Genomic DNA, 57,251 nt, shown 5'->3' with positions numbered 1-57,251 from the left:
CGGGGAGTCACCGGGATCTCGGCCGCACGCGCGCAGGTGCTGGCGACCCTCGGCAGGTCCGCCGAAGCGGCGGCCGAAATCCGCCGCTGCGGCGAGATATTCGAACGCCTGCCTGATTCGGTCACAAACACCCACCAGGGTCGAACCATCGAAAGCTGGGGAGTCGAGAGGCTGAATTACACCCAAGCATGGGTGTATTCGTATCTCGGTAATCGGGGGCGGCTCGACGAAGCCGTGAGCCACACGCACGAGGCGCTGGACCCATCTGACCCCAACCCTCGTTTCCGTGCTCAACTAGCTCTTCTTCAGGCTGCGGGATACGTGCGTTCCGGTGATGTGACCGAAGGAATTCGACACGCTCAGGCTGTCTATCAGGCCTATCCGGCCGAGCAACGAACCATCATGGTGACGCGATTGGCCCACGGGGTTCTTGAAGCGGTGCCCACGACTGAATGGCGTACACACGCGGTAGTCGACTATCGAGAGCTGGTCGGCGCCTCAGGCCGTAAAGCGATCACGTAAAGGTCGAACGTGTCCGAGGTTTCACCCTCAACGCCCGGGACCCGCCCTACCAGGCTCCATCCCCAGCGTTCGTACATGCGCTGCGTTTCCCGGTTGTCCGGAACGGTGGCCAACGTCGCCCGTTCCTCGGGACGCGACCTGAGAAGCTCGTCCATGAGACGCCTGCCAAGCCCCCGGCCACGATGGGACGGCAACACCGCCAAATCGATCACCGCGAACGTCCGCCGTCCGGTCTCGACGGCGAAGCCGTCAGGCTGGAGCGGCCGGAGCCCGTTCCACCACGTCGAACGCGCGGAGAGCGGCAGGCCGTAGGCGAAGCCGACCAACACCCCGTTCTCCCGCACCGTCACCGCCTCGAACCCCGCCGACTCGATCTGCCGAAGAGTCCGCCGCCGATGGTCGCCCAGGTCGTAATTCGGGAACGCTACAGCGTAGACCTGCTGAATCTCATCGAACTGCTCCCGAGCTTCCCCGGGACTGAGACGGCTCATCTCTGCCTGGCCCATGAACACATCCTCACCACATCCCACCGCCCGAGGAAAGCAGAGAGCCCGGACACCTGAAGCTGCCCAGGGCGGCAAAGACCCCTCCAACCCAGCCCTGACCTTCATCGCCTCCGAGTGGAACGCCTTCATAAGCGACGCAAAACTCGGAACATTCGACTTCTCACCCACGAGCCCGCCATCATGGACAGAGCCCCACGTCCCGAGGCCGTACCCTAAGGATGATCAACGCTCTGACCTGCATATCTGCACTACCGCCGGACTGCTGCAGAAACAGTCCTTCCTGCCCCTCCACGACCCCACCCGACCTGGGACTTTACCCTCGGGTTCCTCATCACCCTGAAGGGTTCGCAACCCGGTCAGGAGCCTGGCGACGAGCGTCATGGCTGCCACGTTCCTCATCACCCTGAAGGGTTCGCAACCCCCGGCCCACCCGGACGCAATCTCGGCTTCGTCGTCCTGGTTCCTCATCACCCTGAAGGGTTCGCAACGCCAAACCAGGCGCACGATCAGGCCCACGATCAGCGCGTTCCTCATCACCCTGAAGGGTTCGCAACGTGAACTGCTCGTCCGGCACTGCCACACCGGAGGTTCCTCATCACCCTGAAGGGGTCGAATCACCCTGAAAGGGTCGAAGCCATCGCCAAAGTCGCCGAGGTGCCCGTGCCGCGTCGCCGTACCCCCTGACGACCGAGTGACGACCGAGGCCGTGGGAGTTCCTGGCCGTTGGGGATCGCCAGTGGGTGGAGGAGCCGCTGTTCAGTCTTCTTGAAAGCCGGGGGCCCAGCGGCGGCGGTAGTCGCCGGGGGTGGTGCCGTACCACTGGCGGAAGGCCAGGTGGAAGCCGACCGTCGAGTGGTAGCCGACGCGTTCGCTGATCCGGCTGTGGGCGAGTGTGGTCTCGCTCAGCAGGCGGGCGGCCTCCTGCATGCGGCGGGCGGTCAGGTGCCGGATCGGCGCCTCGCCGACCAGTTCGCGAAAGGTCGCCGCGAACGCCGAGCGCGACATCCCGGCCTGGGCCGCCAGTGACTCCACCGTCCAGGGTTCGGCGAACCTCGTCTGTACGGCGTGCAGCGCCGTCCCGATCGCCGGGTGACGCAGCGCCCGCAGGACCGGCGAGCCCTCGGCCAGCTCCCCCACCGCGGCCCGCAGCGCCAGCACGAAGACCAGCTCGAAGGCGCGCAGGGCGACCAGCGCCGCGCCGGGTTCGGCCAGGTCCCACTCGCCCGCCAACCGCCCGAGGGTGCCGCCGAGCAGCCCGTGGCCGTCCAGTGTGGCCTTGTCGAGCACCAGGACGGACGGCAGCGCCCGGTAGATCGGCGAGATGGCGGCCCTGTCGTAGTGGAGCCCGCCGCAGATCAGGACCGTCCGCTCGCCGGGCCCGCCGAGTTCGACGGTGGTGACGCCGCCCGGCGGCCGTTCGGGGAGCAGTGTGGAGAGCGGTACGGCGGGGCGCCCCGGCCGGTCGCCCAGCCGGTGGGCGTTGCCGTGCGGGAGGACGGCCAGGTCTCCGGCGTGCAGCAGGACGGGCTCGGCGCCGGGCAGTTCGACGGCACAGGTTCCCTCCTGCACGTAGTGCAGCAGCGCGCAGTCCTCGGCCTCGCCCGCGATGCCCCAGGGCGACCCCGCCTGCCAGCGGCTGTGGAAGACCCCCTCCAGCCGTAGCGGGGCCAGCAGGGCGCTCAGCAGGTCATCATCCACCGGACGATCCTTAAATAACCTGATATTTCACTTAATCGAGCGTATCGCGGATTCGGTCGAGACTTTCCGGCATGACCTTTCTTGTGATCGGCGCATCAGGCGCCCAGGGCGGCGCGGTCGCGCGGCGGCTCGTCGCCGAGGGACACACGGTGCGCGGCCTGACCAGGAGCGGCCGGGTGCCGCACGGCGTGGAACCGGTCGTCGGCGACCTCGGCGACGCCGAGGCGGTGAAGGCGGCCTTCGCCGGGGTGACGCACGCCTCGGTGACGCTGCCCATGGTCTTCGAGCCGGACACGGTCGCCGCCTACGTCCACCATGTGCGCGACGCCGCGCTGGCGGCCGGGGTGCGGCGGCTGGTGTTCAACACCGCCAACCGGCTGCCCGAGGCCGCCACGCGGGTGGCCGCCTTCGAGACGCGCCGGTGGGCGGTGCGGACGCTGCGGTCGGCCGGTCTGCCGGTCGTGGTGCTGTGCCCTCCCCTCTACCTGGACAACCTGGCCGCGCCGTGGGTGACGGGCCCGCTGGCGGCCGAGGGCGTGCTGCGCTACCCGCTGCCCGCCGACCTGCCGGTGGCCTGGCTCTCGCACGACGACCTGGGCGCCGCCACGCATGCCGCGCTCGTCCGTGACGGTCTGGAGGGCGCCGTGCTGAGGCTCGGCGGGGCCGACGTGGTGACCGGCGACGAGCTGGCGGCGGCCTTCGGCGCCCGTTACGACGCGCAGGACCCGGCCGAGTTCGAGTCGGGCCTGGCGACGGCGGTGGGCGCGCCGACGGCCGCCGCGGTGGCGGACACCTACCGCCACGCCGCCGTCGACCGCGACCTGTTCGCGGCCGATCCCGCCGTGGCCGGCCTGCTGGGCCTGCGGCTGACGCCGCTACGCGCCTGGATCGCCGCCCAGCCGTGGGCGGCCCGGTGAACGGCGTCGAGGCGGAGATCGTCCGCCACCACGAGGTCATCGAACGCTGGCTGACCGGCGCCCTCGCGCGGGAGGAGTTCGCCACCTTCGCCGACGCCCACGGCCCCGGCTTCACGCTCAGCACCCCCGACGGCCCGACGCTCTCCCGCGACCAGGTCCTCGCCGAGGTCGAGGCGCTCCACGGCAGCGCGCCGGGGGTGACCATCGAGATCCGCAACGTACGGATCGTCGCCTCCGAAGGCGCCTTCGTCGTGGCCACCTACCAGGAGGTCCAGCCGGATCGGACCCGACAGTCCACGGTGGTCTTCCAGGGCACCACCTGGTTGCACCTCCACGAGACCTGGCTGCCGTAACGACGGCCCGGGGTCGGGTGCCGCACGTCGATGGGACTCGATTCGGTGATGGGATGTGATCAAGCGCCTGGCGATCGACCTGTCAAGGAGTCCCATGAACGTGACCGTGCGTCCCGGCACCCCGACCGACGTCGAGGCGCTCGTCGCCTTCGACCTGGTGGCCCGCGACGACCGTGCGCGGGTCGAGAGCATAACGCGGTGGTGCCGTGACGGCTCGGCCCTCGTGGCGGAGCTCGGGGGCACGCCGGTGGGCTACTGCGTCCTGGAGCACACCTTCTTCGAGCAGGGCTTCGTCGGCATGCTGTACGTCGCGGAGCCGGCCCGCCGCACGGGGATCGGCACGGCACTGCTCACCGCCGCCCGCGCGGCCTGCGCCACGCGGAAGCTGTTCACCTCCACCAATCTCTCCAACCACCCCATGCACTCGATGCTCGGACGGGCCGGATGGCTGCCCATCGGCATGCTTCACGGTCTCGACGAGGGTGACCCCGAGGTGTTCTACCTCCACGAACAACCGTGAACGGCGTCGACGTACGGCACCCGGTCACCGGACGTGACCTCGCCTTGTGCGAAGACCCGGCGCCCGCCTGGGCCGGGACCTGCGGGTGAACACCCCACATGTCCGAAGACAGCAACCCCGTGGCCTCTGACAGGTGCGCGGTGAGGTCGTGGGCGGTCAGGCTCCCGCGAGGAGTCGTGGGAGTTCGCGCATGTCGTCGAAGACCGAGGTGTTCGGTCCTTCGAGCCATCGCGCGGGTGTGAGTCCGCCGGCGTACCCGAGGGCGCGCATGCCGGCCGCGCGGGCCGCCTGGACTCCGTACTTGCTGTCCTCGACGACGACGCAGGCCGACGGGTGGACGCCCATCCTCCTGGCGGCGTGCAGGAACAGGTCGGGGGCCGGTTTGCCGCGCGCGACCTCACCGGCGCTGAAGACGCGGCCTTCGAAGTACCGGTAAATCCCGGTGCGGCCGAACTTCTCGATCACCTCGGCCTCGGTCAGCGGCCAGCCCAGTTCGGCGCCCACGGTGACGTGGAGGCGTACGGCCAGGCGTTCGCTGTCGATGAGCACACCGTCGCAGTCGAATATGACGAGCTCGATCGGGTTGATCATCCGGACAGCGTACGCCCGGGGGCACCGCCCCAAACGTCACCTGCCTGGGGAAAGGCGGCTTTCCAGGGTCCGCGGCAGTGGATACACCCGCTCCGCGGGGAACAGCCGCTGGGCTTTGGCGGCGTGCCCGGTCTGTGTCAACGCCGCGGCCTTGCGGACCTGGGGGGTGAGGTCGGTGAGGCCGACGATCCAGTCGTCGGTGAACGTGCGGATCAGATCGCGGCCGACGCCGACCTGGATGCTGTAGTGGTTCAGCGCCGCTCCGCGTGACGAGCGTTCCGGGTCCCACTGGACGTGTACGGCCGCCTGCGCCACGGCTGCCGGATCCGCGGTCGTGAGCACGGCCTGGGACAGGGCCTCCTCCCAGCCCCGCCGGGTCATCCGCACCGCGAGGACACGCTCCTGACCGGGTTTGCGGGCCCAGTTGCTGCGGTGCATGAGCCACAGGAACGAGGGCTTGATCCAGGTCATCCTGTGGAACGAGAACGGCGCGACGAAGCGGCCCGCCCGCAGCGCCGCGTCGGCTATGGCGGGCGCGTACGCCTGGTAGACCACGATCGTGTCAGCGTCGTAGTCCGCGCGAACCTGGTACTGGGGTGCCATGCGTCGCACCCTGCCATCCGGTGCCCTCGCATCGCGAAGCCTTTTTCCCGCTCTCGGCCACGAGGCCGGGAGCGGCATGTTCCGACGAAACAGGTACGCCGCCGACAAACGGCTACGCGAGGTCGTGAACAGAACGAACGCCGCACGCGACGCCGGTTCGACGGCGGGTTCACACAATTACCCACTTGACCGGTAGGGATGTTTCGGATTGCATGTGGTCATGACATCGACCGCCTGGAGTGGACACGGCTTCCACGCCACTGTGCGGCGTCACATCGACTTGGCGCGTGTGAGCAGCGCCATGTGTCGCCCGGTTCTCTCCCACTGATTCTCCGGCCTCCTTTTCGGGTGCGAATTTCCGTGCCCGCAACCGCTGTCACCCCTGGATGAACTCCACCCTGTTCGAGGCTGGAATGCCTCGGCACGCATTCATCGACGCCAAACGATGGAACAGGTATTCCGAGAAAGGGTGCGGTATGAACGTCCTCAATCCACATCGTCGCCGATCGAAACTCCTGGGGGTCCTGCTCGTCGCGTCCGCGGTCATCGCCTACGCGGGTGTGAAGCTCGGCAGTCCTCCGGCGTCGGCGACGACGACCCGGCCCAACATCGTCTTCATCCTCACCGACGACCTCAACGAGGACGTCTTCGGCAAGGACGCCGGGCTCCAGACGCTCCTGACCAGCCAGGGAACGACGTTCAACAAGCAGTTCGTGGAACTGTCGCTGTGCTGCCCGTCGCGGGTGTCCACGCTGCGCGGGCAGTTCGCGCACAACACCGGCATCTACACCAACGACGCCGCCTCCGGTGGCGGATTCCAGTCCTTCCACAACAAAGGACTGGAGAACTCGACCGTCGCCACCTGGCTGCAGAGCGCCGGATACCGTACCGGATTCTTCGGTAAATACCTCAACGGGTACCCCAACGGAGCGCCCAGCAGCACCTACATTCCGCCCGGATGGACGCGCTGGTTCAGCCCCAACGGCGGAAGCCCGTATTCGGAGTACGACTACGACGTCAACGACAACGGCACGACCGTCCATTTCGGCGGCGCGTCCTCGGACTACGGCGTCGACGTGATCTCCCGCAAACTGACCACGTTCATCAGGAACACCACGACCAACTACCCGGACAAGCCTTTCTTCACCTACGTCGCCCCCTACATCCCGCACGGACCGGCGACGCCGCCGCCGCGCTACGACGGCATCTACCCCAACGCGAAGGCGCCGCGCACCCCGTCCTTCAACGAGGACGACGTCAGCGACAAGCCGGCCTGGATCCGCAACAAGCCCAAGCTCACCGCCGCCCAGATCAGCAACATCGACGCCTTCTACGAAAAGCGCAGAGAATCCCTGCGCGCGGTCACCGACCTCGTCCAGGACACGATCGACACCCTGCGGGCGCAGGGCGTGCTCGACAACACCTACATCGTCTTCACCTCGGACAACGGCTTCCACCAGGGTCAGCACCGCCTGAACTCCGGCAAGAACACCGCCTTCGAGGAGGATCTCAACGTTCCGCTGGTCATCCGCGGACCCGGCGTCCCCGCCGGGGCGGTCGTCAACGCCTTCACCCTCAACGTCGACCTCGCGCCGACCTTCGCCGAACTGGCCGGAGCGACCGCTCCCTCCTTCGTCGACGGCCGCTCCCTCGTGCCGTTCCTGCGCGGCACCACGCCGTCGCCGTGGCGCCTGGCGTTCCTCAACGAGCACGCCGGACCCAGCACCCTGAACACCAACACCCTGAACGACCTGCTGGAACCCCAGGATCCCGGTGACGCGCAGGCGCTCGCCTCCGGAGGCGCCCCCGTCTACGTCGGCCTGCGGGCCAAGCCCAACACGCTCGGCGTGAACGCGGCGTTGAACTACGTCGCCTACGACACCGGCGAACACGAGCTGTACGACCTGTCGGCCGATCCCCACCAGCTCGACAACTCCTACGGCGGCGCCGACCCCACGCTCAAACGGAGGCTCGACGCCTGGGTCAGCAGACTCAAGGGCGCCTCCGGGCAGGCACTGCGGGACGCGGAGGAGAACCCGCCGCAGTAGAACCCGTCGCGGTGCGGGCGGGATCTCCCCGCCCGCACCAGAGGATGAGAAGCCCGAGTGACGTGTTGCGGCACCACCGCGTTCTCGCCCTCCTTCGCCGTGCGGTTCGCCCCGCTCCGGCCGGAGGTGCCGTCCTCGCCCCCCTCATCGTGAGTTACGCTGTCCCCCACCTGCTCCGGCTCCGGCCGGAGAGGGCCGCCCGGGCTTCCGAACGTATGACCGACGACCCGGTGTGCCACTCATCACCCTCAAGGGCTCGCGACTTCCATCCACCCTTGATCTCGATCACGACGACCTGGCTCGCTCATCACCCTGAAGGGCTCGCGACTTCCAGCTGTCCTTCACGTCGATCCCGACGACCTGGCTCGCTCATCACCCTGAAGGGTTCGCGACTTCCAGCTGTCCTTGATCTCGATCGTCACGACGCGAATCACTCATCACCTTGAAGGGTTCGAAGCCTCATTTCCTCGTCCCGGCGCTGAGTTCTGTGAGAACTGCCTACTCTTTTCTCAGCTCTCCCAGGACTTGGGTATGCGGTAGAAGGCGCGGGTCGACGACCGCCATTCCCGATCGGCGAAACATTCCACCTACGGTTCACCAATCTACGACCTTGACCCGGAGAAGACTGTCTCCGACCTCGGCGATGGCGTTGACCGATTCGGGACCGCATAATGATTTCAGGGCTTCTCCGTGCACCCGATCATGGGGTCGCAAAATCGGACAACCTCGCCGAGGTTCCCACTCCCAATGGCTCAGGGCCTGTTCGTCCGGCCCGTGAGTCGCTGGTACAGCCGCGATCGGAAAGTCGTCCAGTCCTCGGACAGTGCCTCTCTCGCGTAGGTCAGCGCGCTGAGGTGCCAGGCCTCCGCGTCGCTGATCGATCGAAGGCCATGGCGGACGGCGTTCGCCGCGACCCAACGCCGCCACTGCTGATCGTCCTGTTCACGCATCGCGAACGGAAGTCCCGCCCACTGGCGTCCGAGACTTTCGTGTACTGCTCGCACAGCGGCGTGCTGATCCCCGCCCAGAGTGCGACCTTGGCGTACGGCGTGCAGAGCGTCGTCGAGTTCGGGCGCTGAAAGGCCAAACGTGTCGATGAGCGTCTCGACCATGTGAAGGAGCACCGTGCGTCGCATTTGCTGAGATGACACGCTCAGCCTGGCGTACAGGTCAGGCTCGTGGTGCCAGAGCCCGAGCGGCAGCGGATTCGGCGAAATCGGCTGGTCGAGAAGCACGACCGGGCGCGGCCGGTCGAACCACTGGCGTTCAAGGTGGGCGCCGGTACGAGCCTCCACAATGGCCATGGCGGTGGCCTGCTTTCCTGGCCAGGCGGTGTCTTCCGCGGCACGCAGCGATCGGAGTTCCGTCGCGAGGATCTCCGGTCCCTCATCGAGTCTGGGAACCTCGGCCAGGATGTGACCGTCCACCAGGTAGGTCATGCTCCGGCGGCCGGTCAGATTCCAGGACAGGTGCCAAACCTGGGCCTCGTGGCTTAACCATTTGAGGACATGGGGCAGCCCTACACCGGTGAATCCCCCAGGCTCCAAAAGCATGCCCGTCCGCCCCCAGCCGCCGAGATAGACCGCTTCGGCCTCGATGTCCCCGTTGGCCTCGGTGGTAGTCGGCCATCCGCCGCCGGTCATCCGGGCCGCGAGGTCCCCCGGCGAGAGTTCCGTACCGAAAGGGCGGACGACGGTCCAGGACAGACCCTCGGCGAGCCAACCGCTGTCGTCGGTGAGCACTTTCTCGTAGTGGGCGACCGTTTGCGCGAAATCCATGTGTCACCTGTTCGGGGAGAGTGCCGCCGTGGAAGCCATGGCCTCCACGGCGGCGGATATGGCTAGCTGGGCGGCTGGTTGTAGTAGGTCGATTTGGTGTTGATCGGCTTCCAACATACGTCCGCTATAGACGGCACAGGATCGGGTGTCTTAGCGAACCTATTGAAGAAATGATCCTCGCGAAGGATCCGGTCCCGGTCGTAGAGGCGCTTCAGCTTCTTACCCGCCACCTGGTTGGGCTCCCATGGCCCGGCGCCCATCGCGCAAACCGAGAAATTCCTGGCGGCGTCTTCGCCGGTGGTGCGGTTACCTGCGGAGGCGAAGGGGTACTCGTCGCACTCTCGCGGATCGGGATCCGCTTCGAGCCTCGGCCACAAGCTTCTACACCTGGTCACCGCCCGTGCATTGTTGTTCTTCTGCCGAGGATCTCCGACGCGCCACAAGAACTGCGACTTGTCGGGTCTGCCACTGTTGCTGACGGCGCACCCGAGTACGGTCTTGTTCACCTGCTTAGGCCAGGTGTCCGCTTTGTCATAACATGCCTTCCAGTAGTGGAAATACGCGAGGTCGTATCCGGCGTTAAGTTCCCACTCGATGGACGGAATGATGGCCAGTGTGCACCCTCCGGTCCGCGCGAGGATGTAGCTGGCGCTATCACACTTTACCTTGATGTCGCGTTCGGCCGTACCGTAGTTGTAGACGACGGTCTGATCGATGTCATGCGGGCGGACGATCTTGACATACGGCTCGATGTTACAGTTCGAGATCAGCTCGACATTGGCCACCATTCCCGACCGATCCCTCCGCTGAGTGGGAGCATCGTTGGGGGCAGCGCGAAATCGGAAGGTAGCGATCTCCGACCACTGCTGGCCGGGCTCCCACGCCACCTGGTTCCATTCTGTGACCAGTTTGGCAACATGGTTTTGCTGTGCGGAACCATTGAAGTTGGTTATGTGCTTACAAGCCGTCTGATCCCGCGCGGGACTCATACCGATGGTGAGTGTACTCCCCAGCATTGAGATGTCGCCGTCGTCCCTGACATTGCCAAGGTAGACGTCGAACATGATATCGCGGGTCGTGGCGCCGCTATCGAGCCCCTCATCGCCAGAAAATGTCCTGGCGATGAACATCACGTCCGCCTTCCAATTGTAGGCGTCACGGTCGTCGTCAGCCGCACTGGCAGAACCCGCAAATCCAAGAGAGTCCCAAATACTCGCCGAGTCGACCACCTCCACTTCGTGTTTAATGCAGCCGCTGAAGCGGTTCTTCATAAGACCGTGTGTACGCTTGCCCGTTCCGTAGTCCTTGTAACAGCTCGCTGGAGTTATACGGTCGGTGACTGAGGCAGCTGCAGACTTGAGCGTGGTCGGCGTTGCACCGCTGCTGTCGTACAGGGCGAAGACTTCCTCGGGGATCAAATCCCGGCCGTACACCCAGATCTCGTCCAGCGTGCCCGCGATCGCGGTCCCAAGGCTCATCGGCCCCGAAGCATTCCACGCCGGAAATCCGAGCGGAGCACTTCCGATCTCTGTCCCGTTGAGATACAGGGCGGCGGTGCTTGGGGCGGCCGTGTAAACGCCGGCAATATGGAACCACTCATTCGCCGGGGGCTTCACTCCCGAATAAACTCCTGCGACGGTCGGGTTGGCTTGGTCAGCGGTGGTGAAAGTGAACACCAAACCCTGCGCTGGGTCATTGCCAAGATGAAAAGGCACCGTGTTGGCGCCCTTCTGGTCGAGAATCGTATAGGCACCGTCGACATTGCTCCATTTGACCCAGGCCGCGATGGTGAAGCTCTGGTCAGTGAGAGTAACCGGCCCTGTCGTCTGGGCCAGTGGCCCGCCGAGAGGTCCGGGCAGGCTCACGGTCGCATAGCGCCACGAAGCCCAGGCGGAGGTTCCCGCGCGAGCTCGCCAGCGAATCTTCCAGCCGTCGGTAAGGACCCCGGCGGAAACGGTTACGCTCGCCTGAGAACCGGAGGCCACCGCGTCCACAATCCCGGCCCATATTTGGCCCGTGCCTTGCACGGTTGCGGCAGGATCATGCTCCATCTCGAACTCGGCGCGGAGCGGACCATCTGCGGGATCGTTGACGGTGGCCTTGAGCGTGGGGGTGAGACTCTCGGCAACGGTAATACCGTCCACCACTCGGGATGGGACGATCTCCAGCGCAGACACCTCGGCCTTGGGCAGGTCGACGGTGAGGGGTTGCCAGGGTGACCAGGCGGATGCGGCGGTGGGTGAGACCGCGCGGGCGCGCCAGCGCACCTGCCACCCGTCGCTCAACGTGTTCGCCGGGACGGCGATGCTCGCTTGGGTGCCGGCCGGGACGTTGTCGGCGTTACCGGTCCAGATCTGGCCGGTGCCCTGCCCGGCGGGAGCCGCTGGGTCGTGTTCGATCTCGGCTTCGGCGCGTAGTGTGCCGCCTGCCGGGTCGCTCACCTGGGCCAGTAGGGCGGGGGTGAGGGTGGAGGTGACGGTGGTGCCGTTCACCTGCTCGGACGGGGTGACCTGCAGCGCGCCGACGGTCGGTTCGGAGACCGGGTCGGGCACGTCCACGGTCAGGGTCTGCCAGGTCGACCAGGGTGAGGCGATGGTGGTGGCGGTGTTGAGGGCGCGGGCGCGCCAGCGCACCTTCCACCCGTCAATCAGCTTGGCCACCGGGACGGTGAGGGTGGCCTGGGTGCCGGAGGCGACGTTGTCGGCGCCACCGGCCCAGATCTGGCCGCTACCCTGCCCGGCCGGTGCGGCCGGGTCGTGTTCGACCTCGACCTCGGTACGGAGCGGCTGGGCGGCCGGGTCGGTGACGGTGGCGTGCAGGTCAGGGGTCAGGCTGGTGGCCACGGTGGTGCCGTTGACCTGCTGGGACGGCGTCACCTGGAGACCGTCCACGGTGGGGTTGGGCACGTCCACGGTCGCGCTCTGCCAGGCCGACCACGCCGAGGTGGTGGCCGCGGTGGTGTTGGCCGCGCGGGCGCGCCAGCGCACCTTCCACCCGTCGGTCAGCTTGGCGGCCGGGACGGTGACGGTGGCCTGGCTGCCGGAGGTGACCGGGGTGGAGGTGGCGGTCCAGATCTGGCCACTACCCTGCCCGGCCGGGGCGGTGGGGTCGTGCTCGATCTCGAACCCGCCGGTCAGGGAGCCGGTCGCGGCGTCTGTGACGGTGGCGGCCAGTTGCGGAGTGAGCGAGGTGATGGTGGTGGTGCCACCGTTCACTTGGGCCGGGGTGACGGCCAGGTTGGTGGCGGTGGGGGCCGAAGCCGGGCCGGAGGTGGTGACGGTCAGTGTGGGCGGGGCGGAGTAGTCGGTGTCCTCGGAGGAGGTGAACACCCGGTAGTTGTCGGCGGTGTTGGCCTCGTTGGGGTGCTGCAGGACCAGGCCGTGGTTGGCCGCACCTGCCGCCCAGTCCTGGGCGATGCCGGTGACGGTCCACTGCATGCGGGCCGCGCCGCAGTCCTGGGTGAAGGCCTGGCGGTTGGTCTGGGCGTCCTCGGTGGTGGAGGCGGGCTTGTTGGCCCACTGCAGCGTGTTCTCATCCCACGCGCCCGTGACCCGCCGCGCCTGGATGCCGGCGCCGACCTGGGTGCCGCAGGAGGGGGCGTCGATGTTGTTCAGCGACAGTTTGGCGTCGGTCACGGTGGAGCCGGTCAGGCTCGTGGTGTCGAAGCGCAGGTAGACCCGTGACAGGAACATGTCGTACATTCGGCCGGCCATCAGGTACTGGCTGGTCGGGTCGGCGGGGAAGTCGGCGTCGTTGGTGTCGGCCAGTTCCACGTCGTGGTTGAACGGCAGCGTGGTGGCCGGATCGATCCGCACCGGGTAAACGGTGGCCGGATCGGTGAGGAATTTGTGGTCGGGTTTGAGCACCAGTTCGGTACGGCCGTCCTTGACGACCACATCGGTGGCGATCTTCGCGTGACGGGCGGTGGAGCGCTTGCCCTTGGTCAGACGGCCACGGGCGTCGGCGTCCCACATCACCGGCTGCGGCGCCGAAGCCACCAGCCCGCCAGCCTTGCCCTTGCCCTTGTTCTTGTTCTTGCCGGTCGTGGTTTCGGTGAGCAGCAGACGCCCGCCTTTGCCCTTGGCCAGGGTCAGGCCGCCGGTATCCACGCCGATGCGCAACTCCACCGGCTCATCAGGCCGTTCCCGTAGCACCACATCGTGCCGGAACCCGGTCGGCAGTACGGTGACCACCAGATCGGCGCCCTTACCGGCCGCATCGGTGTAGGTGGCCACATTGCCCTTGACCGTCGGCCTGGGCAGTACGGCAGGCCAGGTCAGCGCGTACCGCCGACCATCCGCCGTCATCCGCACGAACTCACCCGAACCGCCGGTGGAGACCTCCACCTCGACCTCGATGTCGATCGCCTTGGGCCGAAGCTTCCCGTTCTGCTCGACCAAGGTGGTATCGATCGGTATCCACACCCCGTCTCGTTGCGTCCGGACCGACCCAGCAGTCACTTCTGTGGTGAACGACTTCTCGCCCGGATTGGCGTACGTGATGCTGGTCTCGGTGGTCTCCTCGCGGACCTCAACCTTGACTCCTCGTGCGACAGCCTCGTTCATGGCCGCCACTCGTGCCGGAAGCACTGAGGATGGTTTCGGCGCACTGTTTGGAGCGACACCGACATTCGTGAGCGCGGAATTGCTGACTCCGGTGGTCCAGGTAGCCCCGTCATCCACCGTGGCGTCATGCTCGTTGCCTGATCCGTCAGCGGTCGTGGTGCCGCTCCCTTCGCTGAACGACCATCGGGCCTTGACATCGCCAACGGGGGCTGGGAGCGGCTCATCGAGGTCACTGCTCGGGGTGAAACTGTCCTGGTCGCTCGACTCCCGGTATTCCTGGTCCTGAGCGTTGGTTATCGGATCCGGCTGAGGAAGTTCAGTGGAGACTCGGCCGGTGGAAGCCCACTGCTGGAGTTCCGCTCCCGTGCTGGGGGCCGCCTCCCCAGGATCCTTGAGCGTGGCGAACACAGCACGGTGGCGAGGCAGTTCGACGTCCACGGTGAGGATGGGCGGGTGGAGTTGCCCTTTACAGGCCTCCAGAGGTGGCGTGGTGCAGCCGCCGGCGTCCTCGGAGCGGTAGCGCCGCCAGTTGCGCAGCTCGGATTCGTTGCCCGCGGTGAGCTGGATGCCGTAGTTGGTGGCGCCGTCGATCCACGCCTGGGCGATCCCGTTGATCGAGTGGGTCAGGTCCCAGGCGTAGTTCATGGAGCCGGAGCAGTCGGTGCTGTAGGCGCCGTACTCGGTGTCCGCGCCCGCACCGGTGACGGACGGCTGGCTGTTCCATCGCAGCGTCGTCTCGTCCCAGGCGGAGGTGATCTGCCGCGCCGTGATGCCCGAGCCGATCGATATCCCGCAGTCGTTGGACTGGTAGTTCCACAGGATCAGGTCGGCGTTCTGCACCGTGCTGCCCGCGAACTCAGCGGGGATGTCGGGGAATTTGAGGTAGCCGCGCCAGCGCTTGGCGACGCTGCTGGCGTAGGACTTGCCGACCACGATCTGGTCCTGAGTGAAGGTGTCCCAGCTGTCCTGGTAGTCGACGTCGTTGATCCAGGTGTCCATGCCGCCGAGCGACCACTGGCCGGTGTGGCCCTCCCACCAGTCGGATGCTGCGGCGGTCATCGTCACTGGGTACGTCGTCACCGGGTCGGCCAGGAACGCAGCGTCCGGGGTGAACACCAGGGTTGTGCCGTCCTCGGCGAGCGTGACGGCAGCCTTGCCTACCTTGCCCGTCTCCAACGGGGCGGCCGTGTCGACGGCCTTGGCGTCCCGCAGCAGGGTCGGCCGCACCTCGGTGACCGTCTTGCCATCCTTGCCTACGACGGTGGGCCGGCCTGCGGCGTTCGTGGTGAAGGACATGCCCTGGGGCAGGTCGACCGGCACTCGGAAGGAAACGGGCCCTGTGGGCCGTTCGGCGATGGTGATCTGCTGCCGGAACCCGGTGGGGTTCGCGGTCACCACCAGGTCACGCCCCTTGCCGTAGGCGTCCGGGTAGGTCGCGGTGTCGCCCTTCAGCCTGGGCTTGGGCAGCACCGACGGAGCGGTGATCTTCGCCGTGGCGTCGGCCGTCCTGCTCTTGAGCAGCGTCTTGTCCCGGCCTGCGGACAGGACGAGATCCGCCTTGGCCGTCTTGGGCCTGATGGCGCCGTCCACCTCCACCAGGGTGGTGTCGACCGGCGTGAAGCCCTTACCGTCGGCGTTCCTGACGCGGATCGGCTGCGTATGCAGTTCCATCCGGAGCGTCCTGCCGTCGGGGTTGGCGTAGTAGGTGGCGCTCTCCGAGCGCAACGACTCGATCTCGACGCGCCGCTTGTCCTTCTTGGCCTGCGCCAACGCCTTGCCCGTAGGCGTGGCGGGGGTACTGGACGGCGACGCCGTGGGAATGGAGGGTGGTGTGGGGGTGGAAGGGGACGTGGGCTCCTGAGCGATCGCGGGTGCACTCATGAGCGACAAAGGCAGCGCCAGAGCCGCGAGCATGGCAGCTCGACGGCGCATCCGAACGGTTAATCCGGACGCTGTGTGTGATGCGTTCACTCCAATCTTTCGAACGTAAGTTCTAAAACGGAGTGATCGTCACATATTTAGCCATCTAAGTAAAGATCCCTTTATGAACCAAAGGGTGATTTGACCACATAACGAACCTTCTTGCCGATCCCGGTTCGGTTTCAACACCTCAGGACCGACACCGACCCGCCGCGTTCTCCTCGCTGGAAAGGGGCGTCGGTTCACACAGAGCAACCAGCAAGAGTGTCCCGAGCGCGCAAGTCTCGCTCAGGGCGACACCCCGGGACATGGCTGACCATGAGAGCCCCTTCACCCTGAAGAGTTCGCGGCGTGCCCGAGGCCGTATCGGTGGCGCACAGGTCACCTGCCTCGCGTGAAGACCTGGCGCCCGTCCGACCTGAAGCCCGCGTGCGCGCCGTACCCGGGTGGAGAGGGTAACGGGACGGTCTCTCAGAGCGACAGACTGGGGGTAGGCTTCGCGGACCGTGTTCGGCGCCCTGTTCACCGGTTCCGGTGGGCCTTCCCTCGACTCTCGGTCGTTGACTGGTGATAATTCCGTATAACGCTATAGCATTCCATTATTCGGAATAGGCGAGGAGAATCATGGGTGAGGTCCAGTCACCGGTGGGAAGCGTCGACCGCGCCCTGCTGATCCTGCAGGAGATCGGCAGGCACAGCAGAGGAGCGACCCTCGACGAGTTGTCCACCCGGCTCGGGTTGCCGAAGAGTTCGTTGCACCGCCTGCTCAGCGCGCTGAAGCATCGCGGGTTCGCCGCGCAGCCCGAGCCGAGCGGCCCCTACTACCTGGGCACCGAGATGCTGGCCACGGCCTTCAGGTTCTACGAGACCATGGACCTGCGCACTCTCGTGCGTCCGCTGCTGATGCGGCTGAGCGAGGAGTTCACCGAGACCGTGCACATGGCCATGCTCGACGGGGCCGAGGTGGTCTACCTCGACAAGGTCGAGGCCGTGCGTTCGATCACGATGACCTCGGTGATCGGCGGGCGCAACCTCGCGCACTGCACGGGGGTGGGCAAGGCCCTGCTGGCCTGGACGTACCCCGCCGACGAGGCGATCAAGGCGTGGGCCGAGCGGTACGGCCCGCTCGCCTCGCGGACCCGCAACACGATCACCAGCCCGGCGCGGCTGGCCACCAACCTGGCCCAGATCAGGGAGCGCGGTTACGCGCTCGACCTTGAGGAGAACGAGCCCGGGGTGCGGTGCGTGTCGGCTCCGGTCTTCATGGGCAAGTCGGCCCCCGTCGCCGCGGTGAGCGTGACGGCCCTCAAGGACCGCATGTCACAGGCCCGGATGGAAGAGTGCGGCGACTTCCTGCGGCGGGCCGTGGCCGAGCATCTCTGACTCTTGACAGGTCGTTCGCCGTGGTGGTCTGCTGAGGTCTATTTGGAATATCGTTCTGCTATATGGAATAGGAACGCCTCATGAGCCTCCCCCTGGTCTCCGAGCCGAGGGCCGTCCCCGTGCCCCGCACATCACTGGGCGAGGGTCCGCACTGGGACGGGCACACCCAGACCCTGCTGTGGGTGGACATTCCCGCAGGGCAGGTGCACCGCCTCGATCCGGTGGACGGCTCACACGGTGTGGTCGACGTGGGCATGCCGGTCGGGGCCGCGGTTCCCAGGGTGGAGGGCGGGCTGGCCCTGGCCGTCAGGGACGGCTTCGCCGTCCTCGCGGAAGAGGGGCTGGAGGTGGTCGCGCCGGTCACGGCGGGCGAGCGACCGGGGAACCGGATGAACGACGGCGCCTGCGACCGGGCGGGGCGGTTCTTCGCGGGCACCATGTCCGAGGACGACACCCCGGGCGCCGGGGCGCTCTACCGGCTCGGACCGGGACGGCGTTGCGAGCGCGTGGTCGCCGACGTCTCGATCTCCAACGGCGTGGCCTGGAGCCCGGACGAACGGCTGATGTACTACGTGGACACGCTCACCGGCCGGGTCGACGTCTTCGACTACGACCCGGCCGACGGAGGCATGGCGAACCGCAGGGTGTTCGCGGTGATCCCCAGGGGGATGCCCGACGGTCTCACCGTCGACGCGACCGGGCACGTGTGGGTCGCGCTGTGGGGCGGCGGGGCCGTACTGCGGCTGCGTCCTGACGGGAGCCTCGACCTGACCGTGGAGATCCCCGCGACCAACGTGACGAGTTGCGCGTTCGGCGGCCCGGACCTGGACGTGCTGTATGTGACCAGCGCCTGGGACGGGAGGACGGGTGGCGAGCTGTTCCGGTGCACGACCTTCTTCACCGGCCTGCCCGCCAACCCCTACCGGGAGAATTCCACCCCTGACGGGCGCGCACCGGAACGGTGGTGAGCACGGCGGCGGTGGCCGCCGCGTACGGAGAGTGTGGCGACCGTCCATTATGTGGACCAGAATTCTGCTGCGCAGAACAATCCACAGGACCGGGGCACTCGATGATGATCTGTCACGTTCCACGGCCATGACCGGCTTTTCCGGAGGTCTCTCCGGGGTTGACACCTCTCCCCCTCCCTCGCTTTCCTTGAATGCGGAAATGGATTCTGTTATACGGAAAGAAAGTAAGGGTATTGAATAAGATCTCCCCTCCGCGGCGGAGCCCGCTCCGCATGAGCGTCCTGCTGGGCGTCGCCGCGACCACGATCGTCTCCTCGGCCTTCGCCGCAGGGGTCGCCACGGCGAGCGTCTCGGCCGCGAAACCCGGCCCGGGGACCACCAAGACGGCCAAGGGAACCACGGGGGGTTCCACCGGGAAGAGCGGCTCCCAACACGGAAGCCGCAAGCCCAAACCCTCCCCGACCCCCACCGCAAAACCGAAGCCGAAGCCGAAGCCCAGCCCCACCGCTGAGCCCACCTCCAGGCCCAAGCCGAAGCCCAAGCCGAAGCCCAGCCCCACGGCCAAGTCGAAACCCAAGCCGAAGCCGACCCCCAGCCCCTCGAAGAGCTCCACGGCCGCCCCGAAGAGCGACATCTGGCACCCGGCGCCTCGCAGCCGCTGGCAGTACCAGTTGGAGGGCAACGACGCCTACGCCTCGACCGGCGGCGTCAACGTCGACATCTGCGCGGTCCCGCAGACCGGCGGTGCCTGCGTACGACCCGACGTGTTCGACATCGACCTCTACGCCAACGGCGGCACGGCCCTGAACACCGAGGCCGTCAAGGCCATCCACGCCCGGGGCGCCAAGGCGGTCTGCTACGTCGACGCCGGGTCCATCGAGGAGTTCCGGCCCGACTACCGGCAGTTCGTCGACTGGAACGACAGCCACGGCAAGTCCCTGCTCGGCAAGCCGTTCAGCGTGAGGTTCCCCAACGAACGCTGGGCGAACATCAACAACGACCGGGGGCAACGTGACTTCCTGCTGCGGATGATGGAGGCACGGGTCGCCAAGTGCGCGAACGCCGGGTTCGACGGGGTGGAGTTCGACGTCGTGCACGCGCACGAGGAGGGCCCCTCCGTCACCGGCTGGGACATCAGCCCCGCGACCCAGCTCGTCTACAACCGGGCACTGGCCGACATCGCCCACCGGTACGGCCTGGCCGTCGGCCTCAAGAACGACCTGAGCCAGGTCCCCGACCTGGTGGCGGACTTCGACTTCGCGGTCAACGAGGAGTGCTTCGAGAACGAGGAGTGCGACGACCTCAAGCCCTTCGTCAGGGCGGGCAAGCCGGTCTTCCAGGTGGAGTACCTCACGGCGCCGAAGACCTTCTGCCCGAAGGCGAACGCCACCACGCTCGACTTCAACTCGATCAAGAAGGCCGATGACGCCTCCCTGAACGACAAGCCGTACACGCCCTGCCGGTGACCCGGATCCCGCCGGGGCACGGGAGCCCGGCGGGAACAAGGGCCAGTGCGGGGCACAGGAACCCAACCGAGACAGGAGCCCGTACGGGACACAAGGACCCGGCCGGGACGTGAACCGGCCGGGACGCGGGAAACCACGGGACCGGCCGCCCCCCGTCTCGGGGGACGGCCGGTTCTGGCTCAGCTCTGGGTCACGGTGATCACCCCCGTGTAGGTGTTCGGCGAGTCACCCGTGCCGTTGAACACCAGCGAGTGCGTGGTGCCCGCCCCCTCAAGGGCGGAGGTCGGGATCGACCACCGGTAGAGACCGCCGGAGCTGGAGATCAGCGGGTTGACCCCGGTGACCTTCGTCCAGTTCCAGTCGGGGCCGACGTACTTGTAGAGGCCGCCGTCCTCGATCATGTACTCCGCGCCGACTCCGGCGACCGTGTAGTGGTTCGCGACGTTGTTGTCGACGTCGATGAACACGTGGTGGAAGTTGAACGGCACGTTGAACTGGGCGGTGTAGGTGGCGGTCGTCGCGCTCAGCGTCGCCTTCGGGTCGGTGATGGCCGGCGGGTTCGGCGTGCTGACGCTCACCGCGCCCGAGGCCGCGGAGGGGCGGTCGGTGGTGTCCCTGGCCTTCACGGTGAAGGCGTAGGTCTGGCCGCCCTTCAGCCCGCCGAGGTTGACCGTCGTGACGTCCCCCGGCACCGAGAGCACGCGGACGCCGTCCCTGAACACGTCGTAGGACGCGACGTGGTCGTCCGCGTCGGTGTCGTCCGAGGCGGTCCAGGCCAGCTTGACGCTGGTCGGGGCGACGTCGGAGGCGACCGGTGTGCCCGGCGTCGTCGGCGCGGTCGCGCTGGCGGCCGCGGTCGTCACCGAGACCGCCGTGCTCGCCGCCGAGGTGTTGCCCGCCCGGTCCCTGGCGCGGACCGAGAAGGTGTAGGCGGTCGAGGGCGACAGGCCCGCCACGTCGAAGGTCGTCGCCGAGGGCGTGTGGTTGGCCTGGGTGCCGATCTTCACCGACCCCTGGTAGACGTCGTAGCCGACCACGCCGGGGTGGGCGGCCGAGGTCCAGCTCAGTTGCAGGCTCGTGGCCTCGACCTGGCTCGTCGTCGGCGCTGCGGGTGCCGACGGGGTGCTGCCGCCGCTGCCCGCGGTCGCGGCCAGCTCTGCGGACATGTAGGAGGAGGGCGGCAGGGTGTCCCACGGGTTGCCGAACTCGTCGAGCTTGTCGGGGGTGACGTAGACGTACCCGGCGTTGTTCGCCTTGGACTTGGCCATGACGGTCGCCAGTTCCGATTCGTCCTTCACGTCGTAGACCAGGTTCCACACCCGTTTGGGGTCGTAACCGGCCTGCCAGGCGGGCGGCGCCTGGTCGGCCGGCGGATTCATGTAGGTGGCGTAGGTCCCCTCGAAGGTGACGAGGATGTCCGCGGAGTCCTCGTAGCACTCGTCGGGCGCCGTTCCCGGGTTGTGGATGGTGATCGAGCCGGGGTGGTACTTCTTCACGTAGGCGCTGGCCTCGCGGTACAGGTCGACCCAGGCGTCTCCGCCGCCGGTCGGGCCGCAGTCCTTCTGCGCCTGGTCGAAGAAGATGCCGTCGACGTTGGAGCCGTAGAGGTTGTACCAGTTGTCGACGTCGGTCTGGATCTGCGTGCGCCAGTCGTTGATCGAGGCCGAGCCCATACGGGTGGTCTGGCCTGTCGTGCCGTAGTAGCCGGTGTCGACATAGCCGATGACCTTGATGCCCGCACTGTGCGCGGAGGCCAGCGCGGCCTGGTAGTCGGTGTTGACGGTGCCGGTCGGGCCGTTGAGGACGTTCACCACGGCGATGGACGGGCGCGAGCCCGAGGCGGTGAGCTGGGTCCAGTACTGGGCGGAGCTGCCGCCGGGGTAGAAGTAGGCGGGAACCGCCACCTCCTGGCCGAGGATGGCGTCGGCCTGGGCGGGAGCGGGGGTGAACGCGATCAGCGAGGCGACGGCGGCCGTGACGGCCGCCATTCCTCGCCTGGTCATGCGAGACATGCTTCTCCTACGGGAATTCCTACGGAACTGACTTCTTCCTGCGGGCCGTGGAACACGGGACGTCCGCCGGATGGATCTCTCCCTGGAACAGGAACCGCTGGAACGGGGAAGCTCGGGGGAGCACGGGCCACCGTCGGCTCCGCGCTACTGGAAGAGGGCGTTGACCTCGGCGTTCGCCGCGGTCAGCGCCGTCCTCGCGTCCGATCTCCCGAGGTAGACGGAGGAGACCGCGTTGTCCATGATCTCGCCGATCTTGTCGGCGTTGTCGGTGATGGGCAGCAGGAACGTGCCCTGCGGGTCCTTGGCCTCCTCCACGAACGGCCCGACGTCACGTCCGGCCGCGGCGTGGGCCGCCAGGGCCTTGTCCGAGGAGGTGCCGATGGCGGGCAGGACCTCGGCGGTCTCGGCGACCAGGTCCTGGCACTCGGCCGAGCCGACGAACTTGACCCACTTCCACGCCTCGTCCGGGTGCTTGGTCCCGGCGTAGATCGCGTCGGAGACGCCGTTGATCGGCGACCTGCGGCCCTGCGGCCCGACGGGCAGCGGCGCGACGGCCAGCTTGAGCGTCTTGCCGTCCAGGTAGGTCTTGGCCATCCAGGACCCACCGATGATCATGGCGGCCCTGCCCGACTGCAGCACCGCGTCACCGCCCAGCGCCGACTGCTTGTCGTACGGCGGCGCGTATCCCTTCCTGATCAGCCCGGCGAACCAGTCGACGGTCTCGGCCAGCCTGGGGTCGTCGTAGTGGTACCTGGTGCCGAAGGGGTTCTTGTCCAGGTAGGTGAAGCCGTTGCTCACCGCGAGCCCGGCCCACGCGGTCTGGCCGAGCGCGTAGGTGTTGTAGTCGGGGGCGATGCCGTACACCTTGACGTGGTTCTTGTCGAAGTCCTTGTCGGTGCCCCTGCGGCCCTTTTCGTCCACGGTCAGGGCGGCGATGGCCTTCTCGAAGGTGCCGCCGTCGCGGGGGTTCCAGGTCCAGTCGGCGAAGCCGGCCGGATCGACCTTGGCGTCGGCGACCAGGTCCTTGTTGTAGAAGACGCCGACGGTGTCCCAGTCGAGCGGCAGGCCGTACCGCTTGCCGTCGCGCACCCAGATGTCGGCCAGGCCCTTCTGGTACTGCCCGAGGTCGACGCCGTCCCTGGCCACCAGGGGGGCGATGTCGAGCAGCTGGTTGTTCCTGGCGAACTGCGGATAGTAGGCGACCGAGTCGCGGAAGACGTCAGGGGCGGTGCCGGAGACGACCTGGGTGGTGAGGTTCTGCCAGTACTGGGCCCAGGCGACCGCGCTCATTTTGATCGTGATGCCGGGGTTCTTCCTGGTGAAGGCGTCGGCGCACTTCTGGTAGGCGGGAACCTGGTTGTCGGCCCACATGACGTAGTCGAGGGTGACGGGGCCGCCGTCGCCGCCGCCTCCCGCGCCGCCGCACGCCGAGGCGAGCAGACCGGTGGCGACCACGACGGGAAGGAGACGGCGGAGAGACCTGGACATGACGGGGGGTCCTTCCTCGTGACGAGGGTTCTACTTGATGCCCGTGAACTGCAGGGAGTTCGCGAGCCGCTTGCCGAAGACCAGCAGGAGCAGCAGCACCGGGATGACGGACAGCGCGGAACCGGCCATCAGCCCCGTCCAGTCGGGACGGGCGTTGGGAGACTGCTGCAGGAAGACGCCGAGGGCGACGGTGAGCACGCGGGTGCCCTCCTCCTGGCCGACGAGCAGCGGCCAGAGGTAGTCCTTCCAGGCCCACACGGCGTTGGTGACGCCGATGGTGATGATCGGCCCGCGTGACATGGGCAGGACGACGCGCCAGAAGACGGTCCACAGCCCGGCCCCGTCGATGAAGGCCGCCTCCTCGACCTCCCTGGGCAGTGACAGGAAGAACTGCCGCAGGAAGAAGACGGTGAACGGGGTCATGAGCAGGATCGGCGCGACGAGCCCGGCGAAGGTGTTGAGCAGCCCGAGGCCGCGGACCATGGCGAAGTTCGGCAGCAGCGTGAAGATCGGCGGGACCATCAGCGCCGCGACGAACGTCCCGAAGACCGCCTGCCTGCCCCGGAACCTGAGCCGGGCCAGCGCGTATCCGGCCAGCGCGCAGGACAGGGTCTGCACGACCACGACGACACCGGTGTAGACGACGGAGTTGCGCAGGTAGAGCAGGAAGTCGAGGGAGGCGCCCGAGCCTCCGGCGGCCTGCGCCTCGGCGACGCTCGACAGGCCGAGCACCCGTTTGAAGTTGGCCAGCGTCAGGTGCTGGGGGATGAGCGAGAAGTTGTCGGTGAACAGGTGGTCGGCGTCGGTGAGGGCCGTACGGATCATCCAGTAGAACGGGAAGACGGTGACCACGACGGCACCGGCCATCACGCCCCAGGCCATGAGCCTGCCTGCGCGCACGAGGGACCGCCTCCTAACCGAGATCGGAGCTGGACGCGCGCATCAGGCGCATCTGGAGGTAGGTGAGGGTGCCCAGGACCAGCACGAGGCTGAGGGCCATGGCGGAGGCGTAGCCCATCCTGAAGTGGGTGAACGCCTCCTGGTAGATGTAGTAGTAGATGACCTTGGTGGCGTTGATCGGGCCGCCCTTGGTGGTGACCGCGATGGTGTCGAAGATCTGGAAGCACCCGATCACCGAGACGACCAGCACCAGCGCGAGGATGGGCCGCAGCAGCGGCAGCGTCACCCGGAGGAAGGTACGGATCTCCCCCGCCCCGTCGATCGAGGCGGCTTCGTAGACCTGCGCCGGGATCTGCAGCATCCCCGCGTACAGCAGCAGGGCGACGTAGCCGACGGAGGACCAGGCGGTGACCGCCGCCACCGTCGGCATCGCCTCACTTGGCGAGTTGAAGAAGCCGTGGGTGGACAACCCCATCGAGGACAGCAGCTGGTTGAAGAAGCCGAGGTTGGCGTCCAGCAGCCACAGCCACAACAGCGCCGTGGACACGTTGGGCACCAGCCACGGCAGCAGCAGGGTGGCCCGCAGGACGACCGACTTGGTCAGCCGGTGCATCAGCGCGGCCAGCAGCAGCGCCAGGGAGAGCTGCCAGACCAGGTTGAGCGCGGTGTTGTAGAGCGTCAGCAGCAGCGCCCGCCAGAACAGCGGGTCACCGGCCAGCTCCGCGTAGTTGGCGCCGCCGGTGAACCGGGGCTCCGACAGCAGGTTCCAGTCGGTGAGCGAGATCCACGCGCCCCGCAGGCTGGGGTAGACGTAGAAGGCGACGAACCCCACCAGGGCGGGCAGCAGGAACAGCAGCGCCGCCCGCCCCTGCCCGCCCTCCGCGCTGTAGGGCCGCTTCCCCGGCGAACGCCCGCCTTTTCCCGGCGGCCGCCCGCCGGTGACCGGTACGGCTCGCGTCAGGGACCGCACGCTCATGCGAGCCTCGGGACGAGCCTGAGCGCGTTGCCCGTGTAGACCTGGGCGAGGACGTCGTCGGGCAGGTCGAGGCCGGAGATCGTCCAACGGCCCATCAGCGGCGGGTCGTCCAGGGAGTGGGCGAAGGCCTCGTCCGCGGTCTCCATGAAGCGGAAGTGGATGCGGTAGACCTCCGGGTGCGGCGGGATCTCGTCGGTGCCGAACAGCACCCGGTCCGGGCGGTTCACGATCAGTTCGCGGGCCGCCCGGGGAGCCCTGCCCAGTTCGGCGACGCGGGCGGCGATGTCGATGTGGAAGTTGGGGTGGTCGTCGAGCATCCGGCCGACCCAGCCGAGGTTCTCCGGCCAGCATCCGGCGTGGACCCCGATCACGGTCGTGTCCGGGTGGGAGGCGACCATCTCCTCCATGGCCTCCATCAGCCGCTCGAACGGCGGGAACCCGGGGCCGGAGAACGCCCAGTCGGGGCGGGCGGCCAGCAGTTCGAGGCGTTCGTTGCGCTCGTCGATCGGTTCGAAGAAGGCGACGGGGTCGGCGGTGTGCAGGGCGATGGGGATGCCCAGTTCGCCCGCGGTCGCCCACAGGGGGCCGAGCCGTACGTCGTCGAGCATGACCAGTTCGCCGCGGTGGTCGCGTACGTGCAGGCCGACGTCCTTCCAGACCTTCAGGCCGGCCGCGCCCTCGGCGACCGAGGCGCGCAGCTGGGCGGCCAGCCGTTCGCCGAAGCCGGGTTCGGCGGCCTGCGACCAGTCGACGTGGCAGAAGGTGGCGAACCTGCCGGGATGGGCGGCGTCGTAGCGTTCGATGTTCTCGGCCAGCTCCCGGCCCCAGCGGCCGTCGAGGTTGACCATGCCGCGCAGGTTGAGGGCGTCCATCGTGTCCAGCAGCGCGGGCACGTCCTTGACCATCCAGTCGCCGTCCTCGGTGAGCCAGCGGCCGAGGTGGATGTGCGCGTCGACGGCGGGCACCTTGGCCCGCTCGACGCGGGTGACCGGGACCCTGAGCTGGGAGACGGGGCGGTAGCTCGACAGGGGGATGTCCGGAGTGGTCATGCGCGGTCCCTGACGCCTTCGGGCAGCAGGTCGCCGTGGGCGGCGATCAGCTCGTCCACCAGTTCGCGGATCCTGCCGACCGGCAGGGTCGCCGCGGTGTTCGGGTCGAGCAGGGCCGCCTGGTAGACGTGGTCGCGGCGGCCTTCGAGGGCGGCCCGCACGGTCAGTTCGCTGACGTTGAGTGTCGCCCGGTTGAGCGCGGCGAGCTGGGCGGGCAGTTCGCCGATCCTGGTGGGCCGTACCCCGGAACGGTCGACGTGGCAGGGGACCTCGACGCAGGCGTCCTCGGGGAGGTTGGTGATGAGGCCGCCGTTGCGGACGTTGCCGTGGATGAGGCGGGGGGTGCCGGTCTCGATGGAGTGGATGGCCAGCGAGGCCAGCTCGTCGCCGCGTTGGATGGGTACGCCCAGGCCCGCGTCGAGGGAGCGCCTGTGCTCCTCGTACTCGGCGAAGCCGTCGGCCAGCCAGTCGAGGTAGACCCCCACCGGGATGCGGTAGTGGTCGACCTGATCGGGTTTGGAGAGGAACCAGGGGAGGTACTCCGCGCCGTGCTCACTCGACTCTGTAGGGAAATAACCGAAATTTCGGTAAATCTCCACGCGGACCCGGCGCCGCAGCTCGGGGTCGGCCTCGATGAGCTCGTCGAGACGGCGGTAGAGGTTCTCCCCGTCCCGCTCGAAGCGCAGCACGAACGCCTGGTGGTTGACCCCGGCGGTGAGGAAGGAGACCTCCTCCTCGGGCACGCCGACCATCCTGGCCAGGGTCCGCTGGGTGTCGCGGGCGGCGTGGCAGACGCCGACCACGTTGCGGAACGGCGTGCCCGCGTAGACCGCCCACGGAATCATCGACATGGGGTTGGTGTAGGTGAACAGCGTCGCGTCCGGCGCCAGCTCCGCCAGGTCCTCCCCCAGGCCGACCATCACCGGGATGGTGCGCAGCGCCCGGAAGATGCCGCCGATGCCCAGGGTGTCGGCGATCGTCTGGCGCACGCCGTACCGGGCGGGGATGTCGAAGTCGCGGCGCACGGCGTCCATCCCGCCGACGGCGATCTCGTTGATGACGTGGTCGGCTCCGTCGAGCGCGGCACGGCGGTCGAGACGGGCCTCGACCTTGGCGCCGATCCCGAGCTCCCCGACCATCCAGGTGGCCATCGCCTCGGCCGTCGCGAGCCGTTCACGGTCGATGTCGTGCAGCACGATCGTCGAGTCGGTGAGTTCGGGGAAGGTCAGGATGTCGGACAGCAGGTTCTTGGCGAAGGTGATGCTTCCGGCGCCCACCAGGACGATCCGGGCCATGGGGTACCTCGATTCAGGGGGCTTCGGTGGGGTTTCGACGGGGGCGCCACAGGGCTCAGAGGTTTCCCCGGGGTTCAGTGGCCTCAGCGGGGACGGCCCGTGGGGTTCAGGGAGCCAGCAGGGCCTTGACGGGGGTCGCGCGGCCGTTCATCAGCGCGGTGAAGACCTCGGCGCCCTCGGCGAGCGGAAAGGTGGTGACCCAGCTCAGGTCCCATCCCCCGACCAGACCGATCGCCGCGGCGAAGTCGACGTCGCGGTAGGCGAAGGAGCCGAGCACCCGCTTCTCCCCGCGCACCAGGTCGGCGGCGTCGAACCCGGAGGCCGTGTCGGCCAGCCCGAGCCACACCGCGACCCCGCCGGGACGCAGCCGGGCGAGCGACTGCTCGTGGGTGACCGCCGCGCCGACCGCGTCGAAGACCACGTCGTACTCACCCGTCAGCTCGGTGAGGACCGCGTCCGCGCCGAGCCGGGCCGCGACCGCCCTGCGGTCCTCTGAGCGGTCGGCGATCTCCACCCGGCCCGCGCCGCCGGAGACGGCCACCTGCAGACAGGCCAGGCCGATCGCGCCCGCGCCGATGACGCCGATCCGCGCCCCCTCCGGGGCCCCGGCCAGTTCCCAGGCGTGTACGGCGTTCGCCACCGGCTCGACGATCCCCGCCGCCGTCCAGTCGAGGCCCTCCGGCAGCGCGACCAGCGAGTTCCCCGGTACGGCGACGCGTTCGGCGAACCCGCCCTGCGTGTGCACGCCGACGATCCGCCGCCCTCTGCACACGTTGCGCAGGCCGAGCGCGCACACGTCACACCTCCCGCAGGACAGGATCGGGTTGACGATGACGGGACGCCCCTCGTCGGTACGGCCCGCGAACTCGTGCCCCATCACCAGCGGCGGCACCCGGAAGCCCGGCGTCCTGACGCCGTGCAGCTCGCTGCCGCAGATGCCGGAGGTGACCACGTGCACCAGCACGTCACCGGGGCCGGGCTCGGGCTCGGGCACCTCGCGCATCTCGACGACGCCGGGGCCGGTGAACACCAGGGCCCTCACCGCGGACCGCCTGGGGCCGGACGTGCCTGTCTCATGGAAACTCCTGTGTGTCGGGGGATCGCGGGGTCGTTCCGAAGGGTCATCGGCGGCCGACGACGGGGTTGCGCAGGGAGCCGACGCCCTCGACGCTCACCTCGACGACGTCCCCCGGTTTGAGCGAGCGGCGGGGGGTCATGAACTCGCCGCATCCCCACGGGGTGCCGGTCAGCACCACGTCGCCGGGTTCGAGGGTGAAGGCGCGTGAGCAGTACGCCAGCAGTTCGGCGACGCCGAAGAGCATCTCGGCGGTGGTCGAGTCCTGGACGGTCTCCCCGTTGACGACGGTCCTGAGCGCCAGCGCCTGGGGGTCGTCGATCTCGTCGGGGGTCACGATGACCGGGCCGAGCGGGCAGAAGGTGTCGAGGTTCTTGCCCCTGGTCCACTGGCCGTCGGCGAACTGCAGGTCACGGGCGGAGACGTCGTTGGCCACGGTGTATCCCGCGATCCCCGCCAGGGCCTCCTTCTCGTCGGCGTGCCTGAGGGGGGTGCCGATGACGGCGGCCAGCTCGACCTCCCAGTCCACCCGTTCCGTCAGCTCCTCGTCGATGACGATCTCCTCGCCGGGACCGATCACGCTCGACGGGAACTTGGCGAACATCAGCGGGCGCTCGGGCCTGTCCATCCCGGCCTCACGGATGTGGTCCAGGTAGTTGAGCCCGATCGCCACGATCTTGCCGGGGCGCAGCGGTGCCACGGGGACGGCGCCCTCGATCGGCTCGGTCGCCGAGGCGGCCAGGCGGGCGACCCTTCCGGCCCCGGACGCGAGTACGGCCTCAAGCGGTGTGCTCGCCGAGACCTCCAGCGCGTACCAGTGCCCCTCGCGCTCAACCGCGGCGAGCCGGCTCTCCCCGACGCGCACCGTGCCGAGCCTCATGCCACTCTCCTGTTCCGTATGACAGAATGCAGTTCCGAATACGCGCTAGCAGAACATTCGGGCGATCACGCTGTCAAGTACCTGCCCGAAGCCCCAATCCTCGACAGATTGCCATTATTTTCCGCTTAGCGGAACTATGGACCGTATCGCGGAACAGATGTTACGTTGACGCCGTCGCCGTACAGCCGAGAAACGCGGGCGATGGGCCACCGGGGTGCGACCGGACCAGATGGGGAGACGATGCGCGGCCTGACCGGGAAAAGAGTGCTGATCAGCGGGGGCAGCAGCGGCATCGGCGCCGCCACCGCCCGCAGGTTCCTCCAGGAGGGGTCCCGGGTCTTCGTCGGCGGTCTCGACGCCGACGAGGTCGAGCGGACCGTGGCCGAGCTGGCCCCGCTCGGCGAGATCGGCGGCCTGGCGGGGGACGTCGCCACGGAGGCCGACGTGAACCGGCTGGTCGAGGCGGCCGTCACGGCCCTCGGCGGCCTCGACGTGCTGGCCAACAACGCGGGTACCGCCTGGCGCGAACCGTTCCTCGACATCACCAGGCGACACTGGGACCGGATCATGGCCGTGAACCTCGGCGGCATGTTCCAGGTCGCCCAGACCGTGGCCAGGCACCTGGTCGCGCAGGGCACGGGCGGGGTCGTCGTCAACATGTCCTCGACCAACGGGATCGGCGGCGAGGCCGACTACGCCCACTACAACGCGTCGAAGGGCGGGGTGCTGCTGCTCACCAGGACCATGGCCGTCGAGCTGGGCAGGTACGGCATCCGCGTCAACGCGCTGTGCCCCGGCTACATCCAGACCCCGCTGAACGCGGAGATCTCGGCCGGTCTGGCCGACGACTTCGTCTCCGCCTACGAGCGCGACCACATCCCGCTCGGCCGGGCGGGACTGCCCGAGGAGGTCGCCGCCGGATACGCCTTCCTGGCCTCCGACGACGCCGCGTTCGTCCACGGCACCGAGCTGGTGATCGACGGCGGCCAGCTGGCGATCATGTGACCCGCCCTACCGGAGGGAGACTTCCATGAGGATCGACGCCGCCGTGCTGCGTGAGCTGCGCGCGATCGTCGGCGCGGGCCACGTCCGCGACGCCGACGGGGACGTGGCGGCCTACGCCAGGGACGCCACCCCGCTGTTCTCCGCCATGCCCGGCGCCGTCGTCCACCCCGGCTCGGCCGAGGAGGTCGCCGCGGTGCTCAAACTGGCCTGCGCGCACGGTGTGCCGGTCGTCCCCAGGGGCGCCGGGTCCAACCTGTGCGCGGCGACCGTCCCGCTCAGCGGCGGCATCGTCCTGGTCCTGACCAGGCTCGACCGCATCCTGGAGATCAGCGCCGACGAACTCCTCGCCGTCGTCCAGCCCGGCGTCACCTCGGCCGAACTCGCCGACGCCGCCGCCGCGCACGGCCTGCTGTACGCGCCCGACCCCGGCAGCAGGACGGTCGCGACCGTCGGCGGCACCATCGCCACCTGCGCCGGCGGCCTGCGCGGCCTGAAGTACGGCGTGACCCGCAACCACGTCCTCGGGCTTGAGGCCGTACTGCCGACCGGGGAGATCGTCCGGACCGGCGGGAGGCTGTGGAAGGACGTCGCGGGCTACGACCTGACCCGCCTGCTCACCGGCTCGGAGGGCACGCTCGGCGTGATCACCGAGGCGACGGTCGCGCTCACCCCCGCGCCGGAGACCACCGGGACCGGGCTGGCCTACTTCGCCACCCTGGCCGACGCGGGACGGGCCGTGGCCCGGATCATCGGCTCGGGGATCGTCCCGGCGACGCTGGAGTTCCTCGACGCCAAGTGCGTCGCCGCCGTCGAGGACTACGCCGGGCTCGGCCTCAGGCGGGACGCGGGCGCGCTGCTGCTGTTCGGCGACGACGGCGCCGCCGCACCGGTCGCCGACCACCTGGCCAGGATGGCGGAGATCTGCCTCGGCGAAGGGGCGACGGAGGCCGTCGTCGCGGGCGCGGCGGCCGAGTCCGAGGCGCTGCTCGCCGCGCGGCGGTGCGCGCTGCCCGCGCTCTCCCGCCTCGGCTCGGTCACGATCCTTGAGGACGCCAGCGTGCCCAGGCCGCGCATCGCCGAGATGGTCGACCGCGTCGACGCCCTGGCCGTACGGCACGGCCTCACGATCGCGACCTTCGGCCACGCCGGGGACGGCAACCTGCACCCGACCTGCGTGATCGACGCGGGCGACACCGACGCAGCCGAACGCGCCCACCACGCCTTCGCCGACATCTTCCGCGCCGCGATGGAGCTGGGCGGCACCATCACCGGCGAACACGGCGTCGGCGCGGCCAAGCTGCCCTACCTGGCCGAACGGCTCGGCGAGGACCAGATGGCACTGCTGCGCAGGATCAAGGCCGCCTTCGACCCCGCGGGCATCCTCAACCCGGGAAAGCTCGGGTCGTGAACCGGAAACCCAGCCCGTGCCCCTCAGGAAAGCTCAGCCCGTGAACCAGGGAGGCTCGGCCCGTGAGCACCACACCGTCTCCTGACCCGTCGGCCCGGGGTGTCTTCACCCCCGAACTGCTCGACCGCTGCATCTCCTGCGGCTTCTGCCTGCCCGCCTGCCCGACGTACGCGCTCACCAAGGACGAGACGTCCTCCCCCCGGGGCCGGATCACCCTGATGCGCGCCCTTGAGGAGGGCACACTGCCGGAGAACGACCTGCGCCTTCAGGAGGAGTCGAGTTTCTGCCTCGGTTGCCGGGCCTGCGAGACCGTCTGTCCCGCGGGGGTCGAGTACGGCGCGCTCCTTGAGGAGTGGCGCGACCACCAGTGGCGGGGGCCGGGACGTCCGCTGATCGTCAGGCTGCTGACGTTCGCGGTGAACTCGCGCCTGAGGGTGTGGCTGCTCGGCCTGTTCCGCCGCCACGCCCGGACCAGGCCCTCACCCGAGGGGCCCCACCTGATGCTCGGCTGCTTCGAACGGGCCCTGTATCCCAAGGTGAGCAGGGCCGCCCGCGCCCTGCTGCCCGAGCTCTCCGCCCCGGCCTCGCAGGGGTGCTGCGGAGCGCTGCACGCGCACAACGGCGACTCGGCCAGGGGCCGGGAACTGGCCGTCGAACTGGGCGAACGACTGCCCGGGGTGATCGTCACCACCTCGGGCGGCTGCGCGGCCCACCTCGCCGACGTGCTCGGCAGGGACAGGGTCAGGGAGATCTCCGAGTACCTGACCGCCACCTCCGAGACGACCCCCGAACCGAGCACGGGCCGTCCTTCCGCGGACCGTCCTTCTGCGGACCGTACTTCTGCGGACCGTACTTCCGCGGACCGTACTTCTGCGGACCGTACTTCCGCGGGCCGTCCTTCTGCGGGCCGTACTTCCGCGGGCCGTACCGGAACGGATGGCACGCCTGAGGAGCCGTCGAGGCCGGGGATACGCATCGCGTTGCAGGACTCCTGTCACCTGCGCAACGGCCTGGGGGTCTGGCGTGAGCCCAGGGAGCTGCTGGGCCGGATCGGCGAGTACGTCGAGCTGCCCTCCGCCGGGACCTGCTGCGGGGCGGCCGGCAGCTACGCCCTGGTCAGGCCCGAGGACAGCCGCAAGGTCCTGAACGCCAAACTCGACGAGATCGAGGCGGCCGGGGTGGACTACGTGGCCGTGGTCAACCCCGGCTGCTACCGCCAGCTCGACCAGGGACTCCGCCGCAGGGGATCGAAGGTGCGGGCCGTACACCTGGCGGAACTGGCGGCGGATCTTCCCTCCGGGCACCACCCCCGCACGGATTAGCGGGGCCTTTCCATGGAAAAGTGTCTGGAATGCGCTTCCATGCGGATCTGCACATCCACTCGAAGTACTCACGGGCGTGCAGCAGGGACAGCGACCTGGCGCATCTGACCAGGTGGGCGCGGCACAAGGGTGTCACGCTGATGGGGACGGGCGACTTCACGCATCCGTCCTGGTTCGCGCTGCTGCGCGAGGGGCTCGTACCCGCCGAGCCGGGTCTGTTCCGGCTGCGTGACGACCTCGACCGGGAGGTCGCCAGGACGCTGCCGTCCTCGGTCGCCTCGGCCCCGGTGCGGTTCATGCTCACCGTCGAGGTGTCCACGGTCTACCGGCGTGGCGGCCGTACCCGCAAGCTCCACCACCTGGTCAACGTGCCGGGCTTCGAGGCGGCCGAGACGTTCAACCGTGAGCTGGGCAAGGTCGGCGACCTGGGCGCCGACGGCAGGCCGACCCTCGGCCTCGACTCCCGCGACCTGCTGGAGATCGCCCTGAACAGCGGCGAAGGGTCCTACCTGGTCCCGGCCCACGTCTGGACGCCGTGGTTCGGGGTCTTCGGCTCCAAGTCGGGGTTCGACACGGTCGAGGAGTGCTACGGCGACCTGTCCGGGCACATCTTCGCGCTGGAGACCGGCCTGTCGAGCGACCCGGAGATGAACCGGCGGGTCTCCATGCTGGACGGCTACCGCCTGGTCAGCTACTCGGACGCGCACTCGCCGCCCAGGATCGGCCGGGAGACCACGGTGCTCGACACCGATCTCGACTACTTCGCGGTGCTGGACGCGCTGCGGACCGGCGCGGGCTACGAGGGGACGGTCGAGTTCTTCCCCGAGGAGGGCCGCTACCACCTGGACGGGCACCGTAAGTGCGGCGTCAGGTTGGAGCCCGCGGAGACGCGCCGCCTCGGCGGGATCTGCCCGGTGTGCGGCAAACCGCTCACGGTCGGCGTGCTGAGCCGCGTCGAGGATCTGGCCGACCGTTCCGAGGGTGTACGGCCCGCGGGCGACGTCTCCGTCTCCGAGGAGCTCGTCCCGCTGCCGGAGATCGTGGGCGAGATCCTGGGTGTCGGGCCGGGCAGCAAGAAGGTCGCCGGGGAGGCCGACCGGCTGGTCGCCGCCCTCGGCCCCGAGCTGCGGATCCTCCAGGAGGTGCCGGTCGGCGACCTGGAGGCCCGGCTCCCCAGGCTCGGGGAGGCGATCGGCAGGCTGCGCCGGGGCGAGGTCATCAGGGAGCCGGGGTTCGACGGCGAGTACGGCGTGATCCGCCTGTTCTCCCCCGGCGAGCGGGAGGCCCCGACCCTCTTCGACACCCCGGCCGACGACACGGATTAGCACCGCCGGCCGGGAACGCGCCGTACGACACCGGCCGCGCCGTCCCGTCGTCACCGCCGTACGACCGTCAGGACTGAATGCCACCGGCCCGGCCGCGTCGGCCGACTTTCGTGAGGCCGTGCCGGGCCGCGATGGCGGACGGTGGACCTCCCCCGGTATCGGTGATGAGGTGGAAGATCCACAACGTCACCGTCGAAAGGACCGTCCCGTGATCGACGCCGAGACCGGCTGGTACTTCATGCACGCCTCGATCAAGGCCGTGGTGCTGGTGGACGGCGGTGTCCTGCTCTGCCGGAACCCCCGGGACAAATGGGAGCTCCCCGGCGGGTGGCCGGACAGGGAGGACGACACCCTGGCCGAGGTCGTCAGGCGCGAGGTCCGCGAGGAGAGCGGCCTCGACGTGGTCGTCGGCCCCGTCGTCGGCGCGGAGATCATGAGCATCGGGAAGTCGAAGGTGCTCATCGTGGCGGTGCGCGCCACGGTCGACGGCTCCGCCTTGCTCCAGGTCAGTGAGGAGCACAGCGCCCTGCGTTTCTTCCCTGTGGACGAGCTCCCTGAGGATCTGGAGAACGGCTACGCCGACCTGATCGGCAAGGCCGTCGCCTTCCCCGCCTGAGCCGTACGGCTCGGCGAGAACGCGGGGCCCGGCCGGAGACGCCCCTGGGGCTCCGGCCGGGCGGTGTGCCGTCGTGGTCAGCAGTTCTTGATCGACCGCGGGTACGGCGCGAGGGCCTTGATGGGGTACGTGGCGGTCCACGTCACCGTGGAGCCCCCCGGGATGGTCTTGCAGGGCAGGTCACGGGCCCAGCGGATGTCGACCTTCTTGCGTGAGGTGCGGGAGCCGCAGTTCGCCCAGGTGATCCGGTAGGTACGGGTGTGCCTGCCGTACCTGTGCGTGTCCTTGTGGGTGATCGTTCCACCGCAGTCGGAGGCGGCCACCGCGGTGGGCGCCTGAGGGACCCGCGCCTGGGCCGCGTTCGCCGGGCCGACCGCCGTGAGCAGCCCGGCCGCCGCGACGGCCGCCACGGCGGTCACTCTCAGAGAGGAGCTTGGTGCGCGCATGTTCGGCTCTCCTTGTCGGAAGCGGAATGACACGGGCACCGTAGGCCGGGGGGCGTTGAGGATTCGTTGAGGATTCGTCGGGCCCGGCGTCCCCGTCTCCGGACGCGCACCGGACGGCCGCGCGCCGGAGAACGACCGGCGCGTTCCCTATAAGGAACCCAACATTCTTCCCATGTTAGGGAAACGCGTTATGGCACACGAAATTACGGCATTCATCGTATAGAAAAGACGATGTTAGGTATTTGGGTTATAGCCGGGCATCACAGCGAATGCCGATATCCGTGTAGAGAAAACAGCGATCCCGCAGTCCTTCCGATAACGCTTTGGTAACGTTTCCCTGTTCACGACCTGCGGCGTTTACAGAAAGTCATAGTGACATTGACCGGGGGAATTTCCGGTAACCGGCAGATCATCGCAGCTAGAGTACGGTCGCGTGCGCCGCGAAGCCACGGATGGAGAGTGAACAACCACTCTTCGTAGGTCTTGACCGATTTAATCCTTTTCTGGATCAATCATGAGGCTTCATCCCGACCCATATCGTGGCCCGGAGCCAAAGTGACCCCGCCATCCCTCGACCGGCCGAATGCCCCTTTTGTCAGGGCATCATCCCGGCACGGGCGGAAACTGCTCCGTGCGGTGGGGGCGGCGCTCGCGGTCGTGATGGCGATGACGTCATGGGTCGAGACGATCGCCCCGGCCAGGGCCTTTTCCGTGGCCTGCGCGGACACGCGCCATCACCACCACGAAGAGCTCGACCGCACCAGGGCCGTCCCACCGACCCCGGTGCGAGGCCCGATCAGCGGGACGGCCATGGGGAGCCTCGATTCCCCGGTCGCCACCGCCTTCGGCGACGAGCACGACACCTTCGGCAACGACTCGCGTGAGGTCAAGGACGACTTCACCGACAGTGAGACCACCGACTCCCGTTCTCCGGTACGCGACGTCACCGTCGCGATCCACCAGGAGCGGCCGTCGGAGACGATCCTCGAAACGAGCGTGGCCCGCGGTCCCCCCGTGCGCCCAGGACGCCTGCGAGCAGGCGTTTCCCGTGCGCACGACCTCCGGCCGAACACGGCCGGAGCAGACCGCCCACGCCCTTGTGAGGATCTCAGTGACGTCAGAACAGCACGGCCTGAAGGCCCATGACGACTTAGCCACCGCGCCCCGCCGCGGCGCCTTCCAGACGGCCGACGTCAAGTCCGGCTTCCTGGTCTTTCTCATCGCGCTCCCGCTCTGCCTGGGGATCGCGCTGGCCAGCGGGTTCCCGCCGGTCGCCGGTGTCCTGACGGCGATCGTCGGCGGTGTGCTGGTCAGCCTGCTCGGCAGCGCGCCCCTGACCATCAAGGGCCCCGCCGCGGGCCTGATCGTGATCGCGCTCGGCGCGGTCCAGGAACTCGGCGGAGGCGACCTCGCGGTCGGCTACCGGCGGGCACTGGCCGTCGGCGTCGTCGCCGCGGTCGTCCAGATCGCCTTCGCGCTGTGCCGGGTTGCCACCGTCGGCATCGCCATGTCCCCCTCGGTCGTGCACGGCATGCTCGCCGCGATCGGGATCATCATCATCTCCAAGCAGGCCCACGTCGCGCTCGGCGTCAAACCGGAGAGCAAGGAGACCCTCGGCCTGATCGCGGAGATCCCGCACAGCGTCGCCAGTGCCAACCCCCGCGTCCTGCTGCTCGGCGCGCTCGGCCTGCTGATCATGTTCGGCATGCCGCTGATCAGGGCCAGGTGGGCCAGGGCCGTACCCGCGCCGCTGGTCGTGCTCGCCGTGACCGTGCCGGTCGCGCTGTGGTTCCACGTCGGCGTCCCGCACGACTACCGGTTCATGACCACGACCTACCACCTCGGCCCCGAGTTCCTCGTCCGGCTCCCCGGCACCCTGCTCGACGCCGTGGCCTTCCCCGACTTCTCGGTGATCCTCAGCGGGACGTCGCTGAAGTACGTGGTGATGTTCGCCCTGATCGGCACCATCGAGTCGACGCTGACCGTGCTGGCGGTCGACTCCATGGACCCCGAGAGGCGTTCCTCCGACCTCAACCGCGACCTGCTCGCCCTCGGCGGCGGCAACCTCGTCTCCGCGCTGATCGGCGGCCTGCCGATGATCTCGGAGATCGTCCGCAGCCGGGCCAACATCGACGCGGGCGCCGTCTCCCGGGGGTCCAACTTCTTCCACGGCGTCTTCCTGCTGCTGTTCGTCGCCCTGGCGCCAGGCCTGCTGCAGACCATCCCGCTGGCGGTGCTGGCCGCCATGCTCGTCTACACCGGCACCAGGCTCGCCTCCCCCCGCGAGTTCGCCCACGCCCGCGAGGTCGGCCTCGACCAGCTCGCCCTGTTCCTGACCACCATGTTCGTCACGCTCGCCACCGACCTGCTCATGGGCGTCGCGGCCGGTCTCGCCCTGAAGATCGTGCTGCACCTGGTCCGCGGGGTGCCGCCGGTGGCCTTCCTGCGGCCCCGCGCCGTGGCCGTCCGTTCGGGGAGCGTGCTGAACGTCCGGATCCCCGCCGCCGCCGTCTTCACCGCCCTGCTGCCGCTGCGCCGTACGGTCAACGGGGCCACCAAGGACGACACGGGGGACAGCGGCGTCACCGAGGTCGTCGTCGACGTGACGGACGCGACACTCGTCGACCACACCTTCCTTTCCGGGCTGGCCACGATGTCACGTGAGTGGCGGGCCACCCTCACCCTGCGCGGGCTCGACGGGCTCGTCCCCGTCTCCGCCCACCCGCAGGCGACCAGACGCCGGAGGCGAGCATGACCCATCTGGACATCGCCGCGGCCCCCGGACGTGGGGACCGCGTCACGGACGTCACCGAGCTGGTCGAACGGGCGGCGAGGCTGCTGCCCGAGCAGGCTCCGTTGCAGACGTTCGTCCACCACAACACCCTGCACGCCTTCGAGCACCTGCCCTTCGACGAGGCCGTCGTCAGCGCGGCGCGGGTGTTCGGCACCGAGCCGTTCCAGAGTGAGGCGGCCTTCCGGGACCACGTCGGCTCCGGACGGATCCGTCCCTCGGACATCGACGCGGTCGCCGAGGCCGAGGCACCCGGCGGTGCCCCGATCGTGCCGGGCGGGCCGACGCGGGCGCGCTTCCTCGCCCTGCGGCTGCGGAACCTGTTCGAGATCCCCAGCGGCGCCGCGCTCGACTGGCTGCTCCTGGAGACCGACGCCCGAACCCGCCTCAGTGACCTTCTCGACCCCCGGCGACGCGCCGAGCTGCTCGCGCAGGCCGGCCGCGACTGGACCACGACGCCCGAACAGACTGCGCGGGCCTCGCAGGCGCGGCTTCTCGACACCCTGTGGAACAGCTTGGCCGCGGCGGCTCCGGCGGTGCCCGGCGCGGGTGCTCCCCCGGCGCGCGGGCGGGACCGGATCCTCGCCGAGACCGGGACCGACACCGACGAGCTGGTGCACCCGCTGCTGATCCGGCTGTCGGCGGCCTTCCTCGACCAGGGGATCGCCTACTGGCCGATGCCCGAGCGCGAGCTGGGCTTCCTGCGCGCCTTCCGCCGCCTGTACGGCCAGGCCGGCGGCCCGCCCGACCGGTTCCTGCGGGGTCTCGGCGCCGAGCTGAGACGGCAGGAGGCCGAAGGCTGGACGGCCGAGCGGACGGTCGTCTGGGCCCTGGACGAGCTGGCCGTACCCGAGGAGGCCCGGGGCGCCGCGATCGAGGCGACGCTGCTGTCGCTGCGCGGCTGGGCGGGCATGATGCGTCAGTTCGAGCACCGGCCCGACCTGGCGCCGGTCGAGGCGCGTGCGGCACGGCTGCTCGACTACCTGGCCGTCCAGCTCGTCCTGGACGTCCAGGCCGCACGACACGCGATGGCCGGTCGCCCCGACCGGCCGCCCAGGGTGACCGGCGCGGACGACGGGGCGGTACGGCCCGGCCTCGAACTGGTCTACGAGGCGTTCGTCCTGGCACAGCTGATGCCCGTGGACGTCACGGTCCTCGCCAGGCCGGAGCACGCCGCCGCCTGGCTCGGGGCGGTCGCCGCCTGCGACGAGACCGAACGGCGCCGTCTGCTGCACCTGGCCTACGAACGGCGGCACCGGGTCGGGGCGCTCGACGCGCTCGACGCCCACCGGCGGTTCACGGCCGGAGCCGAGGCACCGCCCGTCACGATGCAGGCCGTGTTCTGCATCGACGAGCGGGAGGAGTCGCTGCGCAGACACCTTGAGGAGCACTTCCCGCAGGCCAGGACCTACGGCTACGCCGGTTTCTTCGGGGTGGCCATGACCTACCTCGGGACGGGCGAGGTGCGCCCGCGCCCGCTGTGCCCGGTCGTCGTCACCCCGACGCACCTGGTCGTCGAGGAACCCGCAGAGTCCCGCACGCCACGGCAGCCGGGTTCACGGCACGGCCGGGGCGGGCTGAGCCTGGGTCTGGCCGTGGGCAGCAGGACCCTGGCGCGCGGCAGCGTGATCTCCCTCGGCCTCGGGGCGACCCAGGTCGTCACGCTGGTCGGCCGCTGCCTGTTCCCGCGCCGGTTCCACCGCTGGTCCCGGCGCCTCGACCACGACCCCGGCGGCGGGGCCGTGACCAGACTGGCGATCGAGCGGGCCCCCGGCGCCGTGGAGACCGAGGACGGCCTGCGGCGGGGGTACTCCGTGCCGGAGATGACGCAGGTCGTCTCCTCCGCCCTGCGGACGACCGGGCTCGGCCGTGAGCTGGCGCCCGTCGTGCTGATCGTCGGCCACGGCTCCTCCAGCCTCAACAACCCGCACGAGTCGGCGCACGACTGCGGGGCGACCGGCGGCGGGCGCGGCGGCCCCAACGCGCGCGCGTTCGCGGCGATGGCCAACCACCCGGGAGTGCGCGCCGGACTGCGTGACCTGGGCCTGGACATCCCGGACGGCACCTGGTTCGTCGGGGCGTACCACAACACCTGCGACGACTCCATGACCTACTACGACGAGGACCTCGTCCCCGAGCGGTCGAGGCACGCGGTCGAGGAGGCGAAGCGGATCATGGCGCGGGCGTGCGTCCTGGACGCGCACGAACGCTGCCGCAGGTTCGAGTCGGCCCCCCTCGACCTGCCGCTCGACGCGGCGCTGGCCCACGTCGAGAGTCACACCGTCGACCTGGGCCAGCCCAGGCCCGAGTACGGCCACGCCACGAACGCGATCGGCGTCGTCGGGCGCAGGTCGCGCACCCGGGGGCTCTTCCTCGACCGGCGGGCCTTCCTCGTCTCCTACGACCCGGAGGGCGACCCGTCGGGGGACCTGCTGACGAACCTGCTGCTCGCGGCGGGACCGGTCTGCGCAGGCATCAACCTGGAGTACTACTTCAGCTACGTCGACCCGGCGGGGTACGGGTGCGGCACGAAGCTGCCGCACAACATCGTCGGCCTGCTCGGCGTCATGGACGGCCACGCCTCCGACCTGCGCACGGGCCTGCCCTGGCAGATGGTCGAGATCCACGAGCCGGTACGGCTGCTGCTCGTCGTCGAGACCGAGCCCGAGCGGCTGGCCGCGATCGTGGGGGCGCACGCCGTGCTGGAGCGGCTCGTGAGCAACGGGTGGATCCAGCTCGTCGCGTGGAGCCCGTCGTCGGACGCGATGCACGTCTTCGAGCGGGGCGGCTTCGTGCCGTACGTCCCCGAGGGGGAGTCCCTCCCCACGGTGCACCGCTCGGCGCAGTTCTACGCGGGCAGGCGGGAGCACCTGGGGTTCGCCCACGTGACGGCCTCCCTCGGCACGGGGTCCGGGGAGCCGGTCTCCCCGGAGCTTGTCGGGGAGGAGGCGTCGTGAACGACACCCTCCAGCGGTTTCTGCTGCTCTCGGTCGCCGGGTTCCCGCTCGGGGCGTTCGCCCTGATGGCGGTGTTCGCCTGGCAGGGGCGGCGGCGGGTCGAGCGGGCCGTCTCGACGGCCGTCGCGCTGGCCTTCGGGCTGGCGACGGCCGCCGCGCTGACGCTGGCCTGCGTCATGGTCGGCGAGGGGCGGACGTTGGTGACGGCGCCCGTCGGCACCTGGTTCGGCAGCGGGGAGTCGGAGTTCCACCTGCTGCTCGTCGGCGACCGGCTCTCGCTGCCCTTCGCGATCCTGGCCGCGCTGCTGTGCGGCCTGATCGGCGTCTTCTCCCGGCGCTACCTGCACCGGGAGCCCGGCTACCTGCGCTTCTACATGCTGCTGGCGCTGTTCGGCGCGGGCGTCGAGCTGGTGGCCCTCGCGGGCGCCCTCGAACTGTCCCTCGTCGGCTGGGAGCTGGCCGGGCTGTCCTCGGCGTTGCTGATCGCGTTCTTCCACGAGCGCAGGAGGCCGGTCGAGCACGGTCTGCGGGCCTTCCTCGTCTACCGGGCGTGTGACGTGGGTCTGCTGGTCGCGGTGGTGTGGCTGCACCACGCCACCGGTTCGTCGAGTGTGGCCGGGGTCGACGGCGGCGGGTGGGCGCTCTTCTCGCCCCCCACGTCGAGCGGGGACGCGCTCGTGGTCGGCCTGGCGTTGCTGTGGGCCTCGATGGGCAAGGCCGCCCAGGTCCCGCTCGGTGGCTGGCTGCCCCGCGCCATGGAGGGGCCGACGCCGTCGAGCGCCGTCTTCTACGGCGCGATCTCCGTCAGCATGGGGCCGTACCTCCTGCTGCGCACCGAGTCGGCCTGGTCGGGGGCGCCGGGGGTGCGGGCGGCGATCGTGGTGGTCGGCGCGCTGACCGCCGTGCACGCCACCCTGGTCGGCCGTACCCAGACCGACATCAAGAGCACGCTGGCCTACGCCTCGATGACCCAGATCGGGGTGGTCCTGGTCGAGGTCGGGCTCGGGCTGCGGTATCTCGCGCTGGCGCACCTGGTCGCGCACGCCGCTTTGCGCACCGCCCAGATCCTGCGCTCGCCGAGCCTGATCCACGACCACCACCACCTCGAACAGGCGCTGGGCGCGCCGCTGCCGCCGACGGGAAGGCACCTGGACCGGCTCGTCCCGGCGGGCCCGCGGGCGTGGCTGTACCGCTACGCGCTCGAACGCGGTTACTTCGACGCGTGGCTGCGCGACCACCTGGTCGGCGGGCTGGCGCGCCTGGTCAGGCGGGCCGAGTCGCTGGACGACCGGTGGGCGCGGCTGCTGAGCACCGGTGACACCGCCGTTCCCGTGAGAGAGGGGCGCACGTCGTGATCACCTTTGTCCCCTCGCTGGTCGCGGTGCTGTTCCTGGTGTCCTCCGTGGTCGTCGCCCGGGTGGCCGACCGGCAGGCCGCCCGCCGTACCGCGGTGACCTGCGCGTCGGCCGCGACGGCGCTGTCCGTCGTGCTGCCCTGGTCGGGAGGGTTCGTCCCGTTCCTCTCCGGCGAACACGCGGCGCTGCCGGAGGGCACAGCCAGGCTCGTCGTCGTCGCGACGTGCGCGGCGGGCCTGCTGGTCGTCGCGATGAGCCCGCTGGCCTCCCACCCGCCCGCGACGCTGGCCAGGATCCTGCGGCTGCTCGCGGTCTCCTGCGGCTTCGTGGCCGTACGGCACCAGGCGGTCGACGTCGTGCTGTGGGCTCTGTCGGCCTGGCTGGTGTGGGCCGGGTTGCGCGGCGGCGAGGGAAACCGGGGCGGCGACCGGCTCGACCGGCTCTTCGCCGCCTACCACCTGCCCGGCATCCTGCTCTTCGGGGTGGGCACCGCGTTGTCGGCCACCGGCTGGCGGACGGCGGGCGGCGTCCTCGTGGTGCTCGCGATCATGGCCAGGTTCGCGGTCGTCCCGCTGCACAGCTGGTATCCCCGCTTCGTCGAGCGGGTCCCGCTGGGAGTCGTGGTCGTCTTCCACACCGCGCCCCTCGGCCTGCTCGCCCAGCTCGACCTGCCGGTTCCGCTCGCCCACGACGTGGCGCTGCTCGGCGGCGCGACCGCCGTCGTGGCCGCGCTGTTCGGAGTGGTCCAGGGAGAGGCGAGGCGCGCGCTGGCCTTCCTGACGATGAGCCAGACCGGGCTGGTGACGTGCGGGCTCGGCGGCTCGCCGGAGGCGGTCTCCGGGGCGGTGCTGACCTGGGAGGCCTCCGCGCTGGCCGTCTCCGGGCTCGCCATGACGCTGGCCGCCCTTGAGGCGCGGCGCGGCTCGCTGTCGCTGCGCGCGCCGAGCGGGAACTTCGCCAGGACCCCCCGGCTGGCCGTGGCGTTCCTGCTGTGCGGGCTCGCCACGGTCGGCTTCCCGCTCTCCCTGGGGTTCGTGGGCGGCCACCTGCTGATCCACGGGTCGGTCACCGGGTCACCGGTCGTCTGGCTCGCGCTGGCCGGAGCCGTCGGCGTCAACGGCATGACCGTGATGCGGTGCTTCTTCGCGCTGTTCGCGGGCAGCCGTACGCACTCGGGGGAACGTGACCTCGTCCCGCTTGAGACGTACGCGCTGACGATCGCGATCGGCGCGCTGCTGGTCGGAGGCCTCTTCCCGATGACCCCCTGACCCCACGGAACCCGAAGGACCGGCCGCCGGACTCCGGCGGCCGGTCATATAAGGCTCCGTCGCGCCACACGGTCTCGTTCGTGTCGTACGGCTGCGCCAACGCGGTAAGACCTCGTGTGGCTTCACCGGCACCGTACGGCTCGGCGATCCGGCGCGGGGAACCTACCGGTTGGGAAGCTCCTCCACGGGCTCTTCCGTCCGGTCCTCCTTCGCAGAGCCCCCGGTCGCGCTGAGTTCCTCACGCAGCCGGTTGAAGTCAATCCCGTGGCTGCTGTACTTCAGCTCGCGCGCCACCTTCGTCTGCTTCGCCTTGGCTCGACCCCGCCCCATTGGCTGTACTCCCTCACACGGCCGTGCTGACCTACTGTCACCGTCGCGTCGCCGGCGAATCCAGCCTGGCGCGGCAGGTCAGGCTGTGTTCGCCGGTACCTGTACCCAGCGACGCCCTACCCCATCCTCGTATCGACCGGGATCGGGTCTGCCGAGCGGCGTTGGGGAACAGAACACGGCCTCATCCTACCTAGAAACCTGACGATTTGAACAATTATGCAATTTGCCAGATTATAAGTGTCTTGTGTTCCTCGATTGGATCCAGCAGGAGGTCATCGGTCCACGAGAAGTGGGCGGCGTCAACGCGTTCGCGGCCAGGCCGCGGGCACACGCCGACGGGGCGTCCTGATCATGCCCGCGCCGCTCTACCAGGTCAAGGCCGACCTCTTCCGCACGCTGGGGCACCCGCTCCGCATCCGGGTTCTGGAGCTGCTGCAACGCGGCCCGCTGCCCGTCCGTGACCTCCTGGTCGAACTCGACATCGAGGCCTCCAACCTGTCCCAACAGCTGGCCGTACTGCGCCGCGCCGGGATCGTGAACGCCACCCGTGACGGAGCGACCGTCGTGTACGCGCTCTCGACCCCCGACCTGGCCGACCTGATGGTGGCCACCCGCAGGATCCTGGCGAACCTGCTGGCCGACCGGGACGAGTTGCTGGCCGAACTCCGCGATCCCGACAAACCCATTCCCTGACGCTCCCGACTTCGGCCATGATCGACCCGCGGGCGGCATCCCGCCCGCGGGCAGCCGATCAGAGCACAGGAGCGCCGTCATGGACCCAACCGTACTCACCGCGATCGTCACCGCCCTCGTCGGTGGCGCGGCGGGTGAGGTAGGCAAGAGCGCCTGGACCTCGCTGGTCACCCTGGCCAGGAACCGCTTCGGCGGCGACTCCGGCGAGGTCGCCGCCCTTGAGGCGGCCCCCGGCGGCACCACCGGGCAGGCCGAGGAGATCACCGGCATCCTCATCGACCGCGCCACGGCCGACCCCGCCTTCGCCGACGAACTGGCCGCCTGGGCACAGGAGACGGCCAAGGTCGTACGGCAGAGCCACGACGTCTCCAACACCATCGGCGGCGACGCCACGATCCACGGGACGGTCATCCAGGCCGGTGACGTGTTCGGCTCGATCAACCTGGGCCCGCGCTGACGGGTTCCCCGCCCGGCCTCGGCCGGGCGGGGAGACTGTTTCGGCGACGTTCACGGGGCGGCCCAGCTGGTTCCTCTGTTCGCCCTTCATCGATCTCGGCCTCCTGAACGGCCGTCAGGGGGAGGGGTTGAGGAGGGCGTCGATGTCGCTCTGGCGGTAGCGGCGTTGGTTGCTGGGGGTCCTGACCGAGGGGATGCGCCCGGTGAGCGCCCACCGGTTGACGGTCTTGGGATCGACCCCGAAGACGCGGGCCACCTCGCCGGGGGTGAGGAGGCGTTCTGTGGTGTCGGGGCCGGTGGTGAAGGTGCCGTCCGGTGCGACGGCCTTGAGGGGGGACAAGGAGCTTCTCCTTCAGTGGCGGAGGGTGTGCGGGCTGGGCTTCTGATCGCTTGGGTTGTGAGGCTCAGTGGGGGTCCGGGGTTCATGACTTTGTCGGGGAGTGAGGGAGCGGGTGCCCGGCCCCGAGCCGGGGAGCACGACGGCCGGGCACCCTGGAGGAGGACCGGCCTTCCACGAGGGAAGACCGGTGCGCCAGACGGCTCCCTCCTTCCCCAGCACGCCCTGCCATGTCCCGACGTGCGCGGAAGCCGTCTCGCGAGGGGGTGCGGCCCAGGTCCCTCCCACCTGAGCCGCACGTCTGAGGAGGTACGGCGGGCCATGAGCCTTCCCGCCCGCCGTACCGGCTTTCCGGAGTCGTGTGCGGTCCAGGTCCCTCATCCCTGGACCGCACGCTCAAGGGGTACGGCGAGCCGCCGTACCGGCTATGGGGAGCGCAGCAACCCGCGCAACGCCGTAGACCGACCAGGCGCGATGGCCTGACCAGGGCATACGATCCGGGTGGTCCGGGTCCGAAGAGCGCGGGCGACGGCCACGGCCTGGATGCTCGGCGGCACCACCGGAGGTGCCTGGGCGGTCAGCTTGCGCTCCAGCTCCCCGACCGACCCGGCCCGCACCAGCAGCACGTCCCCGGGACACGGCCTGCCGGACAGGACACTCCGATAGGCGCTCCACAGGCCGGACCGTGAGCTGTGGAACACCAGCCAGTCAGGATGAGCCCGCCGCAAGCTGTCGCAACTGGGATATGCGACACCATCCACTGGACACGTCGGTTCGACGAGAGGCATCATGCCGCCCTCCCACCCGGCGAACGCCCTCCGGCGGACACCGTCTCCCCACCCGGCGAAGGCCGCCCACCGGCGAACACCATTCCCTCACCCGGCGAAGCACCCGGTGAAGACCGTCCCCCAGCCGATGCCGTCTCCTCACCCGGCGAACCCCGCTCCCCGCCGACCTCCCCGTTCCGCGCCCCGGAAGGCGGACGGCCGGTACCGCCCCTCCTACGCCGAACCGGCGCCGGGGAAGACTGCGGCGAGAGCCGGAACGCCCGGATCATCTCCGCCTCCCGCATCCGCTCCTCCAGCCCGTCAGCCGTGGGGTCCTCGACGATGACCGGCCGGGGGCCGTCCCAGGCCGCCACCGCGTAGAAGGCGCGTCGTCCCAGGCTGTAGAGCACCGTCCAGTCGGCCCAGGCCTGGTCGATCCGCTCGGCCTCAGCTCTCGCCGGGCCGTCCCACACCCGCCGATACACCGGCGCGTACGGCAGACCGTCCCGGTGTCGTCCGGTCACGGGGTCACCCCCGCGACGGCGTCGCGGGCGGTCCTCTCCTGCTCGGCCACGGCCTCCTGAACCTCGTCGAAGGTGTCGGCGTCCACAGCCGACTGCGCCCCGGCCCGTACGGCGACGCGGGGAAAGAGGTGGTTGCGGAAGGCCCAGAACCGGCCCGTGTCGCTGATGAGCAACCGCCAGCCCGGGATCACCGGGCGCGTAGGAGTGTCATGCATGATCTGGACCTCCGTGATCCGACCAGAGGCGTGCCTGGCATGGGTGTTCGCCAGACGGGCCTGCCCTGCGGGACAAGAAACAGCCGAAGCCCGAGGCCGACAGGCCGTACGAGCACGAGCAACGGGACATCGAGGCCGTACGGCCAGGCGGCCGGGCCGGTGCACCCGCGTCCAGATGACCCCCGACCGAGGAACCATGGGAAACGGACGCCGAACCCGCCTGGGCAACGAAGGCCGTACCGGCACAACCGGAGCGGCGACCGGCCTGTCCACAGGCACCGGCGCGGAAGCGCCGTCCTCCTCCACAGGACCACCCGGTACGACGGTCACGGCCTGGGACACCGGCTCGGGAGCAGAACGCCCCTGACCAGCCCTTTCCACAGGACCGTCCAGTACGGCCCTCGCGGCCGGAACCATCGCGGGCACCTCCGGCTCAGGCTCAGGGTCGGGACGGCGCTGGGCAGGCACCAACGGAACCACCTCAGCGGGAGCCACCTCCACCGGAGGCCGGGGAGCCGGAAGAAGCTGCGGGCCGTACTCACGACGGGCCTGGAGACGGGCATTCATCAACACCCCGGACGGCTGCACGTACTCGTGCCCGTCCTGGCGCGAACACCCGTGGGCATAGGGGGCATGCCCACACCGAGCACACCCCATCGGCAGGGGCACGGCACCGGCGAAACAGCCGCAACCGTCCCGGATCGACGTGTCCGGGCTGGAGTCCGGAGCACTACTGTTGCTCACGTCAGGAGACACCTTCCTGATAGAGGGCCTGTCCCGGCGGTCGCGACGTCGGGCAGGTCCGTTTTTCATCTATGGCCTATGGCCATATGGCCTAAAGGCCGGGCGCCCTTATGGCCTGATGCCATAGGGCAATGCCTCCTCGATTGCGTCGCCACGTGCCTCTGTATCGGCAGATCGCGGACGATCTCCGGCAGCAAATCGCCAAAAAGACGCTTTCGCCGGGCCAGCGACTGGCAGCCGAAGCCGATTTGGCCCACAAGTACGGAGTGGGGGTGGACACCGTACGAGATGCTTTGGCCCTACTACGAACCGAAGGAGTGGTTCGTACGGTTCGAGGCGAAGGCAGCTACATACGGGAGCAAGCTGAGCGTGTAGTGCTGACGGTGGAGGGACCGGCTCTGATCTCGGCACGGATGCCATCGGCGGACGAGAAGGAATCTCTCGACCTGCCTGAGGGGGTGCCGGTCCTTGTGCTGGAGATCGGTGAGGAGACGCGGATTCTGCCCGCGCACGAGACGAAGATCGAGGTTTCCGGCCCCGAGTCGTGAACACGAAAGATTGAGGACTGCGGCGGCTTGGGCCGCGCCCAACGGAGATGCCCTCCGTTGAAGCAGAGGCCCGGCCCTGGCCTCGCGGCCTGAGCACTCTCTCCATCGAATCCTGTCACGACACCCTCACTCACTGTCGCGGGCCACAGCACCCAATGATGCGCGTGCAATTGCACGCGTGCAAGGGGAACGCGAAAACAAGATCCGTGGAAATCCACGCGGGCACCCCTCCACACTGGTGCCCATGCCCATGAAGTCCCCCACAGTTCGCCACCGTCGCCTGGGCCGTGACCTGCGGCAACTCCGTGAACAAGCGGGCTTGCTCGCGGACGAGGCAGCCCGGCGACTCGGCTGGTCTCCCGCCAAAATCTCAAGGATCGAGAACGCGAGGACCGCACCGTCCGTCACAGACGTCTCCAACGCCTGCGACCTCTACGGTGCGGACTCCGCGACCAAGGCCGGCCTGATCGAACTGTGCCGCGAAGCCGGTCAACGTGGCTGGTGGACGGCCTATTCGGACGTGTTCACCGGCTCCTACATCGCACTCGAAGCCGAGGCCAAGCGCATCCGCATGTGGGAGCCGCTACTGATTCCTGGCCTACTCCAAAGCGAGGGCTACGCCCGAGAAGTCATAAGTTCCGGACGCCCTGACCTGAGCAAACCTGAAGTGCAGCGCCGAGTGGACGCCCGCATGATCCGCAAACTGCGCATGGTAGGACCCTCGGCCCCAACATTGCACGCGGTCATCGACGAGGCTGTTTTCCAACGTCCGCTGGGCGGCTCCGAACTCATGAAGCACCAGCTTGACGACATCCTTCAGGTTGTGGACTGGCCAAACATCATCATCCAGGTTCTGCCCATCCGCGCGCCCGTCGTGGTGGCCAGCATGGAAGGTCGCTTCTGCGTGATGTCCTTCGGCGACTCGGGCGACCCGGATGTGGGCTACGCGGAAGGTCCTGCGGGAGAGGTGTACGTCGAAGCCGACGGGCAGGTCCGACGTCTTATGCTGCTTTTCGAGCGCCTGGCCGACGTGGCGCTGTCCCCCGAGGAGTCCGCGGCCTTCATCGCTGCGGCGAGGAGCGAGCATGATTTCCACTGATCTGCACAGTGCCAAGTTCCGCAAATCCAGCCTCAGCACAAGCGGCAACAACTGCGTCGAAGTCGCCACCAACCTCCCTGACCTGGTTGCCGTCCGCGACAGCAAGGACCCCTCCGGCCCCACCCTGGCGTTCACCCCCGCCCAGTGGCGTTCGTTCATCGGCCGCGTGAACACCGGCGCCTTCGACGCCTGACCACTTCGCCTTCACGCAAGACCTCGACGCCAACACAGCGCCGAGGTCTTGCACGTGTTCAAGGCCGCGCCGTGGCCGCCGTGACCATCGCCGCCCACCGCGCGACAACCACCGCCAGAACCACTCCGATCGGGTCCTGACCTTCAAGCCTCCGACTGCGGGCACCCTCGCGAACGGCACAGATCTTGAAACATTCGACCTCCGCCCCGCGAGCCCGTCATCATGGACGGAGCCCCACACCCCGAGGCCATACCCAAAATTGATCAACGCTCTGACCTGCACCGCTGCACTACCGCCGGACTGCCGCAGAAACAGCCCGCGTCACCCTCACGTGGGCACGCCTGACCTGGGACTTTACCCTCGGGTTCCTCATCACCCTGAAGGGTTCGCAACTAGGTCGCCGCCGAAGCCGGACGCTGCGGCCGGGGTTCCTCATCACCCTGAAGGGTTCGCAACACGGAGACCGGCACGATGATGGTGCCGACGGTTTGTCCCTCATCACCCTGAAGGGTTCGCAACGCCGGGGCGACGGTGTGCCCGTCCTCCTGGTCGACGTCCCTCATCACCCTGAAGGGTTCGCAACCTCGCGCGAATCCACGCCCTCACCAGATCCACCGGTCCCTCATCACCCTGAAGGGTTCGCAACTACGGCTCGCCCGGGTCCGTGCCAGCGGGCACGTGTCCCTCATCACCCTGAAGGGTTCGCAGCGTGGTGTGGACCAGGCCGACGTCAGCGCCGTGGACGTTCCTCATCACCCTGAAAGGTGTGCAATCCCATGGGCGAAGCTCTTGAGCGGAGACCTTGATGGGGTGGTCATGGTGGGAAGCGTCGCTGTGGACGTAGTCGGCCAGGTCCAGTGATCGACTCCCATGAGCTGTGCGTGGCGATCATGTCTTGGTGGGATCGCAGGATGGCCGACTTGGGTCGGCGGATTCAGGAGGCTCTGGCACGCTGGAGATCATTGCTGCCGGACTGGAGACGTTGATGGCACGTATCGGTGTGGCCCGGCGCATGGGCCTGGCGGAGCAGGCGGTCCAACCGGTGACGCGGATGCTTCGAGTGCATCTGAGGCAGGTAGGCGACGAGCCGGTCACGGTGTGCGAAGGAACCGACGTCATGGCTCAGGCGTGCCGATGCGGCCTCTTGGGGTGCGCCATCTGGCCGCAGGGAACCACGCGCGGCTGACGATGCCGGCTTCCCCTTCCTCAAGTGCCCAAGCTTCCCGGGAACGCCTCGGTGCGAAGCTCAGGGAGTTGCGTACCGAGGCCGACATCACCGGCAAGGAGTTCGCACGCCACGCAGGCTGGAACAGTGCCAGCCAGGTGACGATGATCGAAAAGGGTCAGCGGACCATCACCGCCGACTACGTACGGCTCTGGTGCCGGATATGCGAGGCGACAGAGCAGCGGACGACGGAGTTGCTTCACGAACAGGCCGCCGTCGCCGGGATGTGGCTGACCCACACGGATCTCAACCGGGCCGGACTTCGGGGAAGGCAGGAGCGGCTGCGGGACAAGTACTGGCAGGTGAAGCTGAATCGCGTCTACCAGACGCGGGTGATTCCGGGTCTGCTCCAGACCCCCAGGATCATCACGGCGTACTTGTCCGCCGCTCGCGCTGACCAGCATCTGGAGATCGACGACGTCACGGAGGCCGTCGAGGCCCGGCTGGACCGGCAACGCTGTCTCGACCGGCCGGACGCGCGATGGTTGTTCCTTCTGGAGGAGGACGTCCTCTGGTACTGGCCGGGGCCGCTCGACGCGCACCGGGACCAGCTCCAGTACCTCCTTGAGGTGATGAGCCGTCCGACGGTCGTCCTCGGAATCATCCCCCGCGGCATCCATCGCGCAGGAGTGATCACCGGCGAGTCCTTCACCATGGCGGACACCCGGGTGGTGACGGTTGAGCTCATCTCCGGCGACCTCAACATCACCTCGCGGCCAGAAGTACAACTCTATGTGGAGGCGTGGGAACGCTTTTGGGGGATCTCTGTCGTCGGCAAACGCGCCCGAGCGTTGATCAATGAAGCGATCACAGGGATTGACGATCTGCTCACTAAGAGTGAAGGTCGTCAAGAATCAGAGCACAGCGAGCCCCAAGGAAAGGAGAGCCCTCCATGAGCAGGTTCGAGCCTGCATTCGTCGGCCAGGATCCGGAGTCGAGCGACGAGCACTGCCCCGCGGTGTTCATCGACCCGAACACGGGTGACTTCCTGTTCCAGGGCCGGATCATTACGAATCCGACAATTCTGGAAATGATCGCGAAGCACGGCGCGATCGCCTCCGACGAGGCGGTCGTCTGGCTCCCCGCCCGTATGCGTCAGCTCATTCTGGACGCGCTCAACGGCTTCGAAGGAACCCGACAGGGCCATGGGTCTCCGACCCTGGCCGAGATGCTCGCGACAGCGAAGCGGTCCGCGGTGCACCTGGAGATGCGCGACCTGTACGGACCTGAGCCCGGATACGACGACTGGCTCGCCGGGGGTGATGGACGCACCGACCGAAGCAGGTGGATCGGCCTGGTCAGCGACGCGGTGAACCGTGGAGTGAAGATGCGCAGGGCCCGCATCGTCTCGGAGCCGGTCAGCGACTACATCCGCTGGGAGCACATGGTCACGGACGTGAACGTGAAAGCCGGCGAGGAAGTCCGCTGGCTGCCCCGAAAGAAGGCGAGCGGCATCATGCTCCCGCACTCCGACTTCTGGATGTTCGACCAGAGCCTCGTCGCGTTCAACTTCAACGGCGGCGACAGCAACCACGTGCCCGGCTACGAGTACGTGTCAGACCCGCGCTACGTCACCCAGATCGTCGGCGCATTCGAGATGGTCTGGGAGCGCGCGACCCCGCACGAGGAGTTCCACCTCTGAACCCATCGGTGTGAATCGATGTGAATTCCCTGTTCTCCAGCCCAGGCGATCGGCCAAAGTCGAGTCGCGCAAGCGTCTTGACCCCGTTGGAGAGCTTCTTACCAAGCACCAGCGGTCCGGGACGCGGCACCGGCTCCACGGCGACCGGTGCGTCTCCGGACTGAGAACCACCTGCATTGACGTGTTCGGCACGGTCGTCGCGCCGGAAAACCACGTGTGGCCCTCCGGGTTCCTCATTCCTGCCCCTATCAAGTCGACCCTGCCTGCCAGAAAGAGGAGTGAACCAAGATGTCCAAGAGCGCCTCCGACGTCGAGTTCTTCGCACCCATGACTGCCATGGGCTCTCTCCTGGACGGCCTCGACATGAGGATCGTCGAGACCGGCCCGGCCGTACTGGCCCGCAAGTGCAGTACCGACAACGGCTGCGACACGAAGAAGACCGGCGACTGCTGACCTGAGCTCGCGGTGGCCTCCAACGCGCGTTCGCGTTGGAGGCCGTACCTCCGACTTCGCCCCAGATGATGCGAAAGGAGCTGTGATGAGTCCGCGAAGGCGTTCATGGTTCGAGCCCGTCGGTGCGGCGATGTTCCGAGCGGCGACCGCACCAAGCGACCTGGCGCCCGGCTTCTGGCCGTCCCTGGATCGCGCGGACGAAGAAGGGCGGTGGCGTCTGTGGCTGGTGGAGGTTTGGTCTCTGCCTGACGTCGCACGGGCGGTGGCCATCGCCAGTCCGGTTCTCGCCGGTCGGATCGCCGGGGTCGTCCAGGGCGACCGGCCTGGGGCCGCCGACATCCGCAAGATGGTCGTGTCGCTGGCTCGTTATCTGGTGCGGATGCGGGGACGCGCGACGCCCTTCGGCATCTTCGCGGGCGTCGGCTTGCTGCGGTTCGGGAAGACGCCGTCGGTCCGTCCGGGTCCCGGGCGGTCCTTCATTCGGGCACGTGCCGACTCCATGTGGCTGAGCCTGGTTATCGCGGCGCTCGAAGGGGACGCGGAACTGCGTCAGCGTCTACCCGTTGTGGCGAACGATCTTCTCGTGGTGCGGGGTGACCGAGTGGTTGTCCCGTGGCAACCGCACTCGGGCGATCTCAAGAGAAGTGCTTCCACGGAGGTCTCGGTCCGGCACACGTCGGTTGTTCGAACCGTGCTCGGCGAAGCGGCGTCCCCGATCATCGTCAAAGACCTCATCGGCAAGGTCTCCGCCACGGTCCCGGACGTACCGGTCGAGGACATCGACGCCATGATCGATCGCCTGATCTTCGGTGGGCTGCTCATCTCCAGCTTGCGGCCTCCGTCGACGTGCGTCGACCGCCTCGATCATGTTCTGACCCGGCTGCGCGAGGCCGGAGCCGGAACGATTCCGAGCGTCGCACATCTCGTAGCGGAACTGGCCGAGATCCATACGCTCATGGAGCACGACCGCGACGGGGCATCGGTACGGATGCGAGGCATCGCGACGCCCGTGGCCGGCCAACCGTTGATGGTGGATCTCCGTATCGACCAGGAGATGGTCCTTCCCTCGCAGGTGGCCGAGGAAGCAGCGGCAGCCGTCGGGGCGCTCGTACGGCTGAGCCCGCATCCTGCGGGGCACCCCGGCTGGCGGGCATACCATTCGGCATTCCTTTCCCGGTACTACGCGAACGCCCTGGTCCCGGTCACGCAACTCACCGATCCCATTCAGGGTCTCGGGTTCCCCGAGCACTTCACCGAACCCCCAGGAGACCTGCCGGCGGCGTTGTCCCTACGGGACACACGCCTGCTCGCTTTGGCGCAGCAAGCCGCTCTCGACGGCGTGCGGGAGGTCCGTATCGACGATGCCTTCATCGACTCCTTTCACCCGGACGGAACAGACCGGCTGCGGACGGTTCCGCACCTGGAGCTGTGCGCGGAAGTCCTGGCACCATCCCTGGCCGCCCTCGCCCACGGCGAGTTCCGGCTGAGTGTCTCCGGTATGGGCAGAACCGGATTCGCCCTCTCTGGCCGGTTCCTCGACCTTCTGGCCGGCGGCGACCGAGACGAGCGGATCGAGCAGAGTCGCCGGCTACCGGTCGGAGTGGAGGGCGCGATCTCGGCACAGCTGTCATTCCCGCCCCGCCACCCTCACCTGGAGAACGTCGCCCGCTCCCCGCAACTGTTACCGCACCTGATCACGCTCGCCGAGCACAAGACCGGCGACGAGTTCCGATTCCTCCTCAGCGACCTCGCGGTGACGGCGAACAGCCAAGGGATGTACCTGATATCCCGTTCGAAACGCGTCGTGGTGGAGCCTGTCCTCGCCCATGCCGCGTCGCGCGACACGATGCCGCCGATCGTCCGCTTCCTCTTCGAAGTGCCTCGTGCCCTGTTCTCCGGCATGTCGCCCTTCGCCTGGGGCGCGGCACGCTGCCTGCCGTTCCTCCCTCGGGTCGTCTACCGCCGCACGGTCCTCTCGCCGGCTCGATGGCGAATTCCCGTTGACGCCTTGCCCACCCTCGGCATCTCCGGGAACCGATGGCATCGCGATCTCACCATGCTCCGCGACCGGTTGGGGCTGCCCGATGTCGTGAGCGTCGGAGAGTCCGACCTGCGGCTGAGGCTCCGTTTGGACGAGCCCATGGACCGAGCGGTGCTCCGCGAATATCTGGCCAAAGCCCGCACGGGCCCAGACCCGGTTCTGGTGTCAGAGGCCTCAACCGCCGTTGATCACGGATGGTTCGGCGGCCGTGCGAACGAGATCATCGTCCCCTTGGCGAGCACCTCGCCGCCCGTGCCTCCGCCAGTCATCATCGATCGGAAGCAACCGTTGAGAGTGGTATTGCCGGACCAGGCGATACCGTCCGAACCCGAAGTCGTCTTCGCCCAGCTTCATGGTGATCCCCGGGTCTTCGACACGATCCTCACGAACCACCTCCCCGGCCTTCTGGCTCTCTGGGAACGTCCGCCGATGTGGTGGTTCGTCCGCTACCGCGACCCCGTCCCACACCTCCGACTGCGCCTGCACGTGGGCAGTCAGGAGTACGGCGAGGCAGTCGCACACGTCAGTACGTGGGCTGCGGACATGCGCCGCCGGAGGTTGATCGGCGAGCTGACCTTCTCGACCTACCGTCCCGAGACGGTTCGCTATGGTACGGGGCAATCGCTGAAGGCCGCAGAGGCTCTCTTCGCTGCCGACTCTTCCGTCGTCCTGACCCAGTTGGTGCTTCTCTCCCGGAATCCGTCTCTCAACCCGAGGGCACTGACCGCCGCATCCTTGGTGAACTTCGCGTGTTCCCTTGCCGGGAATCCTCCCGCAGGGATGCGCTGGCTTATCGATCACGCGAACATCGGTCCCGCGCCTGCGGCCAAGCGTGAGGCGGTCCGTCAAGCAGTCCTCCTCTCCGAACCCACGCGATCATTGCCGCTTCCGCTCAACGGCGGGCAGGACCTGGCCTCCGCATGGACAGCGCGGAGTGAGGCGGCAGCTCACTATGTCCGACTTCTCGGGGACGACGGCGTGGTGGCCTCCCCGTTCGGCTCGTTGCTGCACATGAACCACATCCGTACGCACGGCATCGACCCGGAATGTGAGCAGGCCTGTCATCGGCTCGCCCGGTCCGTCGCCCTCGCGTGGTCCTCCCAGCGCGCTTCCACCGGAGGTGTCGGCCGGTGAGCCTCATGGATCACCCCGCGGTAGGAGAGATGGCCGCACAGCTCGCAGACGCGTTGGCTGAACCGCCCATGACCGATCCTGCCGAGGGGTATGGCCCGGACAGCCCGCGTTGGAATGGTCAATCCCTTTCGGAAGGCGCCACCGGCATCGCGATCCTGCACGGAGTTCGCGCGCAGACCGGGCTTTCAGGCTGGGAGCGTGTCCGCGACTGGCTCTCACTCGCGGCGGAGGAGGAGGTGAGCGCAGGTCCGGGCGCAGGCCTTTGGCACGGGGCTCCCGCACTCGCCTTCTCCTTGTCCGTGGCCGTCCGGCCGGGTGAGGGCGACCAGCTCACGAAACGCCTGGATGCCGTGGTGGCCTCGATGACGCGAAGCCGCCTACACGCCGCGGAAGCTCGTATGGCCTCAGCTCAACGTCCCGAGCCTGGCGAGTTCGACCTGGTCCGCGGCCTGACCGGCCTCGGCGCGTTCCTTCTCCGCCGCGACCCGCACGGCGACTTGATCCGGCGCGTGCTCACCTACCTCGTGCGGCTGACCAAGCCGATACCCGCCGACGACCCGGCAGGCGACTCCGTACCGGGCTGGTGGACCCTCCAGGTCCCCACGGGGAAGCCGAAAGACGACTTTCTCGGTGGCCACAGCGATCACGGAATGGCACACGGCATAACCGGCCCGCTCGCACTTCTCGCCACCTCGAAGCGGGCCGGTGTGACCGTGGACGGACAGACAACCGCGATCGACCGGATCTGCGGATGGCTCGACACCCATCAGGAGGAAGGCCCAGCGGGTCCGTGGTGGCCCGAACGCCTCACCCACACCGAGCTTCAGAAGGGCCGATCATCGCA

General features: G+C 68.7%; 49 protein-coding genes and 2 CRISPR repeat arrays (2 of these 51 cut by a window edge). Of the genes, 29 read left to right on the top strand and 20 right to left on the bottom strand.

Annotated features, from left to right (window positions below):
* Positions 1 to 522 carry the end of a hypothetical protein gene (locus tag ABZ470_RS12210; RefSeq protein ID WP_362911365.1) on the top strand. The gene continues 753 nt to the left of window position 1, outside the view, so the window shows 522 of its 1,275 coding nt (coding positions 754-1,275); its start codon lies beyond the left edge, outside the window; its stop codon occupies positions 520 to 522.
* Here ABZ470_RS12210 and ABZ470_RS12205 read toward each other — a convergent pair.
* Positions 477 to 1,028, bottom strand: a complete 552-nt coding sequence (locus ABZ470_RS12205) for a GNAT family N-acetyltransferase (RefSeq protein WP_362911364.1) — start codon at positions 1,026 to 1,028, stop codon at positions 477 to 479. The genes ABZ470_RS12210 and ABZ470_RS12205 overlap by 46 nt on opposite strands.
* A gap of 323 nt (positions 1,029 to 1,351) precedes the next feature.
* A CRISPR array of direct repeats spans positions 1,352 to 1,644; the repeat unit is 29 nt; unit sequence GTTCCTCATCACCCTGAAGGGTTCGCAAC.
* Between the two features lie 140 nt (positions 1,645 to 1,784).
* Positions 1,785 to 2,726, bottom strand: a complete 942-nt coding sequence (locus tag ABZ470_RS12200; RefSeq protein WP_362911363.1) for an AraC family transcriptional regulator — start codon at positions 2,724 to 2,726, stop codon at positions 1,785 to 1,787.
* Positions 2,727 to 2,797: 71 nt separating this feature from the next.
* Here ABZ470_RS12200 and ABZ470_RS12195 point away from each other — a divergent pair, with 71 nt between their 5' ends.
* From ABZ470_RS12195 to ABZ470_RS12185, 3 genes are all read left to right on the top strand, one after another.
* A complete protein-coding gene (locus ABZ470_RS12195) occupies positions 2,798 to 3,643 on the top strand; it encodes an NmrA family NAD(P)-binding protein (protein WP_362911362.1) in 846 nt (281 codons plus the stop codon).
* A complete protein-coding gene (locus ABZ470_RS12190) occupies positions 3,640 to 3,996 on the top strand; it encodes a DUF4440 domain-containing protein (RefSeq protein WP_362911361.1) in 357 nt (118 codons plus the stop codon). The genes ABZ470_RS12195 and ABZ470_RS12190 overlap by 4 nt, the downstream gene beginning before the upstream one ends.
* Positions 3,997 to 4,090: 94 nt before the next feature.
* The gene (locus tag ABZ470_RS12185) at positions 4,091 to 4,516 is read left to right on the top strand and encodes a GNAT family N-acetyltransferase (protein WP_362911360.1); all 426 of its coding nucleotides are present in this window, start codon (positions 4,091 to 4,093) and stop codon (positions 4,514 to 4,516) included.
* A gap of 156 nt (positions 4,517 to 4,672) precedes the next feature.
* Here the strand turns inward: ABZ470_RS12185 and ABZ470_RS12180 are convergent, their stop codons facing one another.
* The gene (locus ABZ470_RS12180; protein WP_352015864.1) at positions 4,673 to 5,107 is read right to left on the bottom strand and encodes an HAD-IA family hydrolase; all 435 of its coding nucleotides are present in this window, start codon (positions 5,105 to 5,107) and stop codon (positions 4,673 to 4,675) included.
* A 36-nt stretch (positions 5,108 to 5,143) separates the two neighbouring features.
* On the bottom strand, positions 5,144 to 5,710 hold the full coding sequence (locus ABZ470_RS12175) for a DUF4291 domain-containing protein (protein WP_362911359.1): 567 nt from the start codon (positions 5,708 to 5,710) through the stop codon (positions 5,144 to 5,146).
* A 220-nt stretch (positions 5,711 to 5,930) separates the two neighbouring features.
* On the opposite strand from ABZ470_RS12175, the gene ABZ470_RS12170 reads away from it, so the two are divergent.
* Positions 5,931 to 6,038: a putative leader peptide gene (locus ABZ470_RS12170; RefSeq protein ID WP_352015862.1), complete on the top strand. Its 108-nt coding sequence runs from the start codon at positions 5,931 to 5,933 to the stop codon at positions 6,036 to 6,038.
* A 148-nt stretch (positions 6,039 to 6,186) separates the two neighbouring features.
* Complete coding sequence (locus ABZ470_RS12165; protein ID WP_362911358.1) at positions 6,187 to 7,758, top strand: sulfatase; 1,572 nt, start codon at positions 6,187 to 6,189, stop codon at positions 7,756 to 7,758.
* Positions 7,759 to 8,510: 752 nt separating this feature from the next.
* Here the strand turns inward: ABZ470_RS12165 and ABZ470_RS12160 are convergent.
* Both ABZ470_RS12160 and ABZ470_RS12155 read right to left on the bottom strand, forming a co-directional pair.
* Entirely contained in the window at positions 8,511 to 9,536 is a 1,026-nt protein-coding gene (locus ABZ470_RS12160; RefSeq protein WP_362911357.1) for a hypothetical protein, read from the bottom strand.
* 62 nt (positions 9,537 to 9,598) lie between these two features.
* Positions 9,599 to 15,871 carry a DNRLRE domain-containing protein gene (locus tag ABZ470_RS12155; RefSeq protein ID WP_362911356.1) on the bottom strand — a complete coding sequence of 2,091 codons (6,273 nt, stop codon included), beginning with the start codon at positions 15,869 to 15,871 and terminating at the stop codon, positions 9,599 to 9,601.
* A gap of 774 nt (positions 15,872 to 16,645) precedes the next feature.
* Here ABZ470_RS12155 and ABZ470_RS12150 point away from each other — a divergent pair.
* The 3 genes from ABZ470_RS12150 to ABZ470_RS12140 all read left to right on the top strand — a co-directional run bounded on the left by ABZ470_RS12150 (position 16,646) and on the right by ABZ470_RS12140 (position 19,838).
* The gene (locus ABZ470_RS12150) at positions 16,646 to 17,404 is read left to right on the top strand and encodes an IclR family transcriptional regulator (protein ID WP_352015859.1); all 759 of its coding nucleotides are present in this window, start codon (positions 16,646 to 16,648) and stop codon (positions 17,402 to 17,404) included.
* Positions 17,405 to 17,484: 80 nt separating this feature from the next.
* Complete coding sequence (locus ABZ470_RS12145) at positions 17,485 to 18,372, top strand: SMP-30/gluconolactonase/LRE family protein (RefSeq protein ID WP_362911355.1); 888 nt, start codon at positions 17,485 to 17,487, stop codon at positions 18,370 to 18,372.
* 272 nt (positions 18,373 to 18,644) lie between these two features.
* On the top strand, positions 18,645 to 19,838 hold the full coding sequence (locus tag ABZ470_RS12140) for an endo alpha-1,4 polygalactosaminidase (RefSeq protein WP_362911354.1): 1,194 nt from the start codon (positions 18,645 to 18,647) through the stop codon (positions 19,836 to 19,838).
* A 179-nt stretch (positions 19,839 to 20,017) separates the two neighbouring features.
* Here ABZ470_RS12140 and ABZ470_RS12135 read toward each other — a convergent pair whose 3' ends face one another.
* From ABZ470_RS12135 to ABZ470_RS12100, 8 genes are all read right to left on the bottom strand, one after another.
* The gene (locus tag ABZ470_RS12135; protein ID WP_362911353.1) at positions 20,018 to 21,841 is read right to left on the bottom strand and encodes a spherulation-specific family 4 protein; all 1,824 of its coding nucleotides are present in this window, start codon (positions 21,839 to 21,841) and stop codon (positions 20,018 to 20,020) included.
* A 153-nt stretch (positions 21,842 to 21,994) separates the two neighbouring features.
* Entirely contained in the window at positions 21,995 to 23,338 is a 1,344-nt protein-coding gene (locus tag ABZ470_RS12130; RefSeq protein ID WP_362911352.1) for a sugar ABC transporter substrate-binding protein, read from the bottom strand.
* Positions 23,339 to 23,368: 30 nt separating this feature from the next.
* Positions 23,369 to 24,238 carry a carbohydrate ABC transporter permease gene (locus tag ABZ470_RS12125; RefSeq protein WP_352015854.1) on the bottom strand — a complete coding sequence of 290 codons (870 nt, stop codon included), beginning with the start codon at positions 24,236 to 24,238 and terminating at the stop codon, positions 23,369 to 23,371.
* A gap of 13 nt (positions 24,239 to 24,251) precedes the next feature.
* A complete protein-coding gene (locus ABZ470_RS12120) occupies positions 24,252 to 25,214 on the bottom strand; it encodes a sugar ABC transporter permease (RefSeq protein ID WP_362911351.1) in 963 nt (320 codons plus the stop codon).
* Entirely contained in the window at positions 25,211 to 26,263 is a 1,053-nt protein-coding gene (locus tag ABZ470_RS12115) for an amidohydrolase family protein (RefSeq protein ID WP_362911350.1), read from the bottom strand. The genes ABZ470_RS12120 and ABZ470_RS12115 overlap by 4 nt, the downstream gene beginning before the upstream one ends.
* The gene (melA, locus tag ABZ470_RS12110; protein ID WP_362911349.1) at positions 26,260 to 27,558 is read right to left on the bottom strand and encodes an alpha-galactosidase; all 1,299 of its coding nucleotides are present in this window, start codon (positions 27,556 to 27,558) and stop codon (positions 26,260 to 26,262) included. The genes ABZ470_RS12115 and melA overlap by 4 nt, the downstream gene beginning before the upstream one ends.
* Positions 27,559 to 27,664: 106 nt before the next feature.
* The gene (locus ABZ470_RS12105) at positions 27,665 to 28,600 is read right to left on the bottom strand and encodes an alcohol dehydrogenase catalytic domain-containing protein (RefSeq protein WP_352015850.1); all 936 of its coding nucleotides are present in this window, start codon (positions 28,598 to 28,600) and stop codon (positions 27,665 to 27,667) included.
* 79 nt (positions 28,601 to 28,679) lie between these two features.
* The gene (locus tag ABZ470_RS12100; protein ID WP_362911348.1) at positions 28,680 to 29,513 is read right to left on the bottom strand and encodes a fumarylacetoacetate hydrolase family protein; all 834 of its coding nucleotides are present in this window, start codon (positions 29,511 to 29,513) and stop codon (positions 28,680 to 28,682) included.
* A gap of 240 nt (positions 29,514 to 29,753) precedes the next feature.
* Between ABZ470_RS12100 and ABZ470_RS12095 the strand changes: the two genes are divergently transcribed.
* From ABZ470_RS12095 to ABZ470_RS12075, 5 genes are all read left to right on the top strand, one after another.
* A complete protein-coding gene (locus ABZ470_RS12095) occupies positions 29,754 to 30,518 on the top strand; it encodes an SDR family oxidoreductase (RefSeq protein ID WP_362911347.1) in 765 nt (254 codons plus the stop codon).
* Between the two features lie 25 nt (positions 30,519 to 30,543).
* Positions 30,544 to 31,926 carry an FAD-linked oxidase C-terminal domain-containing protein gene (locus tag ABZ470_RS12090; RefSeq protein WP_362783074.1) on the top strand — a complete coding sequence of 461 codons (1,383 nt, stop codon included), beginning with the start codon at positions 30,544 to 30,546 and terminating at the stop codon, positions 31,924 to 31,926.
* A 62-nt stretch (positions 31,927 to 31,988) separates the two neighbouring features.
* Positions 31,989 to 33,248, top strand: coding sequence for a heterodisulfide reductase-related iron-sulfur binding cluster (locus ABZ470_RS12085; RefSeq protein ID WP_362911346.1), 1,260 nt, complete (start codon positions 31,989 to 31,991; stop codon positions 33,246 to 33,248).
* Positions 33,249 to 33,277: 29 nt separating this feature from the next.
* Complete coding sequence (locus tag ABZ470_RS12080; protein ID WP_362911345.1) at positions 33,278 to 34,573, top strand: endonuclease Q family protein; 1,296 nt, start codon at positions 33,278 to 33,280, stop codon at positions 34,571 to 34,573.
* A 208-nt stretch (positions 34,574 to 34,781) separates the two neighbouring features.
* The gene (locus tag ABZ470_RS12075) at positions 34,782 to 35,189 is read left to right on the top strand and encodes an NUDIX domain-containing protein (RefSeq protein WP_362911344.1); all 408 of its coding nucleotides are present in this window, start codon (positions 34,782 to 34,784) and stop codon (positions 35,187 to 35,189) included.
* A 77-nt stretch (positions 35,190 to 35,266) separates the two neighbouring features.
* On the opposite strand, the gene ABZ470_RS12070 is transcribed toward ABZ470_RS12075, so the two are convergent.
* The gene (locus ABZ470_RS12070) at positions 35,267 to 35,635 is read right to left on the bottom strand and encodes a hypothetical protein (RefSeq protein WP_362911343.1); all 369 of its coding nucleotides are present in this window, start codon (positions 35,633 to 35,635) and stop codon (positions 35,267 to 35,269) included.
* A 636-nt stretch (positions 35,636 to 36,271) separates the two neighbouring features.
* Between ABZ470_RS12070 and ABZ470_RS12065 the strand changes: the two genes are divergently transcribed.
* The 5 genes from ABZ470_RS12065 to ABZ470_RS12045 are packed head-to-tail and all read left to right on the top strand — an operon-like array spanning position 36,272 to position 44,006.
* Entirely contained in the window at positions 36,272 to 36,781 is a 510-nt protein-coding gene (locus tag ABZ470_RS12065; RefSeq protein ID WP_362911342.1) for a hypothetical protein, read from the top strand.
* On the top strand, positions 36,747 to 38,390 hold the full coding sequence (locus ABZ470_RS12060) for a SulP family inorganic anion transporter (RefSeq protein ID WP_362911341.1): 1,644 nt from the start codon (positions 36,747 to 36,749) through the stop codon (positions 38,388 to 38,390). The genes ABZ470_RS12065 and ABZ470_RS12060 overlap by 35 nt, the downstream gene beginning before the upstream one ends.
* Positions 38,387 to 41,383 (top strand): DUF2309 domain-containing protein, encoded by a 2,997-nt coding sequence (locus tag ABZ470_RS12055; protein WP_362911340.1) that lies wholly within the window; start codon positions 38,387 to 38,389, stop codon positions 41,381 to 41,383. Before ABZ470_RS12060 ends, ABZ470_RS12055 begins: the two co-directional genes overlap by 4 nt.
* Positions 41,380 to 42,738 (top strand): proton-conducting transporter membrane subunit, encoded by a 1,359-nt coding sequence (locus tag ABZ470_RS12050; protein ID WP_362911339.1) that lies wholly within the window; start codon positions 41,380 to 41,382, stop codon positions 42,736 to 42,738. The genes ABZ470_RS12055 and ABZ470_RS12050 overlap by 4 nt, the downstream gene beginning before the upstream one ends.
* Positions 42,735 to 44,006, top strand: coding sequence for a proton-conducting transporter membrane subunit (locus ABZ470_RS12045; RefSeq protein WP_362911338.1), 1,272 nt, complete (start codon positions 42,735 to 42,737; stop codon positions 44,004 to 44,006). Before ABZ470_RS12050 ends, ABZ470_RS12045 begins: the two co-directional genes overlap by 4 nt.
* 162 nt (positions 44,007 to 44,168) lie before the next feature.
* On the opposite strand, the gene ABZ470_RS12040 is transcribed toward ABZ470_RS12045, so the two are convergent.
* Positions 44,169 to 44,336, bottom strand: coding sequence for a DUF3073 domain-containing protein (locus tag ABZ470_RS12040; protein ID WP_352015836.1), 168 nt, complete (start codon positions 44,334 to 44,336; stop codon positions 44,169 to 44,171).
* 351 nt (positions 44,337 to 44,687) lie between these two features.
* Here ABZ470_RS12040 and ABZ470_RS12035 point away from each other — a divergent pair, with 351 nt between their 5' ends.
* The gene (locus tag ABZ470_RS12035; protein WP_352015835.1) at positions 44,688 to 45,029 is read left to right on the top strand and encodes a metalloregulator ArsR/SmtB family transcription factor; all 342 of its coding nucleotides are present in this window, start codon (positions 44,688 to 44,690) and stop codon (positions 45,027 to 45,029) included.
* 79 nt (positions 45,030 to 45,108) lie between these two features.
* Positions 45,109 to 45,486, top strand: coding sequence for a hypothetical protein (locus tag ABZ470_RS12030; protein WP_352015834.1), 378 nt, complete (start codon positions 45,109 to 45,111; stop codon positions 45,484 to 45,486).
* A 114-nt stretch (positions 45,487 to 45,600) separates the two neighbouring features.
* Here the strand turns inward: ABZ470_RS12030 and ABZ470_RS12025 are convergent, their stop codons facing one another.
* From ABZ470_RS12025 to ABZ470_RS12010, 4 genes are all read right to left on the bottom strand, one after another.
* A complete protein-coding gene (locus tag ABZ470_RS12025; RefSeq protein ID WP_352015833.1) occupies positions 45,601 to 45,825 on the bottom strand; it encodes a BldC family transcriptional regulator in 225 nt (74 codons plus the stop codon).
* A 422-nt stretch (positions 45,826 to 46,247) separates the two neighbouring features.
* On the bottom strand, positions 46,248 to 46,523 hold the full coding sequence (locus ABZ470_RS12020; RefSeq protein ID WP_362911337.1) for a hypothetical protein: 276 nt from the start codon (positions 46,521 to 46,523) through the stop codon (positions 46,248 to 46,250).
* 86 nt (positions 46,524 to 46,609) lie between these two features.
* Positions 46,610 to 47,113 (bottom strand): hypothetical protein, encoded by a 504-nt coding sequence (locus tag ABZ470_RS12015; protein ID WP_362911336.1) that lies wholly within the window; start codon positions 47,111 to 47,113, stop codon positions 46,610 to 46,612.
* The gene (locus ABZ470_RS12010) at positions 47,110 to 47,328 is read right to left on the bottom strand and encodes a hypothetical protein (protein ID WP_362911335.1); all 219 of its coding nucleotides are present in this window, start codon (positions 47,326 to 47,328) and stop codon (positions 47,110 to 47,112) included. The genes ABZ470_RS12015 and ABZ470_RS12010 overlap by 4 nt, the downstream gene beginning before the upstream one ends.
* Before the next feature lie 899 nt (positions 47,329 to 48,227).
* Here ABZ470_RS12010 and ABZ470_RS12005 point away from each other — a divergent pair.
* The 8 genes from ABZ470_RS12005 to ABZ470_RS11970 all read left to right on the top strand — a co-directional run.
* Positions 48,228 to 48,620: a GntR family transcriptional regulator gene (locus tag ABZ470_RS12005; RefSeq protein ID WP_362911334.1), complete on the top strand. Its 393-nt coding sequence runs from the start codon at positions 48,228 to 48,230 to the stop codon at positions 48,618 to 48,620.
* 244 nt (positions 48,621 to 48,864) lie between these two features.
* Complete coding sequence (locus ABZ470_RS12000; protein ID WP_362911333.1) at positions 48,865 to 49,719, top strand: helix-turn-helix transcriptional regulator; 855 nt, start codon at positions 48,865 to 48,867, stop codon at positions 49,717 to 49,719.
* Positions 49,706 to 49,912: a DUF397 domain-containing protein gene (locus ABZ470_RS11995; protein ID WP_362911332.1), complete on the top strand. Its 207-nt coding sequence runs from the start codon at positions 49,706 to 49,708 to the stop codon at positions 49,910 to 49,912. Before ABZ470_RS12000 ends, ABZ470_RS11995 begins: the two co-directional genes overlap by 14 nt.
* A 367-nt stretch (positions 49,913 to 50,279) precedes the next feature.
* Positions 50,280 to 50,685: direct repeats of the CRISPR family, unit length 26 nt; unit sequence CCTCATCACCCTGAAGGGTTCGCAAC.
* Positions 50,686 to 50,782: 97 nt separating this feature from the next.
* On the top strand, positions 50,783 to 52,033 hold the full coding sequence (locus ABZ470_RS11990) for a helix-turn-helix transcriptional regulator (protein ID WP_362911331.1): 1,251 nt from the start codon (positions 50,783 to 50,785) through the stop codon (positions 52,031 to 52,033).
* Positions 52,030 to 52,779: a DUF6879 family protein gene (locus ABZ470_RS11985; protein WP_362911330.1), complete on the top strand. Its 750-nt coding sequence runs from the start codon at positions 52,030 to 52,032 to the stop codon at positions 52,777 to 52,779. The genes ABZ470_RS11990 and ABZ470_RS11985 overlap by 4 nt, the downstream gene beginning before the upstream one ends.
* A 288-nt stretch (positions 52,780 to 53,067) precedes the next feature.
* On the top strand, positions 53,068 to 53,232 hold the full coding sequence (locus tag ABZ470_RS11980; RefSeq protein WP_362911329.1) for a hypothetical protein: 165 nt from the start codon (positions 53,068 to 53,070) through the stop codon (positions 53,230 to 53,232).
* Positions 53,233 to 53,317: 85 nt separating this feature from the next.
* Positions 53,318 to 56,407, top strand: coding sequence for a lantibiotic dehydratase (locus ABZ470_RS11975; protein WP_362911328.1), 3,090 nt, complete (start codon positions 53,318 to 53,320; stop codon positions 56,405 to 56,407).
* A 29-nt stretch (positions 56,408 to 56,436) separates the two neighbouring features.
* Positions 56,437 to 57,251, top strand: partial view of a lanthionine synthetase C family protein gene (locus tag ABZ470_RS11970; protein WP_362911327.1) — the 5' portion only. Its footprint extends 415 nt past the window's final position; the window shows 815 of its 1,230 coding nt (coding positions 1-815); its start codon is at positions 56,437 to 56,439; the stop codon falls past the right edge of the window.

The sequence above is a fragment of the Streptosporangium sp. NPDC020072 genome, assembly GCF_040631445.1.
Classification (GTDB): domain Bacteria; phylum Actinomycetota; class Actinomycetes; order Streptosporangiales; family Streptosporangiaceae; genus Streptosporangium.
Note: the sequence above shows the minus strand (reverse complement) of the source record. Positions and strands in the feature narration are given on the sequence as shown.

What these genes read in the sequence shown, in the direction of transcription:
- ABZ470_RS11990 (WP_362911331.1), top strand. Translation starts at nt 50,783, where the DNA reads ATGAGCTGTGCGTGGCGATCATGTCTTGGTGGGATCGCAGGATGGCCG.
- ABZ470_RS12145 (WP_362911355.1), top strand. Translation starts at nt 17,485, where the DNA reads ATGAGCCTCCCCCTGGTCTCCGAGCCGAGGGCCGTCCCCGTGCCCCGC.
- ABZ470_RS12055 (WP_362911340.1), top strand. Translation starts at nt 38,387, where the DNA reads ATGACCCATCTGGACATCGCCGCGGCCCCCGGACGTGGGGACCGCGTC.
- ABZ470_RS12175 (WP_362911359.1), bottom strand. Translation starts at nt 5,710, where the DNA reads ATGGCACCCCAGTACCAGGTTCGCGCGGACTACGACGCTGACACGATC.
- melA (WP_362911349.1), bottom strand. Translation starts at nt 27,558, where the DNA reads ATGGCCCGGATCGTCCTGGTGGGCGCCGGAAGCATCACCTTCGCCAAG.
- ABZ470_RS12010 (WP_362911335.1), bottom strand. Translation starts at nt 47,328, where the DNA reads ATGCATGACACTCCTACGCGCCCGGTGATCCCGGGCTGGCGGTTGCTC.
- ABZ470_RS12100 (WP_362911348.1), bottom strand. Translation starts at nt 29,513, where the DNA reads ATGAGGCTCGGCACGGTGCGCGTCGGGGAGAGCCGGCTCGCCGCGGTT.
- ABZ470_RS11980 (WP_362911329.1), top strand. Translation starts at nt 53,068, where the DNA reads ATGTCCAAGAGCGCCTCCGACGTCGAGTTCTTCGCACCCATGACTGCC.
- ABZ470_RS12140 (WP_362911354.1), top strand. Translation starts at nt 18,645, where the DNA reads ATGAGCGTCCTGCTGGGCGTCGCCGCGACCACGATCGTCTCCTCGGCC.
- ABZ470_RS12030 (WP_352015834.1), top strand. Translation starts at nt 45,109, where the DNA reads ATGGACCCAACCGTACTCACCGCGATCGTCACCGCCCTCGTCGGTGGC.
- ABZ470_RS12120 (WP_362911351.1), bottom strand. Translation starts at nt 25,214, where the DNA reads ATGAGCGTGCGGTCCCTGACGCGAGCCGTACCGGTCACCGGCGGGCGG.
- ABZ470_RS12185 (WP_362911360.1), top strand. Translation starts at nt 4,091, where the DNA reads ATGAACGTGACCGTGCGTCCCGGCACCCCGACCGACGTCGAGGCGCTC.
- ABZ470_RS12165 (WP_362911358.1), top strand. Translation starts at nt 6,187, where the DNA reads ATGAACGTCCTCAATCCACATCGTCGCCGATCGAAACTCCTGGGGGTC.
- ABZ470_RS12080 (WP_362911345.1), top strand. Translation starts at nt 33,278, where the DNA reads ATGCGCTTCCATGCGGATCTGCACATCCACTCGAAGTACTCACGGGCG.
- ABZ470_RS11975 (WP_362911328.1), top strand. Translation starts at nt 53,318, where the DNA reads ATGAGTCCGCGAAGGCGTTCATGGTTCGAGCCCGTCGGTGCGGCGATG.
- ABZ470_RS12170 (WP_352015862.1), top strand. Translation starts at nt 5,931, where the DNA reads ATGACATCGACCGCCTGGAGTGGACACGGCTTCCACGCCACTGTGCGG.
- ABZ470_RS12135 (WP_362911353.1), bottom strand. Translation starts at nt 21,841, where the DNA reads ATGACCAGGCGAGGAATGGCGGCCGTCACGGCCGCCGTCGCCTCGCTG.
- ABZ470_RS12035 (WP_352015835.1), top strand. Translation starts at nt 44,688, where the DNA reads ATGCCCGCGCCGCTCTACCAGGTCAAGGCCGACCTCTTCCGCACGCTG.
- ABZ470_RS12180 (WP_352015864.1), bottom strand. Translation starts at nt 5,107, where the DNA reads ATGATCAACCCGATCGAGCTCGTCATATTCGACTGCGACGGTGTGCTC.
- ABZ470_RS12000 (WP_362911333.1), top strand. Translation starts at nt 48,865, where the DNA reads ATGCCCATGAAGTCCCCCACAGTTCGCCACCGTCGCCTGGGCCGTGAC.
- ABZ470_RS11995 (WP_362911332.1), top strand. Translation starts at nt 49,706, where the DNA reads ATGATTTCCACTGATCTGCACAGTGCCAAGTTCCGCAAATCCAGCCTC.
- ABZ470_RS12205 (WP_362911364.1), bottom strand. Translation starts at nt 1,028, where the DNA reads ATGGGCCAGGCAGAGATGAGCCGTCTCAGTCCCGGGGAAGCTCGGGAG.
- ABZ470_RS12095 (WP_362911347.1), top strand. Translation starts at nt 29,754, where the DNA reads ATGCGCGGCCTGACCGGGAAAAGAGTGCTGATCAGCGGGGGCAGCAGC.
- ABZ470_RS12070 (WP_362911343.1), bottom strand. Translation starts at nt 35,635, where the DNA reads ATGCGCGCACCAAGCTCCTCTCTGAGAGTGACCGCCGTGGCGGCCGTC.
- ABZ470_RS12150 (WP_352015859.1), top strand. Translation starts at nt 16,646, where the DNA reads ATGGGTGAGGTCCAGTCACCGGTGGGAAGCGTCGACCGCGCCCTGCTG.
- ABZ470_RS12130 (WP_362911352.1), bottom strand. Translation starts at nt 23,338, where the DNA reads ATGTCCAGGTCTCTCCGCCGTCTCCTTCCCGTCGTGGTCGCCACCGGT.
- ABZ470_RS12040 (WP_352015836.1), bottom strand. Translation starts at nt 44,336, where the DNA reads ATGGGGCGGGGTCGAGCCAAGGCGAAGCAGACGAAGGTGGCGCGCGAG.
- ABZ470_RS12160 (WP_362911357.1), bottom strand. Translation starts at nt 9,536, where the DNA reads ATGGATTTCGCGCAAACGGTCGCCCACTACGAGAAAGTGCTCACCGAC.
- ABZ470_RS11985 (WP_362911330.1), top strand. Translation starts at nt 52,030, where the DNA reads ATGAGCAGGTTCGAGCCTGCATTCGTCGGCCAGGATCCGGAGTCGAGC.
- ABZ470_RS12115 (WP_362911350.1), bottom strand. Translation starts at nt 26,263, where the DNA reads ATGACCACTCCGGACATCCCCCTGTCGAGCTACCGCCCCGTCTCCCAG.
- ABZ470_RS12195 (WP_362911362.1), top strand. Translation starts at nt 2,798, where the DNA reads ATGACCTTTCTTGTGATCGGCGCATCAGGCGCCCAGGGCGGCGCGGTC.
- ABZ470_RS12090 (WP_362783074.1), top strand. Translation starts at nt 30,544, where the DNA reads ATGAGGATCGACGCCGCCGTGCTGCGTGAGCTGCGCGCGATCGTCGGC.